This window comes from Bradyrhizobium sp. Mp19 (assembly GCF_029952935.1).
GTDB classification, from domain to species: domain Bacteria; phylum Pseudomonadota; class Alphaproteobacteria; order Rhizobiales; family Xanthobacteraceae; genus Bradyrhizobium; species Bradyrhizobium elkanii.
In genome coordinates, this window is record NZ_JASAUT010000038.1 from 1 (window position 1) to 56717 (window position 56717).

Annotated in this window: 54 protein-coding genes and 12 pseudogenes (1 of these 66 running past the window's edge); 24 read left to right on the top strand and 42 right to left on the bottom strand. The window is 59.4% G+C overall.

The annotated features are described in order from the left end of the window. From tnpB to QJT82_RS31270, 3 genes are all read right to left on the bottom strand, one after another. On the bottom strand, window positions 1-245 hold a 245-nt coding region (gene tnpB, locus QJT82_RS31260), incomplete at its 3' end, for an IS66 family insertion sequence element accessory protein TnpB (RefSeq protein WP_281446672.1). After that, window positions 242-622 (bottom strand): transposase, encoded by a 381-nt coding sequence (locus QJT82_RS31265; RefSeq protein WP_259245224.1) that lies wholly within the window; start codon window positions 620-622, stop codon window positions 242-244. The genes tnpB and QJT82_RS31265, both read right to left, overlap by 4 nt. A gap of 555 nt (window positions 623-1177) precedes the next feature. After that, window positions 1178-1639 carry a host attachment protein gene (locus QJT82_RS31270; protein ID WP_028342834.1) on the bottom strand — a complete coding sequence of 154 codons (462 nt, stop codon included), beginning with the start codon at window positions 1637-1639 and terminating at the stop codon, window positions 1178-1180. 130 nt (window positions 1640-1769) lie between these two features. Here QJT82_RS31270 and QJT82_RS31275 point away from each other — a divergent pair, with 130 nt between their 5' ends. After that, on the top strand, window positions 1770-2456 hold the full coding sequence (locus tag QJT82_RS31275) for a CBS domain-containing protein (RefSeq protein ID WP_028342835.1): 687 nt from the start codon (window positions 1770-1772) through the stop codon (window positions 2454-2456). An 83-nt stretch (window positions 2457-2539) separates the two neighbouring features. Here QJT82_RS31275 and QJT82_RS31280 read toward each other — a convergent pair whose 3' ends face one another. The 5 genes and pseudogenes from QJT82_RS31280 to QJT82_RS31300 all read right to left on the bottom strand — a co-directional run. Next, window positions 2540-3256, bottom strand: a complete 717-nt coding sequence (locus tag QJT82_RS31280) for a trypsin-like peptidase domain-containing protein (RefSeq protein WP_244980965.1) — start codon at window positions 3254-3256, stop codon at window positions 2540-2542. A 70-nt stretch (window positions 3257-3326) separates the two neighbouring features. Continuing rightward, a complete protein-coding gene (locus tag QJT82_RS31285; RefSeq protein WP_028342836.1) occupies window positions 3327-3827 on the bottom strand; it encodes a hypothetical protein in 501 nt (166 codons plus the stop codon). Between the two features lie 155 nt (window positions 3828-3982). Continuing rightward, window positions 3983-4405: a cytochrome c gene (locus QJT82_RS31290; protein ID WP_244980964.1), complete on the bottom strand. Its 423-nt coding sequence runs from the start codon at window positions 4403-4405 to the stop codon at window positions 3983-3985. Window positions 4406-4605: 200 nt separating this feature from the next. Continuing rightward, window positions 4606-4779, bottom strand: coding sequence for a nucleoside monophosphate kinase (locus QJT82_RS45640; RefSeq protein WP_348652650.1), 174 nt, complete (start codon window positions 4777-4779; stop codon window positions 4606-4608). Window positions 4780-4870: 91 nt separating this feature from the next. Further along, window positions 4871-5221 (bottom strand): annotated as a pseudogene (locus QJT82_RS31300) (acetyl-coenzyme A synthetase); the annotation flags it as partial. Between QJT82_RS31300 and QJT82_RS31305 the strand changes: the two are divergent. From QJT82_RS31305 to QJT82_RS31315, 3 genes are all read left to right on the top strand, one after another. Then, on the top strand, window positions 5201-5902 hold the full coding sequence (locus QJT82_RS31305; protein WP_259245189.1) for a helicase-related protein: 702 nt from the start codon (window positions 5201-5203) through the stop codon (window positions 5900-5902). The pseudogene QJT82_RS31300 and the gene QJT82_RS31305 sit on opposite strands and share 21 nt — an antisense overlap. Next, window positions 5902-6180: a hypothetical protein gene (locus QJT82_RS31310; RefSeq protein WP_028342840.1), complete on the top strand. Its 279-nt coding sequence runs from the start codon at window positions 5902-5904 to the stop codon at window positions 6178-6180. Before QJT82_RS31305 ends, QJT82_RS31310 begins: the two co-directional genes overlap by 1 nt. A gap of 284 nt (window positions 6181-6464) precedes the next feature. After that, window positions 6465-7184: a hypothetical protein gene (locus QJT82_RS31315; protein WP_028342841.1), complete on the top strand. Its 720-nt coding sequence runs from the start codon at window positions 6465-6467 to the stop codon at window positions 7182-7184. A 409-nt stretch (window positions 7185-7593) separates the two neighbouring features. On the opposite strand, the gene QJT82_RS31320 is transcribed toward QJT82_RS31315, so the two are convergent. Together QJT82_RS31320 and QJT82_RS31325 are read right to left on the bottom strand one after the other, a co-directional pair. Beyond that, entirely contained in the window at window positions 7594-7956 is a 363-nt protein-coding gene (locus QJT82_RS31320) for a hypothetical protein (protein ID WP_028342842.1), read from the bottom strand. A gap of 87 nt (window positions 7957-8043) precedes the next feature. After that, complete coding sequence (locus tag QJT82_RS31325; protein ID WP_028342843.1) at window positions 8044-8253, bottom strand: hypothetical protein; 210 nt, start codon at window positions 8251-8253, stop codon at window positions 8044-8046. Window positions 8254-9375: 1122 nt separating this feature from the next. On the opposite strand from QJT82_RS31325, the gene QJT82_RS31330 reads away from it, so the two are divergent. Beyond that, window positions 9376-9687, top strand: a complete 312-nt coding sequence (locus QJT82_RS31330) for a tyrosine-type recombinase/integrase (RefSeq protein WP_028342845.1) — start codon at window positions 9376-9378, stop codon at window positions 9685-9687. A gap of 90 nt (window positions 9688-9777) precedes the next feature. Here QJT82_RS31330 and QJT82_RS31335 read toward each other — a convergent pair whose 3' ends face one another. Together QJT82_RS31335 and QJT82_RS31340 are read right to left on the bottom strand one after the other, a co-directional pair. Next, window positions 9778-10026 (bottom strand): hypothetical protein, encoded by a 249-nt coding sequence (locus QJT82_RS31335; RefSeq protein ID WP_129964738.1) that lies wholly within the window; start codon window positions 10024-10026, stop codon window positions 9778-9780. Between the two features lie 303 nt (window positions 10027-10329). Then, a pseudogene (locus tag QJT82_RS31340) lies at window positions 10330-10622 on the bottom strand (helix-turn-helix domain-containing protein); the annotation flags it as partial. Between the two features lie 883 nt (window positions 10623-11505). Here QJT82_RS31340 and QJT82_RS31345 point away from each other — a divergent pair. The 3 genes from QJT82_RS31345 to QJT82_RS31355 all read left to right on the top strand — a co-directional run bounded on the left by QJT82_RS31345 (window position 11506) and on the right by QJT82_RS31355 (window position 13061). Then, a complete protein-coding gene (locus QJT82_RS31345) occupies window positions 11506-11772 on the top strand; it encodes a hypothetical protein (protein ID WP_244980963.1) in 267 nt (88 codons plus the stop codon). 463 nt (window positions 11773-12235) lie between these two features. After that, on the top strand, window positions 12236-12445 hold the full coding sequence (locus QJT82_RS31350; protein ID WP_028342848.1) for a hypothetical protein: 210 nt from the start codon (window positions 12236-12238) through the stop codon (window positions 12443-12445). Window positions 12446-12569: 124 nt separating this feature from the next. Continuing rightward, on the top strand, window positions 12570-13061 hold the full coding sequence (locus QJT82_RS31355) for a hypothetical protein (RefSeq protein WP_075969327.1): 492 nt from the start codon (window positions 12570-12572) through the stop codon (window positions 13059-13061). 14 nt (window positions 13062-13075) lie between these two features. Here the strand turns inward: QJT82_RS31355 and QJT82_RS31360 are convergent, their stop codons facing one another. The 3 genes and pseudogenes from QJT82_RS31360 to QJT82_RS31370 all read right to left on the bottom strand — a co-directional run bounded on the left by QJT82_RS31360 (window position 13076) and on the right by QJT82_RS31370 (window position 14825). After that, a complete protein-coding gene (locus tag QJT82_RS31360) occupies window positions 13076-14137 on the bottom strand; it encodes a tyrosine-type recombinase/integrase (RefSeq protein ID WP_334369658.1) in 1062 nt (353 codons plus the stop codon). 102 nt (window positions 14138-14239) lie between these two features. Then, window positions 14240-14581, bottom strand: a pseudogene (locus tag QJT82_RS31365) (transposase); the annotation flags it as partial. After that, on the bottom strand, window positions 14568-14825 hold the full coding sequence (locus QJT82_RS31370) for a hypothetical protein (protein ID WP_155258663.1): 258 nt from the start codon (window positions 14823-14825) through the stop codon (window positions 14568-14570). The pseudogene QJT82_RS31365 and the gene QJT82_RS31370, both read right to left, overlap by 14 nt. 142 nt (window positions 14826-14967) lie before the next feature. Here QJT82_RS31370 and QJT82_RS31375 point away from each other — a divergent pair, with 142 nt between their 5' ends. The 4 genes from QJT82_RS31375 (at window position 14968) to QJT82_RS31390 (ending at window position 19420) form a co-directional block, all read left to right on the top strand. Next, window positions 14968-15468, top strand: coding sequence for a DUF1269 domain-containing protein (locus QJT82_RS31375; RefSeq protein WP_016839870.1), 501 nt, complete (start codon window positions 14968-14970; stop codon window positions 15466-15468). A 665-nt stretch (window positions 15469-16133) separates the two neighbouring features. After that, window positions 16134-17186, top strand: a complete 1053-nt coding sequence (locus QJT82_RS31380) for a patatin-like phospholipase family protein (RefSeq protein ID WP_028342849.1) — start codon at window positions 16134-16136, stop codon at window positions 17184-17186. A 4-nt stretch (window positions 17187-17190) separates the two neighbouring features. After that, a complete protein-coding gene (locus QJT82_RS31385) occupies window positions 17191-18645 on the top strand; it encodes a GntP family permease (RefSeq protein ID WP_028342850.1) in 1455 nt (484 codons plus the stop codon). Between the two features lie 367 nt (window positions 18646-19012). Continuing rightward, window positions 19013-19420: a hypothetical protein gene (locus QJT82_RS31390; protein WP_080686869.1), complete on the top strand. Its 408-nt coding sequence runs from the start codon at window positions 19013-19015 to the stop codon at window positions 19418-19420. 97 nt (window positions 19421-19517) lie between these two features. Here QJT82_RS31390 and QJT82_RS31395 read toward each other — a convergent pair. From QJT82_RS31395 to QJT82_RS31425, 7 genes and pseudogenes are all read right to left on the bottom strand, one after another. Further along, window positions 19518-20853, bottom strand: a pseudogene (locus tag QJT82_RS31395) (IS5 family transposase). Between the two features lie 772 nt (window positions 20854-21625). Continuing rightward, window positions 21626-23371 carry an oleate hydratase gene (locus tag QJT82_RS31400; protein WP_028342851.1) on the bottom strand — a complete coding sequence of 582 codons (1746 nt, stop codon included), beginning with the start codon at window positions 23369-23371 and terminating at the stop codon, window positions 21626-21628. Between the two features lie 40 nt (window positions 23372-23411). Beyond that, window positions 23412-24170: a glucose 1-dehydrogenase gene (locus QJT82_RS31405; RefSeq protein ID WP_028342852.1), complete on the bottom strand. Its 759-nt coding sequence runs from the start codon at window positions 24168-24170 to the stop codon at window positions 23412-23414. Between the two features lie 22 nt (window positions 24171-24192). Then, window positions 24193-25812, bottom strand: coding sequence for an oleate hydratase (locus QJT82_RS31410; RefSeq protein ID WP_051448033.1), 1620 nt, complete (start codon window positions 25810-25812; stop codon window positions 24193-24195). Next, window positions 25781-26095: a hypothetical protein gene (locus QJT82_RS31415; RefSeq protein WP_179077634.1), complete on the bottom strand. Its 315-nt coding sequence runs from the start codon at window positions 26093-26095 to the stop codon at window positions 25781-25783. The genes QJT82_RS31410 and QJT82_RS31415 overlap by 32 nt, the downstream gene beginning before the upstream one ends. Window positions 26096-26356: 261 nt before the next feature. Continuing rightward, the gene (locus QJT82_RS31420; protein ID WP_080686870.1) at window positions 26357-27112 is read right to left on the bottom strand and encodes a hypothetical protein; all 756 of its coding nucleotides are present in this window, start codon (window positions 27110-27112) and stop codon (window positions 26357-26359) included. 237 nt (window positions 27113-27349) lie between these two features. Next, window positions 27350-27919, bottom strand: a complete 570-nt coding sequence (locus QJT82_RS31425; RefSeq protein ID WP_244980961.1) for a hypothetical protein — start codon at window positions 27917-27919, stop codon at window positions 27350-27352. 549 nt (window positions 27920-28468) lie between these two features. Here QJT82_RS31425 and QJT82_RS31430 point away from each other — a divergent pair. Continuing rightward, window positions 28469-28693: a hypothetical protein gene (locus tag QJT82_RS31430; protein ID WP_244980960.1), complete on the top strand. Its 225-nt coding sequence runs from the start codon at window positions 28469-28471 to the stop codon at window positions 28691-28693. Between the two features lie 883 nt (window positions 28694-29576). Next, window positions 29577-29795: a hypothetical protein gene (locus QJT82_RS31435; protein WP_244980959.1), complete on the top strand. Its 219-nt coding sequence runs from the start codon at window positions 29577-29579 to the stop codon at window positions 29793-29795. 472 nt (window positions 29796-30267) lie between these two features. On the opposite strand, the pseudogene QJT82_RS31440 reads toward QJT82_RS31435, so the two are convergent. The 11 genes and pseudogenes from QJT82_RS31440 to QJT82_RS31490 all read right to left on the bottom strand — a co-directional run. Then, window positions 30268-30591, bottom strand: a pseudogene (locus QJT82_RS31440) (acetyl/propionyl-CoA carboxylase subunit alpha); the annotation flags it as partial. Between the two features lie 336 nt (window positions 30592-30927). Continuing rightward, window positions 30928-31199 (bottom strand): annotated as a pseudogene (locus QJT82_RS31445) (CopG family transcriptional regulator); the annotation flags it as partial. 298 nt (window positions 31200-31497) lie between these two features. Further along, window positions 31498-31767 (bottom strand): annotated as a pseudogene (locus QJT82_RS31450) (integrase core domain-containing protein); the annotation flags it as partial. 40 nt (window positions 31768-31807) lie between these two features. After that, window positions 31808-32450 (bottom strand): annotated as a pseudogene (locus QJT82_RS31455) (IS30 family transposase); the annotation flags it as partial. Further along, window positions 32390-32647, bottom strand: coding sequence for a hypothetical protein (locus QJT82_RS31460; protein WP_028342858.1), 258 nt, complete (start codon window positions 32645-32647; stop codon window positions 32390-32392). The pseudogene QJT82_RS31455 and the gene QJT82_RS31460, both read right to left, overlap by 61 nt. 33 nt (window positions 32648-32680) lie before the next feature. After that, window positions 32681-33460, bottom strand: a complete 780-nt coding sequence (locus tag QJT82_RS31465) for a transposase (RefSeq protein ID WP_244980958.1) — start codon at window positions 33458-33460, stop codon at window positions 32681-32683. Window positions 33461-33464: 4 nt separating this feature from the next. Beyond that, window positions 33465-33920, bottom strand: coding sequence for a transposase (locus QJT82_RS31470; protein ID WP_334369526.1), 456 nt, complete (start codon window positions 33918-33920; stop codon window positions 33465-33467). A 294-nt stretch (window positions 33921-34214) separates the two neighbouring features. Next, window positions 34215-34565, bottom strand: coding sequence for a transposase (locus QJT82_RS31475; RefSeq protein ID WP_028342859.1), 351 nt, complete (start codon window positions 34563-34565; stop codon window positions 34215-34217). 425 nt (window positions 34566-34990) lie between these two features. Further along, window positions 34991-35308 carry a class I tRNA ligase family protein gene (locus QJT82_RS31480; protein WP_028342860.1) on the bottom strand — a complete coding sequence of 106 codons (318 nt, stop codon included), beginning with the start codon at window positions 35306-35308 and terminating at the stop codon, window positions 34991-34993. A 210-nt stretch (window positions 35309-35518) separates the two neighbouring features. Then, window positions 35519-36163 carry a class I tRNA ligase family protein gene (locus QJT82_RS31485; protein WP_028342861.1) on the bottom strand — a complete coding sequence of 215 codons (645 nt, stop codon included), beginning with the start codon at window positions 36161-36163 and terminating at the stop codon, window positions 35519-35521. A gap of 336 nt (window positions 36164-36499) precedes the next feature. Beyond that, the gene (locus QJT82_RS31490; RefSeq protein ID WP_028342862.1) at window positions 36500-36718 is read right to left on the bottom strand and encodes a hypothetical protein; all 219 of its coding nucleotides are present in this window, start codon (window positions 36716-36718) and stop codon (window positions 36500-36502) included. A 215-nt stretch (window positions 36719-36933) separates the two neighbouring features. Here QJT82_RS31490 and QJT82_RS31495 point away from each other — a divergent pair, with 215 nt between their 5' ends. Both QJT82_RS31495 and QJT82_RS31500 read left to right on the top strand, forming a co-directional pair. Further along, on the top strand, window positions 36934-37200 hold the full coding sequence (locus QJT82_RS31495) for a hypothetical protein (RefSeq protein ID WP_244980957.1): 267 nt from the start codon (window positions 36934-36936) through the stop codon (window positions 37198-37200). A gap of 454 nt (window positions 37201-37654) precedes the next feature. Continuing rightward, window positions 37655-37963 carry a hypothetical protein gene (locus QJT82_RS31500; RefSeq protein ID WP_129964743.1) on the top strand — a complete coding sequence of 103 codons (309 nt, stop codon included), beginning with the start codon at window positions 37655-37657 and terminating at the stop codon, window positions 37961-37963. Window positions 37964-38843: 880 nt separating this feature from the next. Here the strand turns inward: QJT82_RS31500 and QJT82_RS31505 are convergent. After that, window positions 38844-39209 carry a hypothetical protein gene (locus QJT82_RS31505; RefSeq protein WP_028342864.1) on the bottom strand — a complete coding sequence of 122 codons (366 nt, stop codon included), beginning with the start codon at window positions 39207-39209 and terminating at the stop codon, window positions 38844-38846. A 530-nt stretch (window positions 39210-39739) separates the two neighbouring features. Between QJT82_RS31505 and QJT82_RS31510 the strand changes: the two genes are divergently transcribed. Next, the gene (locus tag QJT82_RS31510) at window positions 39740-40060 is read left to right on the top strand and encodes a hypothetical protein (protein ID WP_028342865.1); all 321 of its coding nucleotides are present in this window, start codon (window positions 39740-39742) and stop codon (window positions 40058-40060) included. A 1292-nt stretch (window positions 40061-41352) separates the two neighbouring features. Further along, a complete protein-coding gene (locus QJT82_RS31515; RefSeq protein ID WP_155258664.1) occupies window positions 41353-41496 on the top strand; it encodes a hypothetical protein in 144 nt (47 codons plus the stop codon). 5 nt (window positions 41497-41501) lie between these two features. On the opposite strand, the gene QJT82_RS31520 is transcribed toward QJT82_RS31515, so the two are convergent. Both QJT82_RS31520 and QJT82_RS31525 read right to left on the bottom strand, forming a co-directional pair. After that, a complete protein-coding gene (locus QJT82_RS31520) occupies window positions 41502-41651 on the bottom strand; it encodes a hypothetical protein (protein WP_155258665.1) in 150 nt (49 codons plus the stop codon). 801 nt (window positions 41652-42452) lie between these two features. After that, the gene (locus tag QJT82_RS31525) at window positions 42453-42821 is read right to left on the bottom strand and encodes an ABC transporter ATP-binding protein (protein WP_028342868.1); all 369 of its coding nucleotides are present in this window, start codon (window positions 42819-42821) and stop codon (window positions 42453-42455) included. 55 nt (window positions 42822-42876) lie between these two features. On the opposite strand from QJT82_RS31525, the gene QJT82_RS31530 reads away from it, so the two are divergent. Continuing rightward, window positions 42877-43293, top strand: coding sequence for a hypothetical protein (locus QJT82_RS31530; RefSeq protein WP_244980956.1), 417 nt, complete (start codon window positions 42877-42879; stop codon window positions 43291-43293). A gap of 903 nt (window positions 43294-44196) precedes the next feature. After that, a pseudogene (locus QJT82_RS31535) lies at window positions 44197-44346 on the top strand (IS110 family transposase); the annotation flags it as partial. A gap of 64 nt (window positions 44347-44410) precedes the next feature. Here QJT82_RS31535 and QJT82_RS31540 read toward each other — a convergent pair. From QJT82_RS31540 to QJT82_RS31550, 3 genes are all read right to left on the bottom strand, one after another. Continuing rightward, entirely contained in the window at window positions 44411-44917 is a 507-nt protein-coding gene (locus QJT82_RS31540; protein ID WP_028342869.1) for a GNAT family N-acetyltransferase, read from the bottom strand. Window positions 44918-45700: 783 nt separating this feature from the next. Beyond that, a complete protein-coding gene (locus QJT82_RS31545; protein ID WP_244980955.1) occupies window positions 45701-47047 on the bottom strand; it encodes a hypothetical protein in 1347 nt (448 codons plus the stop codon). A 322-nt stretch (window positions 47048-47369) separates the two neighbouring features. Further along, a complete protein-coding gene (locus QJT82_RS31550; RefSeq protein WP_016843092.1) occupies window positions 47370-47549 on the bottom strand; it encodes a hypothetical protein in 180 nt (59 codons plus the stop codon). A 114-nt stretch (window positions 47550-47663) separates the two neighbouring features. Between QJT82_RS31550 and QJT82_RS31555 the strand changes: the two are divergent. From QJT82_RS31555 to QJT82_RS31565, 3 genes and pseudogenes are all read left to right on the top strand, one after another. Beyond that, a pseudogene (locus tag QJT82_RS31555) lies at window positions 47664-47936 on the top strand (transposase); the annotation flags it as partial. A gap of 227 nt (window positions 47937-48163) precedes the next feature. After that, window positions 48164-48692, top strand: a pseudogene (locus tag QJT82_RS31560) (transposase); the annotation flags it as partial. A 1641-nt stretch (window positions 48693-50333) separates the two neighbouring features. Next, on the top strand, window positions 50334-50987 hold the full coding sequence (locus QJT82_RS31565; RefSeq protein WP_244620937.1) for a PAS domain S-box protein: 654 nt from the start codon (window positions 50334-50336) through the stop codon (window positions 50985-50987). A gap of 21 nt (window positions 50988-51008) precedes the next feature. Here the strand turns inward: QJT82_RS31565 and QJT82_RS31570 are convergent, their stop codons facing one another. From QJT82_RS31570 to QJT82_RS31580, 3 genes are read right to left on the bottom strand one after another with little or no spacing between them, the layout of a single operon-like run. Further along, window positions 51009-52061: a DUF5700 domain-containing putative Zn-dependent protease gene (locus tag QJT82_RS31570; RefSeq protein ID WP_129964744.1), complete on the bottom strand. Its 1053-nt coding sequence runs from the start codon at window positions 52059-52061 to the stop codon at window positions 51009-51011. A 6-nt stretch (window positions 52062-52067) separates the two neighbouring features. Continuing rightward, window positions 52068-53393, bottom strand: coding sequence for a radical SAM protein (locus QJT82_RS31575; RefSeq protein WP_028342873.1), 1326 nt, complete (start codon window positions 53391-53393; stop codon window positions 52068-52070). Window positions 53394-53404: 11 nt separating this feature from the next. Next, window positions 53405-54904 (bottom strand): radical SAM protein, encoded by a 1500-nt coding sequence (locus tag QJT82_RS31580; RefSeq protein ID WP_244980954.1) that lies wholly within the window; start codon window positions 54902-54904, stop codon window positions 53405-53407. Window positions 54905-56622: 1718 nt separating this feature from the next. Between QJT82_RS31580 and QJT82_RS31585 the strand changes: the two are divergent. Further along, a pseudogene (locus QJT82_RS31585) lies at window positions 56623-56717 on the top strand (integrase core domain-containing protein) (its annotated part continues 339 nt past the right edge of the window); the annotation flags it as partial.

Sequence of the window (56717 nt, forward strand, 5' to 3'; positions counted from 1 at the left end):
TCCTTGATCGGCGGCCAGGTGAACTGCCCCTCGATTCTCTTGTAGTAAAGGACAAGGCCGCTTCCGTCCCAGGTCAGGATCTTCACGCGATCTCGGCGCTTGGAGCGGAAGATGTAAAGTCCGCCGTCGAACGGATTGGCTCCAAACGCCTCGCTCACCAGCATCGCCAGCGAGTCCATCCCGCGACGGAAATCGACCGGCTGCGTCGCGATCCAGATCGACAACCGGGGTCGCATCCCGATCATCGGCCAACCGTCCCGACTGCCGCCAGCACCTCGCACAGCGCCCGCCGGTCGACCGTCCCTCTGACACGGATGCGAACCGCGCCGACCTCGATCTCGATTGCCGCCTGCTCCTCGCGCGACGGCAATTCGCCCCCGCAGCCGGTGATCGCGACCGGCACAAAGCCAGGTGGCACGTCTCCGGCCCGGCGCGCCGCGACCTTCGCCCGCGTCGTCTGACGACGCCACAGAAACAACAGGCTTGGACTGATGTCGTGTCGCCGCGCCACAGCGGACACGCTTGCACCCGGCGCAAAACTCTCCGCGATAATCGCCGCCTTCGCATCGGCCGACCAGCGCCGGCGCCGGCCGGTCCCAGTGATGATCTCGACACGCTGCAGCGTGTCAGAAAAATCCTTGAGGATAGGCGTATGCCTATCCCTATCGCTATCCTTACGGCTATCCTTAGACATGGCGAGACCTCGTGATGATTCAGTCCACGAGATCTTCCTAACCGACCAGATTAGCCCTCAGCGCGTGGTCCCTGGATGACGCTCACCAAGGATGGCGCGATGCGCCGCAAGAGATCACCAAGCCAGTCGAGGCGACGGCACATACCAAATTCTTCCTCAGGGGCTTGATTACCAATCTACTCAATCCCAAGGCCGGAGTTTTCTATCTATCGATTTTTCCGACTTTCATCGATCAAGCACGTCCACTGCTTCCGCAGATAGCGATCTTGCTGACGGTATACATCACGATAGCGACTGCAATACATACGGCTGTCGTGATTTCAGCGAACGCCATCCGGCCAAGCATCGAAAAACGGGCAAACACAATGCTCATCAGGCGGATAATGTCAGTGTTGCTGGCCGTTATTGCAATCTGGCTGTTCTATACGACGAGACGAACTTACTCTTGAACTTGCTCGTGGGACGCTGTCGGCGGCACGGCGCCTATCGTGTGGGCGACGCAAGCGCCTCAACAATGTGCCTTTCAATTTCCCCGACGGGAAGCCTTGTCAGATCCTTGGGAATCTCCGCAATGATGTGACGCTTGACATCGGTAGCGAGCGTCGCCCGAAGCTGTGCCAGCGTTCGCGGCGGAGCGGCGATGACAAACGCCGTCGTCCTTCCACTCCGAACAATCTCCTCCGCAGCCCGCGCAATCCGCCTCGTGAACCGATACTCCTCGAGTTCGTGCCAGTTCGTCGTTTCGACGGCTCCCCGCTGACCGGAGACGATCCCTTTTATGAAGTGTCCTGGACGGTCCGTGCCTTGTAGGTGCGTTGGCGGATTCTGATCTTCGAACACCGCCTCCGCCTTCAGGGTGGGGAACTGATTGTCGCCTTCGTTGCGGAGCAACAGCGCCTTGCGCCCGTTTCCAAGCACGAACGCGTTCTTTGGAATTCCCGCCATCCAAACATCCTCCACTTCAACAAATCCTGTCTAATGCCCGGAAGCTTTAGATCAATTGATCGGAGTCAAATCACGCATGCGCGCGATCCCACAGAATGGGGTATCTTTCCGTCCTACAGAGAGCACGATCATGCAAGCACGCGACGTCATGGTGTCACCCGTCATCACGGAGAACTCCAACGCAACGGTGCGGCAGGTTGCTTCCCTGCTGCTCCAGCACCGCATCAGCGCCGTTCCTGTTGTGGGCAAGGATGGCGAACTAGTCGGAATCGTCACGGAAAGCGACTTGATGCATCGGACTGAAGCCGGCACCGAGCGCCCGTATTCGTGGTGGCTCCGGCTTTTGGTCGGAGACGCGCAAATGGCGTCCGACTACGTGAAGTCCCATGCTGTCAAGATCGCCGACATCATGACCCGCAAGGTCGTGACCGCGGCGCCCGACACGCCTCTGCATGAAATTGCGATGCTGCTCGAGAAACATGGCATCAAGCGTGTCCCCATCGTCGATGAGGCCGGCCACCTCCTCGGCATCGTCAGCCGGGCCAACCTGCTCCAGGCCGTCGCGAGCGCCCGGCCGAAGCTGGAGATGTCACCCGCCGATTCCGTCATCAGGAAGAGATTACTCGGCGTGCTTCACGGGCAACCGTGGGCACACACGTTCAATCTGACTGCGACCGTACAGAACGGCATCGTCGACCTGTGGGGATATGCGCCATCCGCCGCCGAGCGCGCAGCGATCCGGATTGCCGCGGAGGCAATTCCCGGTGTCGTTGCTGTGAACGATCACCTGCTGGAAACGCCGATCATGGCCTACTGATCCGGGTGCACGATCATCAAGCAACCACCATTAGGTAGTCAAATCGGTCGCACTTCGAAACGATCCGCGATCCCGCGGAATGCCTAATTCATTCTGATGTAGAGGCGATCGATGGCATCCGAGGGAATCGCAAAGGCGTGCTCGGATTCGGTCTCGCCGGTGCTGGCGGCAACAATGCCGATCACTTCGCCCCGCAGATTGAACAGCGGCCCGCCTGCGCTGCCGCGATCCAGCAAGGCATCGGTCTGAATGAGATCCCGGCAAGGGCTTCCGGGCCGCGAACGATGCAGAGCGCTGACGATGCCAAAGCTGACGCTCGGAGTGGATTTCAAGGAACCACCGGCCGCAAGGACGAAATCGCCAGGCTCGGCGTCGACCGATCGGCCGATGCGGGCCGCGGTCAGGCCGGAGGCCGAAATCCTCAGCATCGCCAGATCGTATCGCTCGTCGGCCGCAACGAACCTAGCGTCAAGCTGGCGCCCATCCGACAATCGGACCGAGAGTGTCTTGGCGCCGCTGACCACATGATTGCTCGTCACGATCAATCCGGACTCTGCCTTGATGATGACGCCTGCGCCGTAAACATCTTTCGTCGCGGGACGCGGATCGCTGGGCAGTTCGGGACCGGAATTCCCTGACCGGGAGGCTGCCGCCGTCTCCGTGCTGGCCGTTATGCCGACGACACTTTGGATAACCTTCCCGACCAGGGGCGCAAGAGTTTGCACATCCCGGATTTCCCCTGCTTGCACCAGTCTAGGCCAGGGCAGGAGCATGCACGTCACGGCGACGATGAATGACAACGGACGTTCCGACCATTTCCGCGCCGACTTGCGGCATGATCTTTTCGGGCTCATCTCGCGCCCGCCCCGTCTACTCGGCAGCGGCGATCGGCAGCACGCCGGGCCGCTCCGCCGCAATGATCGCCTTCCACAATGCGGCGATGCTGCACTGAGTGGCTGGCAGAAGCGAGCAATGCCCTGCGGCGTCAAAGTCACAGAAACGCGCTGCCGGATCACCACATATTTCCGCAAATGACCGGTTGATGAGGTCGAGACATTCCAGGAGCTTGGCGATGTTCTCCATGCCGGCACGACGCTGAAGATCGAGAAGCCGGAACGTCACGACCGGCGGGTCACCGAACGAGATCTCGGGATGGGCGAGTCCGAAGAACACTTCGACCGCAGATGGCGCTTGCCTGATTCGATTGAGGAGGTTCGCTGCCTGGGCTTCCGTGCAGGCAACCAGGCGGGGCGACGACGCTCCGGGTGCCGGCCTCGGACCGAGAGCGGCCGAAATCTGCTGCTCAAGCCAGAGGCGAACGGGCGCTGGAGCGTTCTGAATTTGCTGGGCGTTGAGCACTATGCCGGTCATCGTCGATCCTCCGTTTCCATATGACCATTACCGGCTTTGCTCGCAGCCGCCTTGATGGGGATCAATGATGGGAGCGCCTGGACGCGCGTGCGGTTGCCGCCCATCTACTGCGGCAGATTGCGTAGCCGGGGGACCCCATGAGCTTTCGCGGCGCGCTACTTCTGCTGAATGCGGTTCAGATAATCGATAATGGCAAGGATTCGTGTTCGCACGACGACCTCCCGCAAATCCCGGGAAGGATCGAGCGCGTCGTAGGCCGGATCGACAATGTGAGGCAAGTTCTTGACGGGGTTGAACCGTTCCCCCCAAATCGGCATTTCGTGGGTGCCGTGCGCGGATATTGTTTTCCGCCCGTCTATGGCTTCGTAGACGGCGGTAATAGGAAAGACCCCGTTGTTGTTCTTGGCCAAGGCCGTCAAATCGGCAGGCGGCACCTTCAGCTGCCCAGCAACGGGTCCTTTGCCCTTTCCATCCACGCCGTGACAGCTTGCGCACGAAGCTTGAAATTCCGCCTTGCCAACATCGGCGTCTTCAGCGTGAGCGGCCGCGGCGAAACCAGCGGTCAGACCAGCAATCATGAAAGACTTCAGGCCACAGATAATCATATCATGCCCCAGTTTTTCGGATACGCGCTTTTAGCAGTATTGGGTCGCCCTTGGTTTGACGCGGGTCAATGCATCACGCCCGCCCAGTCCAACGGCGCACTATCACTCGGGCCAAACAGTAAACAGACATAGGCTTGCCGCTTCTATCCCCACGCTGAGCCGGAAGCGGCACGCTAGCTTCGATATGGTGGAGGCGTCGGGTTTGAGCCCGGACCTCGGCTAACCGTTATCCCGATTGGCGTTCCTTGGGATACGTCCGCTCGCAACATATTGCGGGTCGATAGTTGAGGAATGTCCAGGCGCTTGGCAAGACGGGCCGCCTGAGTCCCTTTCTTTCCCGGATCCAGGGACCCCCAACAGAACTAATTTCACAGCGTTGTCTCCACAGGTTCGAGCATTGGGTTGGTACGATACGGTCACTTTCCTACGCTTGCGCACCCTCTTGTTCTGCCGGTTCTGCACGAGGTCGTCGACCACGGCCGGATCGGCCGGGGTCGAGGTGTCGCCGAGGCTGGACGGTTCGTCCTCGGCGATCTTGCGCAGGATGCGGCGCATGATCTTGCCGGAGCGCGTCTTGGGCAGGCCGGGCGCGAACTGGATCAGGTCCGGCGATGCGATCGGGCCGACGCCCTTGCGGACCCAGGCGACCAGCTCCTTGCGCAGCGCTTCGGTCGGCTCAGTGCCCTTCATCAGCGTGACATAGGCATAGATGCCCTGGCCCTTGATGTCGTGAGGGTAGCCGACGACGGCGGCTTCCGACACCGCCTCATGCGCGACCAGCGAACTCTGTGGCGACAGAATCCGAGTGACAAGATTGTGGTCTTCGCCACCTACCTCGGCACAGTCGATATGATCGCCCGCGAGATCGAGCAGACGTTCCCCGGTCAGGGCGTCGTGGTGCTGCGCGGTGGTGACCACAGAGCCAAGGTGGCGGCCGAGCGCCGCTTCCGCCAAAAGGATGGCCCGCGTGTGCTGGTTTGCACGGCAGCAGGACGCGAAGGCATCAATCTGCAATTCGCGCGAATCCTGTTCAGCTTCGATCTGCCGTGGAATCCGATGGATATGGAGCAACGCATTGGGCGCATCCATCGCTACGGTCAACGTGACACCGCACAGGTTTACCATCTCGTTCTCTCGGATACCATCGAAGGACGTATCTTTCTGCTGCTGGACGAGAAGCTGACCGAGATCGCACGCACGGTCGGAAAGGTGGATGAACAAGGCAACGCGGCGGAGGACTTGCAAGCGCAGATTCTCGGGCAGTTGTCCGAGCGGCTGAATGATGACCGCCTTTATCAGGAGGCGCTTTCCGACCCCGAGCTGAAGCGCACCCAGGTGGAACTAGAAGCCGCGCTGTCGAACTCGCGCGAAGCGCGGCAAGTGGTGTTTGACTTGTTTCAAGACCTCGATGGCTTCAGCCTTGATGACTACAAGCCTTCTCGGATGTCTCGTCCAGTCTGGATCGGCTAGTGCGCTTCTTCTCGACTGCGGCCGCAGACCTCCAGCAGAAGCTGATCAAGCTGGATGACGCAACCTACGACCTCATCACCGCGGAAGGCACTCGCCGTGCGCGCTTCACTTTGAACCGCGAAGCTGCGACGAATCAGGACGAACTGCAGTTGATGGGCTTAGACCATCCGTTGGTACAGGAAGAGCTGGAACGTTGGCGCAATTTGCCGCCAGAGAATCTCGGAATTGCAGTGTCGGGCGAGGTTGGCGGGCAGGCTGCTGTCGCTCTGGATGGTTGAGACATCTGGTGGTAACGGCGAACGCCGTGTCGTGGTGCAGCCGATCGCGGTCAGACAGGATGGAGCGCGTGCCCCGGCGGTCGAACGCCTGCGCGAGAAATACTTTCAGGCGCGAACGCGCGTTACCCCGAATGTAATGCTAGCGTGTTTTTTACACAAACGAACACGGCAGCCGCGTGTTTTTCGACCATCTGGGTCCGCCTTGGCCCAAACACCCCTGTACAGACATCCCGAGGGATTACCGACCCACGGACCGGTCGCCGCAACGGCGGGCCCGCGGGGCCGTGCAGGAGTTGATTTCTGCTGCCAACGTCGTCGGCCTGTTTGATAACAAAGTGTTCGGTCGTCGAGCCCCCGACGAATGGACGGTGCTCATCGTGCTCGCGGTGGACCGCATCAGCGACGAGAACGCCGTCACCGTGGAGTATCTCGACTCAAGCAACGGAGAAACTACGACGTTCGCTTGCCACTCCGAACTTCCGATCTTCGATGTGGGCGACTTCATCAACATGAGAGGGGATGAGATCTCCTTCATACACAAGGAGGCGCTCAGGCCGGTCTTCTTCCGGATCGGTGTAACGGTGACTATGCCTGCCGCGCCGGCGGAGGAAGTAGCGCCTCCGCCGCAGGGAGCGTTGCAGCTCAGACAGCCTCGTCTCATCCCTGCGGGAGGCAAGCGGCTAGTCGAGGATTCACGAGCCCCGATGACCGAAGCCGAGATGATCCACTTCAATTCGAACGAGGTCGACCTGGGAAAGCTGTTCGGAAAGTCGGAGCCGATCTTCCGGGCCTACACCCGCGAGCACACGCGTAAGCCATGGGACGTCGCCCGTCGCCTGAACGCCGAAGGCCACCGGACGGCGAACGACGCTCCGTTGACGCCGCGCCTGGCGCGCTTCCTGCTTGCGCTGATGTTCAACGACCGCGGAAGCAGTAGATCGAACAGGCCGCAACCAAGTCGCGCCCTCCGCCGAAGCAGCAGCGCTCCGGCGCTCGGAAACTGACGGTCAGGCCGAAAAACTGAAGAGGCGCGACGACAACCAGGTTTGATCGTTCTTCATCCCTCGATTTGACCCGATCTGCGAGTCTCGTCGGAGATGGTACAAGTGTCTGTGTTTCGAAATTTTTGAGCGCGATCTCCGTGGCACCATGCCGGCGCGGCGCGATCACTGCCCCTATAAAAGCATATACCCCTTCGACGTCACGGTAGACCGTCAATCGGATCGTGGCTGCGGCCGTTGGCCGGCATGAAGCCCGCGCCCGCCAGAATTTCGATTGAGATCCCAGAGCACCGATGTTCGGGGAAACCATGAGCCGGCTCTCAAGCCGCTCGGGGCCATGCACACCAGATAAATCGGATCCGGCTGAGGCCCAAGCGGCATCAGCTGGGTCTCTCTCCTCGCGCCCTACTCCCTAGCGTTCCCACTCCCTTAGAATTTCCGGGTATTCTTCTCCGGGCTCAGGAGCGGACGGCATCTGTATCCAGCCCTTTATGATCTCGCAGTGGAGAACGTCAGAGAGCGCGAATTCGAATGACACGTCGCGTGAAAGTGCCTCGATGCTCTTATCGTCTTCCCCTCGTTCGACGCCGATTGCAGGCACTTCACCCGGCCATGTTATTGCCGCGGGGGCATCAACCACACAATACTCACAGTCGTCGGGATCGACTATAGCTTCGACCATCCACCACAGAGTCTCGAGGTCCGGCGCCCAATAGAGCCCGACAGCCTCTTTGGTGTCGAGACGGCGAATTGCAAAAAGGTTCAACAGCAACATTCTCTCTCCACGATGAGATGAGTTAAAGGTTTTCGGTTGGGTTGATGTGCCAGACAGGCAAAAAGTGCCCTTCGCTCGATGAGCGGGTTATGGCTGAACACGCTGCCTGTAGTGCGCGATGACAAGTGCCACGGGAACGGGGCACTGACGGCCCCACCGTTCGATGCACTGCTGCGCTCGCGTCAGGAGACCGACGCCCTGGCAGATGCCGAGGAGATCTTCGTCGTCGACGTCCGCATATTCGAGTGCCAGCGCCTCGGCCAAGGCACCGATCAGATCGATTTCGTATGCTGTCATTGAAACTTCCTTCGGTTTTGTCAATATTGGAAACGGCCGCTTCAGTCATAGACAGGGATGGCGCACGACCCTTCGCTGCCCCTCGACTTGTTAATATTGGAAAGTCGCGATGAGTTTCAGATCCCCAAAAAAAAGAAAGAGCGCAGGTTCGGAAGACCACCGACGTACGCGACGCCGATTCTGGTGCGCTTGCTTCCAGAGCAGGTGGCTGCCCTTGATGCCTGGATCAAAAGGCAACCAGATCAACCGGGACGCCCGGAGTCGATCAGGCGTATTCTCGACGAGTATCTGGCGTTGGAATAAGTGACCGAACTCTGACCAGAGGGGCTTGCCGCGGGCGCTGGATCAACCGTTCGAGCCAATACGGCTGCCGTCAGGGGTTCTCTGGTTGTGACGAAGGCTTCCGGATCATTGCTGAGTTGTGATCGTTTTACCTTTCATCGTTGCGCCGACTTAAGCTGTGCTGGTACGAGCTTTCGAACCAAGCACTGCTACACAAACCACATGCCGGTCATTGTCGAGGTGACCGACCAGCCACTCGCAAACTATGGAATTGCAAGTGGGTATTTCCGGCTGACGCGCGCGCAAACGCGACGGGTCCTTCGGCATCGTCACAACCCATTGAGCCAACCTATTGCGAGCACGGCATATCCGACGGAAACTCCTACCCGCCGCGCTTCGGCTTTTGACGTAACTTCCGTAGAGCCAGGAAACTGCCGGCCGTGGCTTCAGAAGTCATACTGATTGAAGGGGCTGCCTTCACGCTTGTAGGCGGACATTCGCGCCTGCGCCGCTCAGCCTTGAACCTCTCGATCTCGGTGGCCTCGAACCCGATCCCCGGTCGCTTCTTACCACGACCGGTGATCACGTAGGCAATGAGACCATCCCGTATCAGTCCGCGCAGGGTTCTGGGAGAAACATTTAAAGCGGCGGCAACCTCGGCGGGTTTCAATAGGGGCGTCATGGGCAAGATTCTCTTTGTCAGATGGCTTCAGGCCGGACACTCAGTGCCCGAACCGGGCTCTTCCGGGCTATCATATGACCGGCTTGGCCTGAACCGCTGACCACGCGGGCTATCCCAAGCAGGCAGGTCGCCGCTGGGAAGCCCGCCTGTGCGATTCCGTGCGCAATCGTCCATGGACCGAGGACGGTTTCCGCTCGTCGTGGGGCAAAGCCTTCGACAAGGCCGGCATCAACGAGGATCTCACGTTCCACGATCTCCGAGGCTCGGCGGTGATCCGATTGGCGCTTGCCGGATCAACGGTCCCGGAGATCGCGACCTTCACCGGCCATAGCCTGAAGGACGTAGAGAGCATCCTTGATAAGCACTATCTCGGCCGCGACGTAAGGTTGGCGGAAAGTGCCGCACGCAAGCTTGAAGCAATGTTTGAGCCTAGGACTTGCGACGACCGAGAGCATCCCTGCAATGCTTAACCGCGCTAAACGGGTAGCTCGGAAGGTTCAACGCTCTTTAAGTCGTTGGTCAAATATGACCGCCGCAGCCGCTTTTCTCCGCCAACGCAACTACTCGTCGCCACCCGCCACGTTCTCGGGCGGCAGGCGCGGCCGCAAGTCGAGGCCTTTGGCCATCAACCGGACAGCCCCTCCCAAATCAGCGGCAATTCGATCCGCTTCTTCGTTTAACATCTCGATGAGGCCGTCGAGATCAAGTTTCTTGCCTGTATCGGGATGCCGCCACGTCCGGTCCGAAGCGACGCTGATATATAGGCAACCAGCGCGGCATTCGTCGGATGACATGTATTTTTTCAGCAATTGATCTTTCAGGGCCCCACGCAACGCACCGGCAGACCGCGGCTGTTCGCCAATCTTAAGTTCGAGAGTGGCCTGTTGACTGGCTGCCGTAGACCGCAGACGAATGTCCGTTTCCTTTTCATCGGCGGTGACCCCCTCTTGATCGACCGTGTAGAGATGGTTGGCTTTGTCGCTAAACGTCCGCGCAATTTCCCGGCGCAGGACCTTTTCATCGGTGATGCACGCCCACGCGGCACGAGGTGTTGTGTTGAGTGCAAGCTTGGTGGGTTTGGGCCGACGGGCCGATCGCTCGGCGTGCCATTAGGCTGTCGATGCACGATACTCCAAGCCGCCGCTGCGCGTCGCGGCGTTACGTCGTAACTCACGCGAGATGGTCGAGGCAGATCGACCAAGACGGCGCCCGATCTCACGCCTCGAGAGGCCCTGAACGCGAAGAGTGCGATCTCCTCGCGTTCTGCAAAAGAGAGATACCGCCCGGACGGCGGCTTGGCTGAAGATCTGAACGTCGCTGGTGGCATTCCGCCTGCCTTTCGGAACAATCTGGTTCCCACAGGCTGCGACATACCAGCTGTTAGCGCAGCATCCTCGCTGGTCATTCCCTGTGCAATCCCCAACCAGAATCGTTGAAGTTCAGATCGCCCCGCAATTGACGGCCGTCCCGGGGACGGTAACGGCGCCCGTCCAGATCGCAGTGATCGTCGCTTTCGAATGGCCGAGCGCGAACTCGGCGTCCGGAAAACGCGACCGGCACCTACGCATATAAGTAGGTGTAGGGCTCGGATTGCTGTGTCAGGTTGGCAGAGCTTGGTCGCTTTTGAATGCCCCTCCTGAGCACCAAGCCTCGTCCTATGGGACCGTGCGGGCGGTCCGTCAGCGGCGGCAGTCGCCCGCACGTTTCGATGTCCTTTAGGAGGCCTGGAGCTGGGTAATGCGCAGCGACCTAGCGTACGTTGTATGCGTCATTTTGATGGGACTAGGCTTCCTCGCGATCATAGCGATCGCCATGCTTATGCAATAAGGCCCGGGGCCGATGTAGCGTTCAGCCCGTTCAAAGGGCAAGGACGCCCTTCCGGGAGTCACATGCAGGCTTTCCGACCTAGCGCGGGATCAGGTCCTTCAAGATGGCTTCCGCGCGGATAGAGACGGCCGTGTAGTGCTGTGCGGCCTTGATGGACTATACCGCCCCGGATCGGTTTCCGCGATGTAGGGATCAGATAGAAGGCGCTGGAGCCCGCTTCCGGCGCCATGCCTGCACCCGGCGAAGCCGCGACAGCACAGAAGGCCGTCCTTCGACCCTGATCCGCTTCTCACTCGTCACACGTCCGCTCCTCATGAGGTTGCGAGCCTAGCTCAATGTGCGGCGCGGAGGGAAGGGCTCCCGGAATGCTACGGACGCCAGCCGACCTCACGAGCGTTCGATGGGTCCGGATTTGCAAGGCTCAGCAGCTCATAGCCGACAACTTACGGGAGCACAGCAAGATGCATGGTTGGTTGGTGACGGTCGCTGTCTTCAAGGAAGACGGCGACGATGACGAAGAATTCAGGCACATAACTTACGTCGTTGCTGCCGCTGACCCGGCGGAAGCAGTGAAGCTGACCGTAAAAGACAGCGGCGCGAAGGCCGCAATCCTCAACTGCCCCATCGAGGAGGAGCAATTGCTAAGACTTGGCGTGAAGCCCGGCGAGCTTCTCGTTATACACGATGGCGAGTTCGATCCGATCATCTCGCGCCATCGTCGTCACTAAGCGCTCCACGTCCGATCTTGATCAGTTGCGTCGAGTTCATGACATTGTCGTTCGGAAGCCGCCGCTCGCACGAGCAGTCAATCTGCACAAGGTATGAAAGCGCGCCGTTTGCTTGTCTCCGCAATGTAGCCGCCTGGCACGCTGATTGCTGAACCATGATTGCTTGGTCGCTTATTGATTGAGTGAGGGCCAAGTCTACGCATCGTAACTCGTGCGGGCGGTCGTCAGCAGCCGCCCGCACGCTTTTTCATAGCGCTACGCGCGGCTTTGTGAATGGCACGCGAGTTGCTGAGAGACGCTTCGGCTTGGCTCCTCATACTTCACGCAACCCCCATGAGATAGCAAAGCCTCTTTGTTGGCGCAACTCGCGCGGGTGGTTCCTCCAGCCGCCCGCGCGTTTTTCGCGCGAAAAGCCGCGAGATGATCCGCGCCCCCTGAAAGGGTCGCTAAGGAGGCTGTTGCAATGGACAGGCTCAAATTCGTCCCCGCATTCGAGGCCGCTATTCGCTCTGCCGATCCAGACAAGCTCGCCGCACTTCGCGAGACGATCCGTGAGCGCGGAGGCCCTGACGAGTTCGTACTGACGAGCACAGAACTCATCCGCAAACATCCGCTTACGCTCTTTAGACTTCTTAGGATCATCTCCGACGCGGCACATGAGGACGAGCGCTAATGAGCATCCACCCAGCCTCCGGAAGTCACACCATTCTCATTGCAGAGGCAGCCGTATCGCTCGTTAAGGTGGCTTGCGCAGCATGGCGGCTGTACGTGCGATCCGACAGAGAAGACCCAAGTGGTTGGACTGGGATGAAGGCAAAGAGATCGGCCAGAAACGCAAGGCCAGCGCGATGGCCGGCCCCATCAATCTCCGATCGCTTGATGGTTTCAACGGAATTACGAGGTCAGCCGACATGTCACCGCTCATCCTCATTGTCGCTTCGACGCACCTCAGCATTTTAGCCACCGTCAACATCGCTGCTCGGCCATCAAAGACTTTAGATGAGTGTCGAAGGATTGGTGAGCTAGCGATAGAAGCCGCGACCGCGAAGCCCAGCCGCTCCGCGTCCTATGTCTGCCACGATACTACGCGCGAACAGGGTTTAACGGGCGCACTAGGTGTGATTGCCTACGTTTCGCAAGAGGACGGTAAAATAACGATCCTTGAGGGCTACATGGCGACGATGTCTGACTGCAAAGTTGCCGGAATGGCGGCAGCCGCGAGCAAGGCTGTTCCCGGCGTTAGAACCCGGGCTTGGGCTTGCTACGATCTCGGCATCTTTCAACAATGATGCGATGAGCGTTTCTAATCTTCGCGCGTGTAGCGTACGCGCTGCATCACCTTCAGGAGTTGTCGGAACGTCGCGACCAACGCGAGCACGCTATCGGCAATCCGTATCCCGTGCGACTTTGCGGATGTGCGGAGCACGTCCGGCTTTCCGTAGGCCCGTAGGGCCTGCGGCTTGCCCGTGGTACGTGGTGTGTTGCGGCTCATTATGCGGCCCTCGCCTTTCTCGGACGTTTCGCATCCCGAGTAAGTTTGAGCCCGAGCAATTCGAACACCGGGCGCGAGATGGATTCTTGCGCCTCGCGTAGCTCCACTGACCGCAGCACGGCCAATTCGCCGATGTAGCGCCCGCTGATGCCCGGCACGGCGTGGCCTAGCAAAATGCTGAACAGAATTTCGGGCACGCCCAGCGCGGTCGCCAGCGATTTGTAAGAATGCCGAGGGCTCCGCGCCAGCTCCCGTCGCTACCACCGCCCAACCGGGCAAATCCAACAGCCGGGGCGAACTCAGGACCGGATAAAACTTGGGGGCAAGGTCATCGGTAGCGAGACTATGTCGGAAGATATGGGCGCCGCGGTGGGCGCAACCTTCGATTCCAACGCGATCGAGAGCGGCCTTGGCGATCATGGTGATCGCGCATCCGAAAGCAAAGCCGACGTGTGGCGCGAGTGTGCGGACGAACAGCCGTCGGCACGACGACTTTGGGCGGCCATTGCGCAGATATGCAACGATAGCCGCGCCAATGTCTGGCGGTATCGGCATTCGTGCACGCTGTCGGCCCTTGGCGCGAACGAGTATCTCGCTGGCGCGCCAGTCGATATCGTCGACGGTGAGCGTCGCAACCTCGTCGGCCCGCAGGCCGAGCTTGGCCAGCAACAACAGAATGGCGTAGTCGCGCCGTCCCATCACCGTCTCTCGGTCGCAACCGTCGAGAGCCCTCCGCACCTGAGCGGCACGCAGATAGGTCGGCAGAGTTGCGAGCTTCCATCGGCGCATCGATGGAACGCAATCCGCCAACGAGCGCGCGTTCAGCCCCCGATGGTGGAGGTAACGGAGAAAGGCACGCAATGACCAGCACATCGCCTTGCCTGTTTCCGGGCCCCAATCCTGGGCGTGGCGCTCAACGTAGCGGATCACGTCCTCTTGGCTGATCTTGCGCAGGGCGCCGGCGCCGCCGGAGCACACCAGTTCACGGGCGATAGCGGTGCAGACTACCGTCGTTCGCTTGCCGCGCGCAGCCAGCTTCCGATAGCGGGCCGTCAAGCAGCTCTGCGCCTTCCAACCAATCTCTCGCACTGCCGGCGACACCTGCTCAAGCCGGTATAGCTTTGTCTTGCCGATCTTCGGCGGGTGTCTATATGTCCAGACGCTTTCGACCAACATGTGGCGAACACGGCCGTTGCCCGCCTTGCTGATGCTACCACGCCTGACAGACTCTCCCGTCGATCGTTCGCTTGGCACTAGGCCGAGGTAACCCATAAGTTGACGTGGGCTCTCAAAACGGTTCACGTCACCAACCTCGGTCAGTGTATTTGCGAGCGCCTGGCTTGAAGGTCATCGCGACTTCATTTCCGCCCAAAGCAGTCCGACAGCGATGGCGAGCGAGCCGACACTCGCGGTCGAGCTGATCGGCCTCAATTTTGTTTTCGCCTCCCGGCCAGCGGATCGTACTGGCGTCGGCGATCAGGCCCGGCTTTGACGGGTCGGTTTCGGCTGCGACTGTTTGTTTGAGTTCCGTTACGTTGACCGTTGAGAGTTGGACTTCCATTGGGCGCGGCCCCAGATCAAAGCATCTTGATATTGTCAACCTGCTTGTCTGACCAGTCGACAAGAGATCTTCGGGGGGTAAGCTTCGGCCGTGCATCAAGCAGGCAAATGGGGAGCACTAGAAGTCATCAGGGGAGCTTTTAATGTCAGACCTTGTTGCGATCGTGTACCCATCCGAAGCTAAAGCAGAGGAAGTTCGGCAGAAAATATTCAAGCTCCAGAGCGAGTATCTGATCACGATCAGCGATGCCGTGATCGCCGTCAAAACTGGGGACTCTGTAAAACTCAGTCAACTTGTGAATACCACTATGACTGGCGCCGCAAGTGGCAGCTTCTGGGGATTGCTGTTGGGGATGGTCTTCCTGAATCCGCTTCTAGGCGTGGCTCTCGGAGCCGGCGCAGGCGCACTGAGCGGTGCGCTGACCGATTTCGGGATCAGAGACCAGTTCATGAAGGATCTCGCGTCGAAGGTAAGATCGGGCGATGCCGTCCTCTTCCTGCTGATCCAGTCTATGACGTCAGACAAGGTTCTCAATGCGATTAAGGATGCGGGAGGGATTGTCCTGACAACCTCGCTCGATGAAAAGAGAGAGCAGCACCTGCGCGATGCTCTCGCAGCCGCAACTCAGGCCAAGCCTGCCTAGCCAGTGAGCCAAAACCTGGCGCCAGCGTCAAAGCGTCGCCGAGAACGGTAGTCGCTGCGCTGTCACGGCAGTCGCTGTGGCAGCGGAATACGCTACAGTTTTGCGTAGGGATCGGTGCGCAACGGCATCGGTCCCTGGGCGGGATCGCCCGCGAAGGAGGCCGGCTGCAGCCATGCGGCTCCGCGGCCGCTCAGCCGGCTCTCTTCCGCGCTATCAAAAGCCGGGAGAAAATCATGCGAAGATTGCTTCTATGGGGGTTCGCACTTGGGATTGCTTCGGCAGGGATTACGGCGACCAGCGGTCGCTCGCAAGCCGGCCCTATGGCGCCGCTGGGCGTGCGTCAGGCCGCCGACGAGCTTCGTCTCGCGGAAACTGTCCAGTTCGTCTGGAGGGGCCATCGCTATTGTTGGTACAATAGGGGATGGCGCGGTGGCGGCTGGTATCGGTGTGGTTTTGCTTCGAGGCGCGGCTTGGGCTGGGGTGGTCCGGCGGGATGGCACGGATGGCGACGGCCAGGCCACCGCCCGGTCACTCGGCCTCCGAGACTTGGTCGGCCAGGAATCGAGCGTCCGCGACCACTCCCACAACCGTTCCCTGGCAGGAGCTGACGACATTTTTGTATGTCGTTCGCCGGCCGCGACGTGGCAGGCCAGTCGGAGCCCGCCATGGCCTTGAAGGAGCCGCAAAAATGCGCGGGCCAAGCGCGCGATGCCGTGCTGGTCGATCTCGCGCTGCAGGGCGGTGGATCGCACGGCGCTTTTACCTGGGGGGTGCTCGATCGGCTCATGGATGAGACCTGGCTGCGCATCGAGGCGATATCGGGCACGTCGGCCGGCGCGATGAACGCCGTCGTGCTGGCGGGCGGTTTTATGACCAACGGCCGGGCCGGCGCCAAGTCTGCATTGGAGGCCTTCTGGCGGCGGGTCGCTGACTCAGCGCGGTTCAGTCTCATTCGGCGAAGTCCGCTGGACGTCATCCTCGGTCGCTGGACCCTTGATACGTCGCCCTTCTATCTCGCCTTCGATCTGGCGAGCCGCGTGTTCTCGCCGTACGACCTCAATCTTGCCGGCACAAACCCTTTGCACCAGGTCCTCGCCGAGTCGGTCGATTTTCGACAAATCGCGAACTCCCCGATCCGCTTGTTCGTGACGGCGACCAACGTTCATACCGGCCGCGGGCGTGTGTTTCGCAACGCCGAGCTTACACCCGACGTTCTGCTCGCTTCCGCCTGCTTGCCCACCCTGTTCCGCGCGATAGAGATCAATGGCGAGCCCTATTGGGATGGCGGCTACTCCGGGAACCCGACGATCACACCGCTCGTACGCGAGTGTGACTCGCATGACACGCTTCTCGTCGCCGTCAACCCGGTCGAGCGACCCGGGACACCGCGCTCTGCGCGCGAGATCCTCGATCGGTTGAACGAGATTGCGTTCAACGCCACGCTGCTCAAGGAGTTGCGCATGATCGCGCTGCTGCGGCAGGTCGCGGACGCCGGGAGTTCCGAGGGGCGCAAATGGGCCGAGATGCGCATCCATCTGATCGCGAGCAAGGTTCTGGCCGGGCTGGGCGTCTCGTCAAAGCTCAATGCCGAGTGGGACTTTCTCTGCATGCTGCGCGACGAAGGCCGCCGTGCCGCGGAGGCATTCCTCGCCGCGAACGACCGGAATATCGGCAGGCGTTCCTCGATGGATTTGGATTTGCTCTTGCAGCAGGTTTGACGCCATGGGCCTCGTCGGAATCCTGGTTGCCCTTGGCCTGCTCATCTGGCTCTCGTTCCGCGGATGGAGCGTGCTCCTGCTGGCGCCGGCTGCCGCGATCGTCGCTGCGGCTTTCGCCGAAGAGCCCCTGCTCGCCCATTGGACGCAGACGTTCATGGGCGGCGCTGCGCAGTTCATCGCGCAATTCTTCCCAATATTTCTGCTCGGTGCGCTGTTCGGCAAGCTGATGGACGACAGCGGTTCGGTCCACGCGATTGCCCATTTCATGAGCACCAAGCTCGGGGCGCGTCGCGCGATTCTTGCCGTTGTGCTTGCCGGCGCGATCGTCACCTACGGCGGGGTAAGCCTTTTCGTCGCCTTTTTCGTTTTGGCGCCGATGGCACGGGAAATGTTTCGCGTCGCGAACATCCCACATCGGCTCATGCCGGCCACCATCGCTCTGGGCACCTCTACATTCACGATGTCGGCAATGCCCGGAACGCCCGCGATTCAAAATACGATTCCGATGCCGTTCTTCGGAACCACGCCGTTTGCCGCGCCCGGATTGGGCATCGTCGCTGCGGCGATCATGCTTGCATTCGGGCTCTGGTGGCTCCGCCGCGCCGAGGGATCGGCACGCAAGACCGGTGAAGGCTATGGCGGAGACGCAGAGCTCGTCAGCGGAGCGGTCGCTGACGATCAGTTCATCCGCGAGCGCGCGACATCGTCCCACGAGTTCGATCCGGCCGAAATAATGCATGGCAAGCGCGGCGACGTGCGGCCACCGATCGGCACGGCGATCATCCCGCTTCTCGTGGTCGTGGGCGTGAATCTGCTGATGTCGCTCCTGATCCTGCCACGGCTCAATTTCTCGTTCCTCGCGCAGGAGCGCTGGGGCGGGACATCCCTTGCCGGCGTCGCCGGGGTGTGGTCGGTCGCAGTCGCTCTCGCCGCCGCCGCGGCGACGCTCATCGCGCTCAATCGAGCCCGTCTGACGGATCTAAGGGCGAGCATGGATGCCGGCGCAAACGCCTCGGTGCTCCCCATTTTCAGCGTGGCGAGCCTCGTCGGCTTTGGAGCCGTCGTCGCTGCGCTACCGGCCTTTGTGTCGGTGCGCGACTGGGTACTGTCGATCTCCGGCGGTCCTATCGTCTCTCTCGCCATCGCGATAAACGTTCTTGCTGCCTTGACCGGATCGGCCTCCGGCGGATTGACCATTGCGCTCGATGCCCTTGGTGACACTTATTTGCAGATTGCCCAGACGTCTCACATTGACCCGGCGCTCATGCATCGCATTGCCGTGATCGGTTCCGGCACCCTCGATAGCCTACCGCATAACGGTGCCGTCGTGACGCTGCTTGCGGTCTGCGGTTCGACCCATGGCAAGAGCTACTTCGATATGGTGATGGCCAACATCGTTGGGCCGATCATCGCCTTGACCCTCGTCATTTTTTTGGGTTCGATGATCGGATCATTCTAGGAGGGACGACGAGGACGCTATCGACGCGATCTTGTCCGCCGTAAGGGCCGACTTCGAACTCGTGAGCCGTTATTGAAGGCCTGATTGGCCTGTATCGACGTGCGACCTTACCGCCTCGGGCAGCGCCAGCGATCTACGCATAGCCGGCGCCCATCAGGTTACCGCGGTTCTCAGCCTCTGAGCCGGAGACGAGTGAACATTCCGGCAAGTGGCGCGCAGAGTGCGCAATTTTGCAGTGTGATCACGCGCTACCAAATGAGGTAGGTATGACATGTTGGCGGTTGTGGTAGCTTCTCAAGGTTGATGATCGAAGCTGAGCAGCGAACAACTCAGCTCGTTACAATCCCCTTAGGCTAGGAGACGTCGAATGACCGCGAATATAACCGAAGACGAGAAACGCGAACGGCGGGCACGTCCAGAGCCCGGACTGGCCCAGGCATCGGGCGGCGGCCCCGACGGCTTAAGAGAAGCAGCGGCAGCGGCATCACGCATTCCATTAATTTTTCCGGAATGGGAAAAATCGATCGAAGCGACAAGGCACCTGTTCGCGACGGCACTAAAGGACGGATTAAGTTTCGCCGCTTCCTCTCTGCACGACCAGGCCAACTTTCTGAGAAATCTTTCCGACTCCAAGACTCCCTCGGAGCTCCTGAAGTGCCACCTGGACTTTGCGGAGAAGTTCTGGTCGAAGTCGTTCAGCCAAGGCTCGAAGATATTGGATCATCTCAAACCACAGCCATCATCTGCGGCAAGCCAAGCAATCCACCGAGCTTGAAGCAACGGCCCGACGGTACTCTGCTTCATCCGGGGCCACACGTCGGCGGTCGGGGACGTTGTGGAGTCCGCCGTGAAGAACGCGGACGAGCGCTGATTTAAGCGATGTTTTGAGCCGGGACAGTTTCGGCGAGCGCCCGGATGATGGTACGCAAGAGTTCTGCGAGCCATCGCAGGAGCAGGCCGAAGTTGTAGCCGGCCGCTGCGAGGACGGCGTTGATACGGTCGCCGACGCGGCCTTTGAGATAGTTGCGGTCCATGCGGTTCTCGGCCTTGACGTGACCGATGACGGGTTCGACAGCCGCACGACGCTTCATCTCGCGCCGGATGGAAGCCGTGACGCGACGGACCTGGCCTGAGATCCAGACCCTGAGCCGGTGCGGGTGGTTGTGGCCGCGGTACCCTTTGTCGACATGGATGCGGCGAGCCTCCACGCCGGTGAGCTTCTCCATGTCGGCGACCACGGGGCCGAGCGTGTGCCCGTCGAAGGGATTGCCGTGCAGCGCCTTGGCATGGAGCACGAACTGTCCGCCCTTCGGGGACGTCACGGGGGTGGCGATGCTGACCTTGCAGCCGAACTCGTAAGGCGCGCGGGCTTTCCCCTTGCCGATGCACTCGACCTCCGGCGCATGTAACGCATAGACTTTGGGGCCGCGCTGATGCTGATCCTGGCTGCGCACCCGCTGCGCCAGATCGAGCAGCGGGCCGAAGCGCGCTTCCAGCACCGCATCGCCATCAATCTTGCGGCGGATGTCGCGGATGATCCGGCCAAGCCGCGTCCGCAAGAACTTGAGTTGGCGCCGGGCGCGCTTGAACTGATGCGCGTGGGTATAGCGGCCGACCATGATGGCGGCGCGCTTCGCCAGGCGCAGATAGCTCTGGCGCAGCGGCACACGGTTGCGCTTGGCGAACCCGACGAGCTTGGTGATGGCCCGATGCATCAGCCGTGCGTCGGTCGGATGCGCAACGGCCTTTGGCTGCACCGTGGTATCGACCACCACCCGCTCCAGGTCGTTAGGACCAAGGGCGCCAGTCTTGTGTGCCACCGACAGACTTTCCTGGATCAGCGCGACGAGCTGCTCCTCGCCGAGCCGCTGGCGCCAGCGCGTCATCGACGATCGATCGAACGGCAGCCGGTGGCAGAAGCTCAACTCGCCGCAGAAGTATTGATAATAAGGGGTTCTCGATCCAGCGGGCGCACAGCACCTCATCCGAGAGATTGTGCATGTGCTTCAGGATGAACAGGCCGGCGACAAGCCGCGTCGGCAGGCCGGGCTGCCCCGGACCGGTTTGGCACACCGAACCAAAGCGGTCATCCAGAAACTTCCAGTCGATCAGCGCCGCCAACCGCACCAACGGGTGGCCCATGTCGATGATTTGATCAAGCGCCGGAAGCAACAGGTCTTTCTGGCGATCATCCCGCGGTTTGCTCATCGCCGTCCCCAATGCCGATGACCCGCCGTCAGGGAATCACGAATCGCTCGAAAGCAAAATCCCAAAACGCAAGAAACCGCGGCCCAACACCCGGCTTTCCTGCAAAATCGAATACTTTATCGAGACAACTTCTGCCTATCTCTCAGGCCGATCCGCATTCTTCACGGACGACTGTGGATACTGCATCCGGCTCGACCTGAGAGCACCTCCGTCCGCCTCCTGCTCGATATGGAGCTCAGATGGCGCATCGAACGCGACTATCAAGCAACGGTCGGCCGTCAGCATTATGTGAAGGCGCGATGGTTGCGGCTTCCATTACCACGCCATGTTATGCATCGCGCCCGAAGGAGGATGTTTCCGTCCTCCCGATCTCATCGGCTGGAGTCCCAAAAACCTCAAACTTCTCACAAATCAAAGTCCCTGCACTCCCGCTCAGAACCGAGCGTCATGCCGAATTTGGTCACTACCATGGCAGCGGCTCCTCAAGAGCGTCGTTGGCTGGACGCCTAGATGTCCGAGTTTGCGCAATCCGAGCGAGGCCCATGCGTCCGATCTGTGACGCCTCAAGAACCGGTTTTCATGTCCGATTTGACAGGATGGTAGCCTCGTGTGCGCCGTCATGCGCAATATTATGAGTGCGCCGCTTTCGGCCCTCGACGAAGCACTCGCCCCTTGCAATTCACCCTCGTACGAGCAGTGGAGAACAGAGCTCTCCAGCTGCACAAGACAGGTGGGACCGCACAAGGCCCCCTCACCTGGAGATCGATGATATTCATTGAGCAGTTTCGCCGGGCTCCATAGCGTCGATATTCTTCAGCATTAGCTCGCGCAAGAGCGTCGATCCGGGGATTCTGACTTCCTTGCCGTCGCGCAGTCTGCCGATTGCAACGAGCAGCTTGCGGATATCATAGGTCGAATTGAACACCTCCGGCACACCGCGTTCAACGTTGAGGAGCGTGTAGGCGGCTTCCATCGCAGTGCGAACTGCGTATTCGGTCGTGAAGATGCAATCGCGCTCCGCCGACTCAGCAAACTGGCCGATGAAGGCAAAATTGACAGCGCCTTTGGGCACAACATTTGGTCGATCACCCGCCTGCCGCGGCATGAAGAAAGATGTGACGTAGGGCATCATCACCGGCACTGTTTTTGCGGCTGTCGCGGCCAGTCCCGGTATTTCATCGATCGGCACGCCGAGGTGATACAACCATTCCTGCGTAATTTCCTCGCCCGTGCAATCTTGCATCGGTTTGTTCACGTAATCGCCGGGCTTGTCGACGAAAAGTGAATAGAGCCAGACGACGATCTGATCACTGGGCTGGTGCTTGAAATGCGGTTGACGGTTTACAGTCCAACTGAGCAGCCAGTTCGAATCCTTCGCCGTGACGACCCCTCCCGTGACGACCTTGCCGCTGAACGGATCGCGTTTGGCGATCTTGCGGATATAGGCCGGAATGCGCGCGTCAAGAGTCGTGATCGTTGCCGATTCCCATTTTGTTGCAGGGATATTGCCGCCGAAGACGTCCGGGCGGCCGAAAGCCGCGTCCTTGGCCGCAATACGCCGCCACAGATCCCAAGCTGGCGCCGGGCCTTCGTCAACCCTGGAGGGCGTGTGATGGTCTCCCTTGTCCGAGTTTTCAGTGAGCGACCCGATCGTTATGAATACAAGATCGTCGGCGCCAAGGCCGATACCGCCGGCGACGCCATCCTCCAGCCAGTGGATGGCCGTGGCCTGCTTGCATCCGGCCTTTAAGTCGAAATCGACATCGGTGACTTCGACGTCGTAGCGGAAGTTGACGCCCTGCTCCAACAGCCATTTGCACAACGGTAGAACCAGCGATTCATACTGATTGTACCTGGTAAACTTCAGCGCACTGAAATCCGGCAGGCCTCCGATATGGTGGATGAACCGATGCAGATAAAGCTTCATCTCCAGGGCGGAATGCCATTCCTCAAAGGCGAACATCGTCCGCCAATAAAGCCAAAAATTGCTGAAGAAGAACTCTTTCCCAAACACTTCGTCGATGCGCTTGTTCTCCATCTCCTCACGGGAGGCAAGAAAGACGGCAATCAATTCCTTCTGCGCTTCTTCGCTCAGAGTGAAAAGGCCGTCGGTACGCGCATCCTGTCCCCGGTTCACCGTCGCCCGCTGCAGCGAGTAGTTCGGATCATCCTTGTTCAACCAGTAGAATTCGTCGAGCACGCTGGCACCTTCGATTTCCAGCGACGGGATCGACCGGAACAAGTCCCATAGGCACTCGAAATGATCCTCCATCTCGCGGCCGCCCCGGATCACGAAGCCCCTTCCCAGGTCTTGGTTACCGTCGAGCGCTCCACCGGGGATCTTCAGCCGTTCGAGGATGGTGATCCGGTCGCCACGCATATGGCCATCGCGGATCAGGAAGGCCGCACCGGAAAGCGCCGCCAGGCCCGCACCGACCAGCCATGCCGTCTTGCTGTCCGCACCTTCGGGTTTGCGGGGGCGGGCAAAGGCTTCGTAATTTCCGCTACCGTAATACATGGAACATTCCGTCCGATTGGATCGACAATCCTTGGGCTCATTAAAAGATGTTCTCGGGCGCCAGGCATTTGCGCGGGACGCCGATCGTTAGACCGCCTTCGATGACGATCTCGGAACCGGTAAGGTAGCTGGACTCGTCGCTGAGTAGGAACAAGACTGCCTGCGACACTTCCTGCGGCTCGGCTGCCCGCCCGAGTGGAACGGGGAAAAGGGAGGACTCGAAGCTCTCGGTCATCGGGGTGGCAATGAAGCCGGGATGGATCGAGTTGACGCGGACCCCCGAGGCTGCGGCTTCCAGCGCAGCGGATTTTGTTATGCCCCGAACGCCGAACTTGGAAGCGACATAGGCGTGGAGCCCGGCACTGCCCCGCAGCCCCTCGACCGAGGAGATGTTGACGACCGAACCTCCGCCGGCGCGCCTGATGGCCGGCAGGGCCGCCTGCATTCCGAGGAATACACCGGTCAGATTGACGGCGAGGGTCTTGTTCCACTGATCGAGCGGGAACTGCTCGATAGGGGCCATGTTGGCGATCCCGGCGTTGTTGACTAGCCCATGCAGCGCGCCGAAGCGCCGCTCGGCGCTTGCGACCGCCTCGGCCCACTCCTTCGGCTGGGTAACGTCCTGAGGGACATAAACCGTGGATTCGCCCAGTTTAGCGGCGAGAGCCTCCCCTTCTATATGAAGAATATCAGTGATTACGACCCTCGCCCCCTCAGCCACCAGCAGACGCGCGTGAGCCGCACCCATCCCGCGAGCTCCGCCGGTCACCAGAATAACCTTGTTCTTCAAACGTCCCATGATCCTTGCCTCGTGCCGTTGGTCAATGGCGGTGCAGCGTCTTCCAGGCGTCGAAGAGGACGCGGGGATCATGCTGGCCCTTATAAAAGGGCGAGACCGGACGCTGGATGTCGAGCAAGCCGAAAACGGCGGTCTGCGCCGCGCGCACGGAATATTCGACGGTAAAGACAACGTCGTCGGGAATCTCGCAGAACTGGCTGATGAAGGCGAGGTTGCGCGATCCCTTCGGGATGACCTTCGGCCGGTCGGTCCTCACGCGCGGCATGAACTGGGCGGTAATGTAAGGCATCATCGCCGTTATGACGCGCGAAGTGTCGAGGATGTGCGGAATACTCTCTGTGAATCGCAGGTGCGAAAGCAATTCGATGAGAATTTCACGCCCCGTGCACTCCGACATGGGCTTATGCACGAAGTTACCCGGCTGGTCCGGGAAGAGCCCATAGCCCCACCACACCAAGACATTCTTCGGCTGTTCGTAAAAGTGCGGTTGACGATTAAGGACGACGGTCAGGAGCCAATTGGAGTCTTTGATCGTTACCAGTCCGCCCTTGCCGGCTCTGCTGCCGGAAAAGGCTTCGAGCCGGTCGAAGAAGCTCGAATCGTCCGCCGTGACTGTGAACGATTCCCATTTGGACTGGTCGATCCTGGAAACGAAGACGGCGGGGCACCCGAAGTCTGGACTCTTGGCAGCCAGACGTTCCCAAAGTTTCCACGAACCTCCGTTTCGCGTCGTATTCAGCGCCGGAACCGTGTCCATCGAACCGTAGCTGGTGTCGGACGTCATTGATCCGTTGGTCACGAACACTAGATCCTGTTCAGCCAGATCGATGACGCGATCTTCACCGCCCTGCCGATAGTGCAAACGCGTCGCGGTCTTCTGCCCGCCTTCGATCACAACATCAATATCGGTCACTTCCGCCCCCATCTCAAGCCGCACGCCCCGGGCCTTCAACCATGCAACGATCGGGCGGACCATGGCGTCGAACTGGTTGAACTGCGTGCGGTAAATGCCTGCCATGGTGTCGATCGTCGAGAACAGATGCAGGAAGCGTAGACAGTAGCGCTTGAACTCGATCGCACTGTGCCAAGGCGCAAAAGCAAAGGTCGTGGACCAGATGAACCAGAAGTTGCTGCGGAAAAAGTGGGGTTCGAACCAGTCCTGGATCGTCCTGATGTCGAGCACCGATTCTGGAGTCGCGCAAAGCGCGATCAGGTCGAGCCGATCCCTCTCCCTGAAACCCAGATCGGAGACGTCGACGATCTGACCGCCCGAAACCAGACGCGCCCTGTCGTTCCAGAAGAACTCCTGATGGAACTCCATCAGCTCGTCCTTCGCCGATTTCATGGGGTCGCCAATTGAGGGGATGAAGGACAACAAGTCGTAGGTGCAATTGAACCTTTCCTCGAACATGCGGCCGCCGCGCATGACGTATCCATCCTTCGGATTGCCATGCGCGTCGAGGCTTCCGCCGAACTGCTCCATCTGCTCGAACAGAACGATATTCGGGCCCGATAGCCCGCCCTCCTTGACGAGGTAGGCCGCTGCGGCCAAGGCAGCGATGCCTGTTCCGACCAAATAGGCGTTGCGAGGAGCCACCTGCTTCGGTGGATCAAGGCGGGAAACGAGAGAAGCAGAGCGCATAAAGTTCTCCGGCATGCAGCGGTTGGAAATATAGATTCCATGCAATCGGCGCGCCGATGGCGGCGCGTGCTAAAAATATGATCGCGAACCACCGTTCCCGGGACTGCATAATCAGCAAGCGCCGAAGCTCTTCGACGTACACAAGCCATATGCAGACGCCGTCGGGCGCCTGACCATAAGCAGCAATAGCGCCGCGTTGATCGGAATCGACCAAGTCATACCAGCAGCGGCTGTGCGCCGCGCAAGGAGCTGGTTGCGGGCCCTTCTTGAAGACGGAATGCAAGCGTCGTCATGTCGGGTTTCCAACCGACCCGTCGCCAACCAGACAAGACAGAAAGCAACTGGACAAGACGGAAATTGAGTTGGTTCCGGTTGTCACTTTTGCCGAACCCGACCATATTGCAGCACGACGATGCCAAGGTGACGTTACAAGGTGCTTGGCCAGCGACCGGGTCGAGTTCGAGCGCAAGCACTAGCAGTCCTTGCCATCTCGCTAAAGTCTTTCGGGATGGCGAGGCACTCTTCGCCTAGAGCCCGTGAGCCTTCATTTCGTCTGCAAGGTGCTCCAAACTCTGAGACTTCGGGCTGTGAGGCTGGCACTGGCCAGTTCTCTCCAGGACTTCCGCACCTCCATCCAACGGCCCTTTCGAGCGGGCAGGGTGTCGAGCATTTTCTCGGCAATCGGTGCAAGGCGCGCGGCTTCCGAGTTCGGGTCGCACTTGGCATCTTCGAGAATTTTAAGAGCGGTCGTTTCGGACCGCCTCCACCCCGACTCGGTGAACCTGCTCTCCGCGAAATACTCAAAACAGGTCCGGAACGTCAAAGCGCGGCCGATGATCGTATGGGCTGGTAAGCCCGCCTCACTCAGCCACCTCCGAAGACAGTCGCACCACACTCGGCTGCTGAGGTCGAGAAGGTCCGCACCTTCGAAGACCAAAAGCGCCGCCATGCCAGCGATCTCGCATTGCACCCCGTCGTCCTGTTTTTCGAACCAAGCTCGGATTGCATGCAACGGCGTCACCGGCCGATTCACAACCGGTACCTGCGCCGTGCCGGCGCGATGGAACTGGACCACGTTTTCCAGCGGTGGCATGCGCGGCCACGGCCTCCCCTCTGCGTCCCACAAGACCCAGCGCTCGGCGATCTTCTTTGCCTCTTCGGGAGACCTGCTTCGCCAAAGCTCCTTGAGCGCCTCATTGACGTAATATGAGACGTCAGCTTTCAGACCGCATGTACGTGCTATTGCCGCGAGACGACCGGCGTCAATCAGCCGTGCCGCGAAATTGTTCTCTGCGTTCATTTGCCGAGGCCTTGCGCGCCCTTTCTAGCGCGTCCTGTTCATCCGGCTCGATGTGATCAAACCAAGAGCCCGGGGGAAATGTCGCAATACGCTTGGCAAGGAAGGATTGCGGCTCCCACTCTTGTCCCTCGCGCTTCTCGAAGGTGATGCCCCCCTTGCGGGTAAAATAACGGGGTCCCGGAATATTGCAGTTCACCAAAGTAGCACGCGCCACAGATCACCTTTCGTGGCCTGATTCTAGTCCACCTTCGGCAAGTAATCCACGCTAACAGGTTCAACGATCGTGCAACGGCCGTGCCCGAGGAGATTACCCAGCTTGCCTTGCGCGGTCGTGACGAAGTTGAAATTGGTCGGCTCATGCAGAAAGCGAAGGTTCACGTTCTCTTCGCCGTCAGCGACTTCACCGGCAATCAATGAGAGCGCGAAGGCCCGCCAGCTCAATTCCATCGGCTTCGCATATGTCGACGCAATCTTAATCGCTCCGTCCGGTCTGACCTTCCAGGTGATAACGTATTCTTCGAGTGATCTGTGGTGGCGGTGCCTAGTCCACGAAAGAAAGACATACTCAGATTGATCAATTGCTCCGGCAACTCCCCACGTTCGTGGAACGAAGTGCGCCACCTTCGCGACCCTGGAAATAATTTGTTCTACTGTCTCGCCGTCTTGTGCTCGCCACATCGACTTGACCTTGTCGACAAGTGGATTGTCGTCGGCGCGAACACTGTTGCTCGTGGCGGCCTCAGCCAGGCAGATCAGCAGCAGGCCGAGACAGAACCAAAGCACGCGTCTTCCAACCATTTTGTTCATAAGTCCGCCCATCCGCTCTTGTCGACACGCCAATTCTAAAGCGGACCAACCGCCGAATGCGCTATTCGCGATAGATAGAAGTTAGCGGCGACGTGACGCAGGTGCCCGCCAGTGTCGCGCACGAGCAGGCGCGCCGTCCCCCGTCTATGTCACGCGCCGCTAACCTCGGGGGCCAGCCACAGCTTCAACTTGCGATGGTGGCCATGCCCAAGGGAGGGCACCCCGGGCATATCGAGGGTCTGCATTCTTCGTGCCAGGCAATGGCCGGCAGTTGGCACCATGTTTGTGTTGGCCTTGTCCGCTTTCCGACTTGTGCACGTCTTAATGTTTGCACCTAAGGCCTATCCAGAACGACTTCATGTCGATCGTTGTCGGCCTCGCAATTATCGACAGCGCAAGCGAACGTCTTGCTGCCAGTTCCGACGCGGATGAGAAGCCCCTAGCTTACCGTCATCGCCGTTGTTTGAGTCGGCGCTGTTGCAGCAAGGTTGACGCTCAAGCCCGGCCGCGCTTTTGCACGCCTGCGACCAAAACTTCCAAGGCGGCGACTTGGCGCTCCTGGAGCCTGAGGGCGGCATCGGCCAGCTGTGCTTGGCACTCTACAGCCGCGACGATGCGGCGCCGCTCTTCAGGGCGAAGCGCTTCGACGTCGGCATCGAGGGGGTCCTCGGCTTCGAGCAAGCGGATTATGCGGTCGCGCGTTCGGACCTCTGCACGCGCAATGGCGCGTATCAGCCTGCCGCCCATCTCCTCGCCTTCGCTATTCATGATTAGAGGCCCGCGTTTCCACGCCATCGCGTCGGTATGGGCCTCGATTCGCTCAGCGCCGATCCGTGCTGCTCAACGATTTCGTGAGCATCTGCCTGATGGACCGACTCACAAACGGCCTTACCAGCCACCCGAAGACACCTACCGAAAGACACGAACCGCAACACGCCGAGCACACCCCAAACAGCCATTTTGATTGTGGGCCTCTCTGCGTTGAGCTGGTTCAATATGCCTACGTTGGTCCAGTATCGGTAAAAAACGACCGCGAGGCTCCTACCAGAAATGGCGGGCATCCCAAATCAACGCGCTCGCTCAGCATGCTGCTGGCTCCACAAATGTCTTGCGCCTTAGTCAACTACTGAGCTTGGTTATTGATGGAGAGGACCGACACATGGCAGTCGTCCCCGATGAACCATCGGGGAGTCAATTCGTATGAAGAACGTCCTGCTGGGTGCAGTATGGGTCATCGGGCTGTTGACTTCTTCTTTTCAACCGGATTCGTGGGCGGTCCGCCTGGCGCTCTTGCAGGGACCGCGCGTATTGGTCAGGACGTTGATATCGGTTTGGTCGGCGTGAACTACCGCTGGGGTGGCGCGCCGGCTGCGAGATATTGAGTCGCCAGGACGAACGACTTTTTTTGAAGTCGTGACCGGCTGAACCGCCGGTTTTTTCGAAGGTAATGACTCAGCGAACTCCCTCCACGCGCAAGTGGATGAGCGCGTCATGCGCATGCTGCCGCACGACCTACCTCCGGGCAGCCGTTGAGGCTAGTCAGAGGCATGTTTCCTGATCGCGTGCGGCCGCGCTGGGTTGACAGCATGCATGTCCGATGGCTTCGAATTTGCAGGATCATCGGTACGAGCCGACCTCATGGCGACGGCTACTCCCGATGCGCAGCAAGATGGGTGGTTGGATAGTGACGGTCGCCATCTTCAAGGATGACAGCGATGAGGACAAAGAGCTCAGGCACGCAACGTACGTGGTTGCCGTCAACGATCCAGCAGAAGCCGTGAAGCTGAGCCTGAAAGACTGCGGCGCCAAGGCCCGAATGCTAAACAGATCGAGGAAGAACAGTTGCAAAGGCCAGGCTTGCAGTCCGGCAAGCTGATCGCCATACACGATGACGAGATCGACCCAATCACCGCGCGGCCGCGGCGTCACTAAGCGCTGCAGGTCCGATCTCGTTCAGTCGCGTCCCGGTTGATGACGCGCATGTCCGGAAGTCGCCATCGAAGTGCGAGTAGCTATTCGAGGTCGCGCTTAAGGCGCAGCGTTCTGCATCTGTTTAAGCGGAGAGGCGGTGCGATCGTTTGACACGCTGGTTGCTGAGACATGTATGGCTCGGCTGCTCATATGTTCACGCCCCCCATGAGACAGCAAAGCCTCTTCATGCGCAAACTCGCGCGGGTGGCCCTCCAGCCGCGCGCGCACTTTTTCGTCGCCGGTCCGCGGAGATTATTCCATCATGCGTAAAAAGGCTTTGGACTATGCCATAGAGGCGCTTAAGAAATAGTCTCAAGAGAAGATCGCAACCAGCATCGCGCTTACAGAGCTTGAGGCAAGCAAGCCGACACCTAGGCTACCGCTAGAACGATAACGCAGGCGAGACCGGGCATCGGGCACAGCAGCTTCTTGCCTGCGTCGGCGCCCGAGGTCACCGGTATCAACCGCGCTGACGTCGCCTCGCTTTCGGTGAAAACATAGACCGGTATCGCAAAACCATGATGCGCCAGGCGGAAGCCGTTGTTGATCGCCCTCACCTGCACGGCGATGAAGTTGCCATCGATCGTGCCCCGCCAGACGGGTTCGACCGGCCCCCATCTCGACACGAGGTTGTGCGGATTGCCGGGCAGCCCGTCGGTGCCGATGAAGAGCACCGCAATGGCGTCGTCTTCACGCGGGATAGGATGCGCGTGCAAGGCTGTGGATCGACGCCTTCGTGATGCTGAAAACGTCTTCGCGGCGAGCGACCCTGAAGGAAATATCGCCCTCGAGCGTCATGAGAAGTGACTCCAGGTGTGCCTTGTCCGGTTTGCAATTTTTCCGGTGTCCGGTCATGCGTGGGTCGGCGGATCACGGCACTCTTCGGCGAATATCCTTCCTAAACTATAAGGAGAACCCCGAGCAGATTCTCTTAGCCGTGAAAACGAACCACTTCATATTCGCTCTTTACTACGTATTGATGGATCTTTTGCGCGGTACCACGCAAGGCTCCTGCAGACTTCGGTCAGGATGCGCGGCTAGTCACCCTGAATCGAGCTAGTCCGCTGAAAATCCTCCGGGATTTCCTGCCAGCGGCCCAGAGCGGCGACGAAGTTATCATAACACGCTCCGGCTTGTGCCCTCGGGGCCTTGGCGACCGGTTCGGGAAGTGGCGGTGTCGTGGTGAGCCAGAAGCGGATGAAGAGAGCGATGGTTTCGACCGAGATCCCGATAGGTGGGCGATCCGGCGGTCGATTTGGTCGAGGCGCTTGGCGATGGCGGCTTCCGCGATGAGCGACATCGAACGTTTGTGCTGACCGATTTCGGCAAATGGCGCGCAATCATTTGCACTCGGCACCACACCTGCACGCGCCGGAGGCGTTGCGGAATCGCTTGCTCTGTCTAGCGGTCCGTTGCAGCTCTCTCGGCATCGTCGTTCCCTGCGCGCGGGATGACTTGCCCACAATCACCGGATGACGTCCAGCAGGCGGGCGAGCGCGGCCTCAAGCTTGTTTTTGGCGCCTTCGGTTTCAGCGAGACGTTCGCGCGTATCCTCAACGACCTGTTCGGGGGCTCGAGTGATCTTCGCCCGATAAAAGTGGACTGGTTTAGGCGGCCTTTAGCTCCATCTTGATCGGGGCGATGTATCCCACGGCGGAATGGAGCCTTGTTCGGTTGTAGAAGCCCTCGATGAAGGCGAAGATATCGCGTTGGGCTTCGGCGCGGCTCTTGTAGTTGCGATGATGAACGAGCTCGGTCTTCAAGGTATGGAAGAAGCTCTCCATCGGGGCATTGTCGTAGCAATCGGCCTTGCGGTTCATCGATGTGGTGATGCCGGCGCCGGTGAGAGCGTTGCGATAGGCGTGTGAGGCATACTGGACGGATTCAAACGGTCGTCGCAACACCAATTGTTTTCATTCATGACAGAAATTCGTCAAGCGCTTCTGCCGGCGTTTTCCAGCCCAGTATCTTTCTCGGTCGGGCGTCGAGGGCCGCTGCTACAGCGGATATCTCGTCGGCGCTGTGGATGCTCAGGTCTGTGCCTTTCGGAAAGTACTGCCGTAGCAACCCGTTGGTGTTTTCGGTAATGCCGCGCTGCCAAGGGCTTTGCGGGTCGCAGAAGTAGACTTGGATGCCCGCATCGAACTTGAGGCGGTCGTGCTGAGCCATTTCGGCTCCTTGATCCCAAGTCAGCGTGCGACGTAGCTCTTCCGGCAAAGTGATGATGGTGCGCGAGATCGCGTCACGCACGGCTTCCGCCCCGTGTCCCGCAAGCGCAGCTCCGTTCTTCTTGCGCGGAGCTTCCGCCATGCCCCGCTAACCGGGGAAGGTGCAATAGCATTGTGAAGCGCGTGGTGCGTTCGACCAACGTGCCGATCGCCGAGCTGCCAAGACCGAGGATGAGGTTTCCCTCCCAATGTCCCGGCAGGTCGTGACGGCTGTCGGTGGTGCGCACACGGCGCGGCGGTGCCATGATGGCGCGGATGCCGTGCCGACGCATCATCCGCTCGATCCGGCCGCGGCTGGCGCCACGGCCCTGCCTGTGCAGGACGGCATGGACGCGGGGACTGCCGTAGCGGCCGCTGCTGCTTGATGGACTTGCTGGATCGCAGCCAGGAGCGTGGCATTGGATTTTGTCCGCTCGCTCACGGGGCGATCGCGCCAGGCGTAGTAGCCGGCCGGTGAGACCTCGAGCACGGCGCACATCAGCCGTACCGGAAAGGCATCGCGGTGGTCTTCAATGAAGCGGAAGCTCATGTCCGGGTTCCGGCAAAGATCGCGATCGACTTCCTAAGAAACAGCCGGATCGGGGTCGCCCGGAATGGGCTGTAACACGAAGCCGAGATATTTGGCTCGGCGCTGACGGTTAGCGAGGACACGACCGCGATATTGCTGCTCATAGTGATCCGCGCCGGGGTCTCTGTAGTGCATACCGTGCCGGAGGGTGTTGTAGAATAAAACGGCGATCTTGCGGGCGGTCGCTGTCACCGCCTTTGACTTACCCGCACGTGAGGATAGTCGGCGATAGAATTCACCGAGCGCCGTATCGCTCCGCCCGACGGTTGTTGCTGCCAACCGCAACAGTGCGGCTGCCCGACTGGACGATCTCCGTGTGCGCGAGGACAACACCTTGCCGCCAGAGATTTTGTTGCCTGGCGCAAGGCACTGCCAGGGGGTAAAGTGCTTAGCGCTCGGCCATGCTCGCACATCGGTGCCACACTCACCGACGAGCTTCAATGCCAGTGATGGACCCCGCCCATGGATCTCAGTCAGATCGACGCCGAGCACGCTGTACAGTGCGGTCCTGACATCGAAGGTAGGCGCGTTGACCTGTTTGGTCTTGATACGTGGCTTGGATAGCTTTCCGGTCGGCTTCGCGCCTTTATTGTTCAGTGCCGCGATCAGGACCTCGAGCTTGCGGTCGCAGTCCAGCATCTTCGCCTGGTAGACGTCGTAAAGTTCCAGCGACTGGGTCAGCGCGAAGACATGTTCGTGCCGGTCGTTGCCCACCAGTGCCGCACGGATCGTCGCGATGGATGAATGGCATCGCACGTCCCGATAGGTTGCCAAGACGTCAGGATTCCGCAATCGCTCGGATAATCCGCATGCCGGTTGCGCCCGTGATATCGGTGACCACATGATGGAGCTGCAGATTCATCTCCATCAGGGCCTTCTGCATACGCTGGATATGGGCGACGGCATATTCCACCAGCCGCTCCCGTTGGCGTAGATACGCGCGCAGGGTTGCGATCTCGGCATCAGGTCGGAAGCTGCCGCGTAACAGGCCATAGGAGTGAAGCTGGCGCAACCACGCGGCATCGCTGACATCGGTCTTGCGCCCGGGCACGTTCTTGGCGTACCGCGCATTGACCAGAATCACCTCAAACCCGCGCTGCTGCAGGATCTCGTAGACCGGGATCCAATAGACCCCGGTGGATTCCATTGCGACACCCGTCACGCCGCACGTTTTGAACCAGTCCGCCAGCTCATGCAGGTCTCGCGTGAATGTGCCGAAAGAGCGCACAGGCACGTCAGTGCAAGCGGGTTCACCGCAGCCATGTGCATCTTTTATCCGATGTCGATGGCGGCGGCCGCGACGTTGACTCGCCTAACTTCTGGGCGGTCGCCGGCCGTCCTCTTCTTGAGCATGGCAATCCTCCATTCAATGATGAGCAGGAGGGTTTGGGCTATGCCAATCGTCATCTTCCTATCGTCATCTTCCTAATCGGGATCGTCGCCAGGGCGACGTCACCGCTCTCAAGTTCGCATGCCCCCATGGACATGTTTTTTAACGGGGATTGTGCCTCCAATAATTGAACGGCCGCTACCCTCCCAGCCGCCGAGGGTAGCACAAGGCTGTTTCTACGCCGCACAGGCGTGCCACTGTACTGGACCAGTTCTTTAGAATATCGCGCTCCATGCGCAGACGTTCGTTCTCCTGGCGCAACCGGGCGATGTCCGAAGCCTGGTCCGCCGACATCGACGTCGCCTGCGTGGTGAGGCGCCACGCCGCCGATGCCGGCTCCTGCCGGAACTTGTCGACCCAGCGCCGCAGCACCGAGTCGCGCAGACCGAGCTCCTTGGGAACCGACGTGACCGAGCGAAGGCTCGACACCACCAGCTCGACGGCCTGGCGCTTGTACTCCTCGGTAAACGACCGACGTTGACGTTCCATTCGACACCTCCGGGCTCAATGAGCCTACTACAGGTGTCCACTCATTCGGAGGAGGTTCACGCGCGACAAAGTCCGCATTGCCGAGCTTCCTAGAAAGTCTGTCGGCCTCTACGTCAAGGCTAGCGAGTTCCCTAGCGAGGCGCGTGCGCTCGGCCGTCAGCTCTATGAATTCTGCGACCGGGAATGCCAGCGTAGCGCCGGCGATCACATAGGAGATCGCGCCTGCGGGCACCGCACTGACGAACCGTACATCAGAGATGTGGAGCAGATGCGCGATAAGCGGCGCGCTGACCTTCAACGCCTTGCGCTGCGTCTCGGAGGCCTCGACCACCAGAAGCGGTGGGCGCGCTGAGGGAGGAACATTCAGCTCTTGTCGAACCGACCGGCCTTCGGAGATGGCATCAATGATCAGCCTGATTTCCCCATCAGCGGCCGGATCGATCAGGCTCTCCGCGAACTGTGGCCAGGACGCGGTCATGGGGAAGCCCTGGTGCTCGCGTGATGCGCCAATCGCTCGTCTGGGCCCAAAGCTTTTCAGTCAGGAATGGCATGACCGGGTGCAGCAGTTTGAAGGTGACGTCCAACGCCCACGCGGTGACCGCGCGGGTCTCGTTGTGCGCCGCAATGTCGGCACCGTTCAGCCTCGGCTTGATCAGTTCGATGTACCAATCGTAGAACAAGTTTAAAATGAAGCGGTAGAGCGTCTCCGCAGCTTCACCGAAGCCGCACTCCGCCAATGCCACGGGTCACGGTTTTCGCCGTACGGACCGTCTCGCCAATAATCCAGCGGTTCAGCGGCATCGTCGCCCGAACCGGCGAAAATCCCGCTTGTCGCGCGCAGCCGTTCAACTGGGCGAAACGCGAGGCATTTCAGAGCTTGGTACCGAGATTGCGATAGCCTTCAACGCGCTGCCGCGAGAGCTTGATATCGCGTGCGGCGCCCGACATGGCGGTCAGCGTGAAGCACAGGGCGTCGGCTCAGAGCTCATCGAGAGCGCGAGAGGGTCTAAGACGTTCCCCTTGGACTTCGACATCTTCGCGCCGCTCGTATCACGCACCAGGGCATTGATGAACACTCGCCTGAACGGACCCTCGCCCGTCAGCTGCAGGCCCTGCATCATCATCCGAGCGGCCCAGAACGGAATAATATCGAAACCTGTGATGAGAGTGTCCGTTGGATAGAAGCGCTCAAGATCGGTTGTTTGCTCGGGCCAGCCGAGGGTCGAGAATGGCCACAGCGCCGAGGAGAACCAGGTGTCGAGCACGTCCTCGTCCTGAGTCAGCGGCTCGTCGTGGCCATAGTGTAACCGGGCCTGAGCCTTCGCTTTCTCGTCGGTCTCCTCGACAAAGATGGTGCCATCCGGGCCGAACCAGGCCGGGTTGCGATGACCCCACCAGAGCTGACGCGAAATGGTCCAGGGCTGAATGTTGCGCATCCAGTCGAGGTTGGTCGTTTCCCACTGCTTGGGCAGGAAGACCGTATCGCCCTCAACCACGGCCTTGATTGCAGGCTGCGCCAGCACTTCGGCGTTCACGAACCACTGGTCGGTCAGAAAAGGCTCGACCACGACACCCGAACGGTCCCCGTGGGGCACCATGTGGCGAATTTTCTCGGCTCCACGCAGCAGACCGAGGTCCTGACAAGACGGTTCAGGCCTGTTCGGCGGCAGCGGACTGGAACACCCCAACGCCAATCAGCGCGGTTGCCCGTCCTCGAATCTGGCCGCTTCTTCCGAACAAGCCCGACTCCATTCTCTGGATCAACTCCGGCGCAGAGCGGCGGGTTCGCCCGCCAGCCGAATTGACGTCACGCATCGACACAAACGCGGTCGCGGGGCGTTGAAAGCATTCGCACGAGCAGCTTATCGTACACTCTGCACGGCTCGATGGATCGCCTCCGCGTAAGAGTTGGAGTTGCCACTGGGCTGCAGCCGCTAGCGTTCGCGCTTCGCCGGGCGATACCTGAACGGATCGTCGCTCCATCCCTTTCCTTGGCGCACCAACAGGGCCTGTTCTACCAGCTTCCGGCATGTCGGATTGACGCGCTGAATTGCTGCGTTCTCCCCGAAGAGACGGTCGGCGAGTTCGCGTTCTGTCAAACCTGGTTGTTCGCGGACGGCGCGGACGATCTTCTCTGCAACTGTCATGGTCATCCAAATTGATCAATCATCAAACCTGCCGTAACGCGCTACGTCAATGTCCTAATTCACCGCCGCATCGGCGCGCTGTTCGCATACGGCAGCCCGCCAATCCCAGCAACGATCGCACCAGCCGCGCTGGGTTTATGGCAGCATATCCGATGGCCCCGAAATTGCTGGCTCATCGTGGATCGGTGGCTCACAGACGATGGCTTCCGGAGCGCAGCAAGATGGACGGTTGGTTGGTGACGGTCGCCATCATCAAGGAAGATAGCGACGATGACGAAGAATTCAGGCATGTAACTTACGCCGTTGCGGTCGCGGATCCGGCTGAAGCCGTGAAGCTGACGATTAGCGACAGCGGCGTCAAGGCTGCAATGCTGAACTGCCCTCTCGAAGCTGGGATGTTGCAAAGTCTCGGCGTGGAGCCCGGCGAGCTCATAGTCATACACGATGACGCGATCGATCCAATCATCACGAGATCCCGGCGCCACTAAGGACGGGCACGTCTGATTTCGTTCAGCCGCGTTCGGTTCCTGACACTGTGGTCCGAAAGCCGCCATCAAGGTTCGGATGGTCAGCCTGTACAAGGTGTAAAAGCGCTCCGTTTGCTTTCTGCGACACGTGACAGTCTGGCACGTGGATTGCTGAGCCGTGTACGGCTTGGTCGCTTATGATTGCCCCTCTGGAGGGCCAAGCCACTCGCATCGCAACTCGTGCGGGCGGTCCGTCAGCAGCCGCCCGCACGCCTTTCATGTGCCGTGCACTGTTCCGCGTGTCCTGCATTGTGAATGGCACGCAAGTTGCTGAGAGGCTTATCGGCTTGGCTACTCATAACTTCGCGCGCCCCCCCCCCCCTGAGATGGCCGGGCCTCTTTGTTGGCGCAACTCGCGCGGGTGGCTCCTCCAGCTGCCCGCAAGTTTTTTCCATAATTTCGCGGAAGTCATGCCATGACCCGTGAAGAGGCATCGGAGAACGCCATTGAGGCCCTCACACAGTGGTCTCAAGGAAAGGTCGCAACGAGCGTCGTGCTTGCCGCGATTGCAAAACTCGAAGTGACTAGGCCTCCACCCAGACGGCCTCCAAGCGGAAGGGCACTTCGAGGCCGCCCGCTCACGATCGCTAACGAAGCTGTTGCAATGGACAGGCTCAAATTCATGCCTGTCTTCGAAGCAGCTATTCGCTCTGCCGACCCCGAGAAGCTCGCCACACTTCGCGTGGCCATCGGCGAGCGCGGGGCCCCGAAGAGTTTACAGTGACGAGCACAGAACTCATCCGCAAAGACCCGCTTACGCCCTTTAGGTTGCTTAAGATCATCTCCGACGCGGCACATAAGGAAAGACGCTCATGAGCATCACCCCAGCTTCTCGAGGCCATAGCATTCTCATCGCAGAGGCGGCTGTGTCTATCGTTATTACGGCTTGCGCATCATGGCGGCGGCTGTATGTGCGGACCGACAGAGAAGGCGCGAGTGATCGGGTCAGAACGGCAAAGAGATCGGCCAAGAACGAAGGGCCAGCATAATGGCCGGCTCCAACAATCTTCGATGGCTTGATGCGCTTAATGGAATTACCCAGTAACGATTTCGAGGTCAGCCGACATGTCACCGCTCATCATCATTGTCGCTTCGACGCACCTCAGCATTTTAGCCACCATCCACATCGTCGCTCGGCCGTCAGAGACCTTAGATGAGTGTCGGAGGATTGGAGAGTCGGCAATCAAGGCCGCGACTTTGAAGCCCGGTTATTCTGCGTCCTATGTCTGCCACGACACTACCCGAAAACGGAGTTCATCGCGCGTATTAGGTGTCGCTGCCTACTTGCAGCACACAATCCTTGAAGGTTACATGGCGACGATGTCAGACTGCAATGTTGCCGGTATGGCAGCAGCCGCGAGCAAAGCTATTCCCAGCGCCAGGTCTCGGGCCTGGTCTTGCTACGACCTTAGCAGCTTCGGACGGTGATCCAACGGCGCTGGTACCATACACGGCTACGGCAGGCACTAGATATCACCACGCATCACGATATATAATCCGAGGCTTGGAAACCAGCCTTGTTACTGGCCGGCGATGCCGCGCCTAAAGTCGAAAACGGGCCTGCACGATATGTACAGGCCCCGTTTTTCTTGATCAGCTTCCGGCTATTCAGCCGCCTGCGCGAGCGCCTCAGCACGACAGGCGCGCGCTGTAGATTCGGCCGCCCCGATCTTGACGCTGTATCCACCACCTTCGACAGCGTAGCAATCCGCGTCATCACCAGCTGCAATCCGCCAATCGCAGCTGTCAGGCACCAGGTGGAATCCGATGTCAGCCAGGAAGTCTTCCGCCTCCTTCAACGTTTCGAAAGTCCGGCCGTCTGCTGTCTCGGCCAGCTTCAGGCGCGCGCTGTCCTCGAATAGGCGATCATAGATCCTATCGAGCCATTCAGGCTCGTACGGCAGCTCATCGAGTAGCAGCAGAGCTTTCCTGCTTAGCTCGCGCCAGCCCGCAGCAGGCGCGTCGAACATGCACCGCGCGGGCAGAGAGGGAGAGCTTATTTGCCGACCTTCGAACGGCTAGAATCTGAGCTTGAGATTCTGAAGAAGAAAGAGGCCACACTAGAGCGGGCTCGTATTCGAGCTGCATGTTTTATGCAGGAGCTTCACACTAAGGAATAGGCTCGCACCTATCCGCCACTACGTCGCGACTGACGCTCCGAACTTCGCCGCGTCCTCTGCGGCAACGGCCCGTCCCCTGAAAATCAACGCCCACAAAGCTCGCGATCTGGACTGTGATCTCGTCGTCGACTTGATCAACTATGATCGCAACCAACTCGTCGATTTCAATCTCAGCGATCCGACCACCCAAATCATCAAGCTCATTCGCGATCACTGCACTCCATACTTCCTGCGACAGTGTATCGGAGGTCCAGTTTCAGGTCCCGGCGCGGACCGTACGGAACTTGGAATGCTGGGGCGAAAACATGCACGAGCCCAAAGACTAGTTGTCGCGCACGGTACCCACGATCTAACGTTGCGTTTGGTTTTAGGGGATTTCAATGGGGCTATTTAAACGCAACGAGAGTTGGGAACACACCTTCCCGCTCACAAGCCGCTACGGCGCTTTCAGGGGAATCCTAGCAGTGCTATTCTGGCTCTGGGGAATCCCCGGCCTACTGTTCAACGCGAGCACGTTGTTCGGCCTCACCGGCAATATGGGCGTCGAAACGTCAGCTCATTCGACTGCCACCTGCCTCGTCTGGATTGGCGGCATGGTGCTATTTGGCAATGGCGCCCTCCTCGCTCATCCGGATTTCGACGGCGAGCGGCCGATGCAAGAAGATTACGGCGACATGCGGGTGGACGCGGTAGAGAATTGACAGCGATATACAATGGCCGACTATCGGGAAATCTCCCAAGAATATGCACAAGGTGCTATCAAAGCCTGCATTCTCATAAACGCTGGCGCGGCTGCTGCTCTCCTGACGCAGTCAGCAAAACTAGTTGAGATGAACAAGCCCGCAATCACAGCCGGCGCCAGGTGCTCGATGCTTCTTTGGGCGCTAGGGACAGTCGCCGCTGTTAGCACGTGGGTTCTGGCCTTCATTTCCACAAGATACGTTGACAAGAGCGAACGGGAGAACACTCTACAGTCACGCCATATTCGAACATCAGATCTGTATATGCGGGCCGGACTCATCGCGATTGTGAGCTCGTTGGTTTTGTTCCTAGTTGGGTGCGTCACCCTGGCCGCCAGCGCGCACGGCTAGGCAGCCAGCCGCCGATCCAGCCCGCGCACCGAGCCGCCTCCACAGCTCATTGGGGTTCTTTTCCGGAATCATACGGATAGCGAAGACGGAAGCTCCGCTCCATACGTCACGCAGGTCAGGATTTTGTCATCCCTCCTGCGGATAGAGACAGCGCCGTCCACATATATGTTAAGCGCGGGCGGCGTTACTATCCGGGTACCGACATCATCTGGCTGCGCGGCGCTGGCTATGAACGTTGCGCCTCCTCCACCTCCAAAAGGCAAACGTGGAGTGTCATCGGGCGCATGTTTCCGTCCAAGAGGACGCGCACCCTTGTCCTGGTCGTACCAAGACCGACGATGAGGCCGCGCCGCCATTTTAACTTTGAACCTGTCGAGTACGCCACTATCACGCGAGACCCAACGGTCATTGCATCATTGGGCCGCGAAAACTGGATCGGTTCAACGGGGCGGTCGGCTTTGGGAAATCTCTCCGCTATACGGGGCTGGCGACCCTCCCCGGTCTCTGGCACCGGGGGGGCAGTCGTTCTCTTAGCGGATTTAAACCATTTCGTTGGCAGACCCAGCGCGTAACCGCGACGTCTGAGATCCTGACAGTTTTTGTTCAGTTCCGCCGCGATGACTTCCTCTGGAGTTTGCTTCCTTACCAAATGCCAGAAGATCTCATCCTGCTCGCGCGTCCAGCCGTCTGAGGTTTCGCTCATCACCAAATAATAAGCTCGTTGAAAAATCGGCTGCGACGATGCCCGCGAACCTGGCGATTCTACGTTCGCGGCCGATTTCTACAAAGACGAAAGAGAGCGGCGCCTATAGGGTTTAGCCGAGATCATCCGTTCCGCGGCAGTAGCCCCCCACAGCCCAAACGCAGCGCGAATCCTAAGATCACACCCAGTCATTGCACTATTGGCGAATGAAGGCGCCACCGATGCCGATGGTTTCGACATTGAAATCAACGAGGCCACCGAAGCTCTTGAGCCGTTTGAATTCCTGGTTTTCGGCGGTCAAGGACAAGGCGACATAGCCAATATCATCATTCAAACCGGTTAGAACCGCTACCGTGGTTGGGCCAGCGCTGTTCTTGAAGTGTAGTGGCCGGTTGCAGGATAGTTATGGCCATTATAGCTGATCGAAGCAGCAGTAATCTGGCCGTTTGCATCATTGGCCTGTGAGATTACCAGCTTCGCTCCGATGTTGTCGTTCACATAAGTCCCCTGAAGTCTGGGCATGATTCTGCTTCCTTACGAGTGACGATATCGCGCAATGAGTCTGCATAAGGCACTATCGTGAAAGGCGAATTGCGACGCACCTACCAGGATTGATAGTCTACGAAGATTTACCGGGCCCTTGCTGTGGCGATGAGAGCCGACTCAATCTGGCCTTTTGACAAACTGAAGAAAGAACCCGTCAAGTCGATCGCCCAACCTATTGATGGCTGCCGTGATTTTTGTCATCGAGTCCTTGCTCAGATATTCAGCCGCACATGTTCTCTGTAGTCGGCCAGTTCCTTACCAGGTCCTACAACGCTGGTACTAGTGCCGTGTGCAAATCGCCAATGTTAGCCAGAATCAACGATGGTGATTTCCGAGGCGCGTGCGCGGCGTTGCTGACCAAACAAAAGGGCAATTACAACGGTTGGTTACATCCGCGCGCAGGGCAAGATTGTTCGGGGCCTGATTAACCGGCGTCGCGATGACCAGAAGATGTGTTTCTCTGGCGTGGACCGAGAGCGCAACCGCACGCCAATGCACAAAACTCAGCAACCAGATTGTGCCGGAATGCCTGTGCTTCATCGTCGAACCGTAGCCGCTTGTCAATCATGATGGCGCGATTGCCACAGAGGCCGGCTTGTAGCTTGCGCAGCTTGTTCAACCCATGAACCAGTTGATGTAATCCGCGACCGCGGGCGGTGTCTCGACGTCTCGGCCTAGGCCCCCTCCTCCCAGCATGATCGGAAAAAATCGCTGCATAAGGCTGTCGTAGTTCAATATCGATCTGACCGGCATTCAGGTGTGCAACGCCTGTGCCTTGAGGCGATCAGCCTCCTGAGCCGATACCATGAGCCGCCCCTTCGGCGGCATGCCTTGTAACTTCTGATGATGCCAATCCGCGGTGCCATTCAGCTTGTCGGAGTATTTCTCCAGACTGGTGTCATGGCTTAAGAAAATGAACTGAAGCCCGTCCGGCACGGCGCTATAGCGCAGCAATGTCCGAACAGCATCCATCAGCGCGAACTGGTCACCAGCGTCGAAGCTGGACGTCACGTCATCAAGCACCGTGAAGCGCGGAACGCCACTATGCTTGGTCGCAGCCGCCAGGAAAATCGCGGCCGCAACAGCGTTGCGATAGCTTTCCGATAGGAGAGCCCCGGGCACTGAGATCCTGAAGGCCGAAAAAGTCCGCGAGCTTTAGATCAACGTTTTCGCTGTTTTGAGCCCGGCTCAGGGGCGGCTTCACATCAGGCCAGCCGCGCACGAAGCGAGCGAACAGATCCTGGCAGGCGGTCTGAATCTCGGCAATCCGCTCGTTAGCCAGCGCCGCCTCGGCGTCGGCGAAGCTCTGGCCGGCGCGCGTGATAAACGTCTACCACCGGTCCAGCAGATTGAGCTTGTCCTGCTTCGCCTTGAGCGCCGGCGCACCAGTCGATATTCCAGAACGGCATCACGGAACCGCTTTGCAAAGCTGAGGATACGGGTTACCTGCACCAATGACGGCGGCAACCGCGTCTGCCTCGCCCTGCACGCGGGAAAGGGTCTCGCCGCGCTGCGTTTCAAGGACCCCGAGACGTTTGCGTCGCAGTCGCCATGGCGTCCTCTTCTATCAATAGGCATTACCAATGCAAAATAGCAGCTCGGATCACGGCCCTATCGTGAAGTTAACCACGTAGACCCTTGAGGGCGTCTCCGAACACGTTTCGTTACCCAACCCCTCGCGATCATTTGGGCGAGATCCTCCATCTCTTCGAGCGACGCGACGGGGGCCTTGTTGGAGCAAACGACGAGCCGCTTATCGCGCCCGAGGTGTTCGCGTGCACAACTCAAGACTCCACGAAGACGATCTGAGACGACCTCTCCCGCGGGATCGGCTTGTGCATGAGGTGATTTCGAAGAGCAGGATTTACGATGCCAGCACGGCCATCAGCGGAGTACCCTTGGTCTACAACGATGATCGCTCTTTGCCCCAGCCATTTTTAGCTAGGTCCGGCTGCTTAACCATTGGAATTGGTCTTACCCTGCATACATGCTGCGCTGCTGAGTTAGGCGCGCTGAGCGTATCCATAGTCGTTGCGGCGAAATATCTCCTGTACCAACTAAGAAATCAGCATATTCCGCATTTTCGAAATCGCTCGCATCCAAACTGAGCCATATCTTCTCCGGCGTGCCATCGGCATAGAGCTGACGAAAGACCTCAGGCGTTGTCCGCCGCACGCCGAGCGAGAGGTAAGCCGATCGAGGCCGCGAACTCGCCCGTTTTTTTTGCGTCCGCGATAGTCTTCCGCGCGGAATCGGCTCAACTGTTCGCGAAAGCTCCGATACTCGTTGCGTGCACTCGGATAAAGGGGCGTCGGCGCTCGTGTACGACGGCTCCAAATCCACCGACAACACTGCGTCAACGCTGAATACATAGCTGCAGCGTCGATCAAGGGTAAGACCTTATGTCCGCCTCTGTCGAGGAGGTGGCTCGCCCTACACTGCGCGTCCGAGGGTTGCTCGGACGGACCAAGCCGATCCTCATCACAGGAGGACGAGCGTGGCAGATTATAGGGAAGTATTTGTCGGAATCGATGTGGCCAAGCTGAGGAACGCGGTCGCGATTGCGGACGCAGACCGGGAGGGAGAGGTTCGTTTCTTCGGTGAGGTCGAAGGTGCGACCGGAACGGTACACGCGGTTGTTCGACGGAGGCTGTCCGAGACCGGTTCGAGCGCGTGGCTTAACGCCGCATGAGCCGCGAGCGTGAGGGACATTACGTCGCACCGAGATCGCGGAGCATGTAGGTCGCGCCCTTGTCGTAGGACGCGAGCTTTGCGCTCAATTCCGCATTCGTCGTGACGGGCCGAAAGCCGAAACGTTCCCATAGCGGTCGCGTGGCGTAAACCGAGACCAGCGCGAGAGCCGCAATGCCTGACAGGCGCGCGAGTTTCTCGATCGCCGCGACATAAGCGCGTGCCGTACCACCGCGGGCGTCGGGCAGCACGGCCACGTCATGCACGTAAAGGCAATCTGCATCGTCAGGCAATCGTTCGAGCAAGCCGTCGAGCGGCGGGATCCGATGCTGCTTCCAGGGATGGGCGAGCCCGTAGCCGACGATCGCTACGTCCGCGGCGAGCACGCGGGAGCCATCTGGACAAAGCCGCATCTTTTCTGCGAACACCTCGGAGCGCTCGAACAGAGCGGGATGGATGCGCGCGGCGATCGCGCTGATCGCAGCAAGGTCAGACGCGCGCGCGGGACGCCAATGCGGCTTGCTCATATCGGTCCGTTGCTCCGTCTTATTCACTCCAGTTTATTTCTGAGCCGTTCACAGCGCAGTCAAAGGCCGAAACGGCAAGCGCCTTATATGCGCAAGATGGGCGGTCCCGCGATCCCGCGCCGCCTCGGCTTTCCCAAAGTAACTTTGCAATCGATGGCCCTGGCAGGCCTCGCGCGGGTCAATCGATCCACGTCGCGCGCCATCTGTCGCGCTCGGCATAAGAGAGCACGCGCTGCCGATCCCGGCCGAGCATGTACGCGACGATGGGAGCCGTTCGGATCACGCGCCGTGTCGGTCTACAAGTACGGCAGCGTGGAATTGGCCGATCACCATCTCGTGTGAAGATGAAGTCCCGGCGCACTGCGACAAACTGATTTGGCTCAATCGATAGCCTCGTCGCCACCGCACTCCTCCTTGTACTTTCTGACCAGAATCCTCGATCTGGCCGGACCATCTGGATGCACAAACATCAGGATGGTGATCAGGGTCCGCATCTCCTGGATCAACTTGTCCGACTGGTACTGCAGAAGCAGATCGGCGTCTCCGCTGGAACGTGACCGCTCACATGATAGTTGATCTAGGGTTGGGCTTCTTTGATCTGCGTCAACCGTCTTAGCCATCTCTGCTGACAGGCAGCGCGAGTTATTGCTACGGCTGCGGCGCGGAACTCTGAGAAATTACAGCGGTGCGTTCAGTAGGGCAAAAAATCAGAAGTGTTAGTCGTCACTGCGCCACATGCCTGAAGACCTCCGTTCCGCTGGAATGGGCGCACATATCGATTCCCTATTGTGGTTCTCCGTCCCGCCTCGCGGGACCGGAGGGAGGAGTGTCCAGGAGCAATACTGTTTCGCCCGCGTGTAGGCCATGCAGGAAGAAGGCTCTCCGAACGGCACGCTGGTACTCGTGATCAAGTTCCAATTGGTGGCCACCTCGAACCAATAGGAGCCTGCTCCTAGAATAGGCTGACGCGATAGCGTTGCCTATTGCAGGAGAGAATACGACATCGTCCTTTCCTGCGATAACCAAAACCTCCCCCTGATAACGGCTCCGATCCAACTGCAGATTCGGTAAGGACACAGGCTCCTGCAGAAAGTTTTTCAGGACTTCCGCAGACCACACGTAGAGCGGGAGGTCATAACCATATGAGGACATACTCTGTAGGTCCCTTCCAAGTAGCTCGTACATTCGCACTTTCACGGCATCAGCGGCAGGCAGGCTTAGCAGGGTGCGGGTGAGTGCCCACCGCAGGCTCATGTGCAGGTCGTGCAAAGTATACGGCAAGAAGTTGTGGGTTAGCTCTTCATGGACAATCTTACGAAGCGTTGCTAAGCCTGACTGTCCTTGTCGCGCGAGCTGAAAGACCATATAAGCTAAGTTTGCTCGCCTGCCATTCTCAAGCTTTGCAATCTCCGACAAGGAGGCTGCGGCTTGCGAGTCGATCTCAGCTAAGTTGCGGGCGTAGGTCCATCCGTGCTGACGGGCCAAGTCCGGCGCTCCCGTGGTGGCCAGCAATGTCCGGGTCACGTGTTCTCCATATCGCTGCAGGTACTGCTGCGCAAGTAGGCCTGCGCCTGAGGCTCCGAAAATCATAATGCGTCCGTCTGACGGAAGCAGTTTCGCGGAAACCATGTCCTTCCTTACGCGTTCGATATCCTCGATGCGCTGCCAGGAGCCATAAAGGTTCATTGCGCGGCGCAGATCCAGCTTGCCATCTGGATAGACCTCAGGAAAAAGCGTGGGACAATGGCCGCGATGGCCGATCAGCACATATGACACGCCAGGAAGCTGCTCATCAAAGAAAGAAAAATCCATCTCCGGGCCTACCAATTCCATTTGCCCGTCCGTCAGAAAAAAAACCACAGGATCTTTGGGATTGAAGTTAGTGCTGAGCACGTAGAACGCGCGAAAGCGTCCGCTGCTTTCATCTGTATAATCCATCGGAAGATTGAGGTATCGATGGTTTGCATCGGGCGGCATCTCTGGGTAGTACGCATCCAACGCAAGCCGCGCCTCCGGCGGTTCGTGTGTCCCATGCCATCGCCTGCAGCCCCATATTCCACTTGCCGCGCCCGCAACCGAAAGTACAACAACCAATAACGACCGAATCTTTTTACGCGGACTTTTCATCATGGAAATCGCCTGGTACGGCTGCGTGACGACAGGATCGAAATACTAGTCGATTCACCCTATCGCCGCTACGCTGGCGCGCGCCAAGGCCGGTCACTCATGTCGGGCGTCAAAGTAGCGAAGACATCCGAGAGGTGAGCACCCCGGTCCGCTTCGTTGACTGCGCCAAGGTGAACTGTCGGTTCGCCGGCCGTGCCAACCGTCGGACTCGCTCGCTTCGGCATCTATGGATCTATGGCTACAGCCTGCGGCCAATACATCACACGACTTGCGGAATGCTGATGCATTCCAGCCTCGACCTGGGCGGTGTCGGAGTCTACCACTGTTAGTCGGCCGCGGTGAAGCTCTGAGCACGGAAAAAATTCAAAGGCACGGCGCAGTCCAGAGGAAGATCAAACCCGCCCCGCATTCCGACCGAGAAGAAGGAAAGCGTTCGCTGGCTCGACAAACCGACAATCTCAGGCAATCGATCGAGCGGCTCGGGCAGCCGGAGCGTTGCATTCATATCTCGGTGGCCGCGAAAGCGACAACGAATCGTATAGCCTGACGCAAGAGCCTCGTGCTCAATTCCTTCCGCGCCTACGTCGATCGCGTGAGGCGATGGCGATCATACGATTGTATTCGCTCGGAACGACAACTGATGGAGCAGCTGGATTACAACTGCTGTATCGGTGGTTTGTAGGGCTGGCGCCGAACGATCCGGTGTGGGACCCGACGACGTCTACGAAGAACCGCTCCCGACAGCCGGCTTTATCGGAAGGCTGCCGGGCGGGAGGCGAAGCTCTGCTACATGGGGCATGTCACCATGGAGAACCGGAATGGCCTGGCCGTGGCCGGTCGGGTCACGCACGCCACGGGAACGGCCGAGCGGCGCGCGTCGGAAGACATGCTCAAAGCCAAGGTGTGCTTCGGCATAAAATAAGGGCTCTGTCCCACTTTTGATGCAGTTCGGGGGATGTCTGGCGCTTTGATTGGAGGAGAATCAGCGCCATGCAGCAGGCACTCCACCGCTCCAGTTTGGTCACGCGTGGGTTTATTGTAGAGAGTGCTTACTACAGGCTGATAAGGCGATTGTTGTGGTTCGGGCTTCCGGGGGCGTCGTCCTGTGCCCGTCGTGGAACGGTTTCGCGACGTGTCCATAGCCGCTATCGACGCCGCGTGACCGATCTGCCGCTGTCTGGGCGCGTCGTAGAGCTCCTGGTGATCGTCCGCCACTTCCGCTGCGACGCTGTCCTGTGCGGACGTCAGATCTTCACTGAGCGTTTCGCCGACGGGATAGCTCCATCGGCGCGACGCGCGGCAAGGCTGGACTCTATCGTCCATCACCTTGGTCTGGGGCTTGGCGGTCGACCGGCAGCGGGTTTCGCAAAACGGCTGATGCTACCAGTGAGCAAGGATCCGCTTCTGCGCGTTGTCCGACGCCGCAGCCGTTTGTCGGCCGATTCTCTCAAGGTCATCGGGATCGATGACTGGGCTTGGCGGCGCAATCACCGATACGCCAGCATTATCTGCAACCTGGAAATGCGCCGGGTAGTCACCTTGCTGCCGGACCGTGAGCCCGAGCGCACAAGCCTGGCTGGCTGCTCATCCAATGATATCGGTCATCGCCCGCGATCGTGGCGGCGGATATGGCAAAGCGGCAGCAAGGTGGCCCATGGCGGCACGTCAGTGGCTGGCTCAGGCGCGCGGCCTGCAACGCGCCAGCGACCGCAGCCAATCTTGCCAAGACGCTCGGCAAGACGGCGAAGGGCGGCAAGCCTCGTGCCACACACCGGCGATCCCGTCGGCCCTATAAAACTAGAGTTCGCATGCCGTCCAAGCTGAACCCGCATATTGCTACGATCGGGGGTGGCTCGCTGCGCAGTCGCAGCTGACGTCACTCGCCATTGTCGGCCGACTGAGCGAGAAATACCCTGAGGAGTTCGGGACGAGACATTCGATCGTCCAGCGTCTGCTGAGGGCGCTTAGACTCAGGGCTGCCGAACACTGGTCGCTCAGGAGGCGTTTGGCGCAGCCACGACCGCTGCCCCATTGCCCGGGGTTGTGGACGGCTCGGGCTATGTAGGGCCCGATCCGCCCACAGCCCCTCTCGTCGAGCAAGCTCGGAGAGCCACGTGGCGCTGCCCGTCAATCGACATTGGATCATCATAGGCAATGACGCCATCAGGGTAACATCCGCAGATGAGGCAATACGGGGGGTCCCATTCCAGTGCCGATTGACACTTATACTCGTATCCAGAACACGGCGAGGCCCCCGGGCGCCGGCGCAAAACGGCCCCAAGGCTCGACCTGGCCTTTTGCGATGCGAAGAGAGCCCCTGAGATCGGAACGCACGCGCATCTCGACGCGAGACGCGATCTGTTTTGCAGGCTGCGCGATGAGGAGAACCTCCGCTTGACTCGGCTATCGCCGCCGTAACCTGAAACAGGGCGATAATGATAGTTGCATGTAGGAGACTGATCAACTCGTGATTCTGGTAGGGCGTTTTTCAGCAACGCGCGTTGAGACTTGGAAAGAGCAGTTCGACGAACATAACTTCGAGGCGGCTGGAGCGATATTAGATCGCGAAAGCTATGTACCTTTGATTCTGAGCGCCTCGTCTTCATCGATGAGGGCGAGCTTCGGTTAGCATAGGCCCGCCGCGTGCCGCGGGTGACCGATCGTCGCGTGTCCAATGCATTTTCTGGGTCGCCGGCATGTGGATCGCGCTTCGGACGCTTGCCGCCCGCTCGCTGAACCAAATGGAACGGGACGTCTGAAGGGGTCTCTGCGATCGAGAGGAGATGATCCTCCCGAGCTGACATTAGACCACATTCGCCTTCATTCGATCTCCGTACGCTGTGGGTGCGCCGCCCGCGGCTAGCCCAGGGGCGGCCCGCCCTGCACGGCGGCCTGCGCAACATCTGAGGCTAGATACGCGCCACTTAGTGCGATAATGCCGATACATTGCGTCTTGCTGACGGGATCAAGCGGAATGGCATAGAGCGCAGCAACCTATGCGCCGTACCCTGGCGCGTAGCCCAGGCCGAAGATGGGCCATGAAGAGACATCACGATAGTCAACGCCCAAACTCATCGGGAGGCCAAAAGGCAATGCCGCCCCGATGCCATCGGGCCGAAGTCAAGCCCATGTGGCGGTTCAGAAGCCACAATAGGTGCGCGCCGACCGGCATTTCCCAACTTCTTGTCATCTTTGCATCTACGTTCCTTGATTGCAGAGCGAGTTACTTCGCACTATTGTTGTCCTGGTGTCTTTTCGAAAATGGAATGCTGGCCTCGGGTAAAGAGCGATGAGTTCTAATCGTGTTGCATTGCTTCTGAGCCGCACTGCCGATGCAGGGTTCGCCGTCAACCGCGAGGGTATGATCCGCGCCTGGAATCGCAGCGCTGAACAGTTGTTCGGCTACAGCGCCGCCCAAGCGATGAACATGCCATGCGTCGACCTGATTTCATTTCACACCGGCACCCACGCGGACACCTGCTGCAAGCAATGTGGTGTGATTGGCCAATGCCTAGCGGGCACGACCGTACCCAACTATGACGTCAGGGCGAAGACAGCGGCCGGAACACCCATTTGGATCAATGTCTCAATTCTCGCGTATCAGGACGAGGTCAACAACGAGCTGCTCGTGGTGCATTTCGCGCGCGACATCACGCGGCAGAAGGACGCGGAGAACTTAAACCAGCAGCTCATCGATCTGGTACGGCAGATTGTGCAACTACCTCAGGCCGAGCAACGGCGGCCGCCGATCGTTCCGCTCACCGACCAGGAACACCGGATCCTGCGCGACATTAGCGACGGCAAGCACCCGCGGACGGTCGCGCGCGAGCGACAGATTACGCTAGGCACGCTGCGCAACCATCTTCACCGTGTCAACCAGAAGCTCGGCACCTGCAATCGTCTGGAAGCGGTGATCGAGGCCAAGCGGCGCGGCGTTATTTGATCGCGTTGGGCGAACCTACGGTCAAGGCCTCGTTTCGCGACGTGACGGCACCAGCGCGCGCATCAACTCCATCGACCAGATCGGCCATTCTTCGGCGCTTTCGTCACGTCCGGCGATTACCGCAGCTGAATTGTAGCAGAGCAGCAAGAGCCGCGGATCGGACATGCAGTCGATCAGCAGGTCGCGGCCAAATCTTCGTTCGACCATCGCCGCCATGCGCCAGCCGACCGTGTACCATGGGCCTTGCCGGCCGAGGAATTCCATGGCTATGCGTTCGGATTGCGCCGGAGCGAGCCGTTCGTTGACCACATCGAGCAGGAAGCTCTCGATTGCCTTCAGCTCATGACCGAAATCGTTCATGGCGCGGTCCCACAATGCGCGTTCGGCCGCGCCGTCGAGATGACGCGGATGCACGTCAGATCCGCCGGCCGCCGCCAACATAGCGTAACCCTCGCGGAAGTCGCGCATGAACCCGACGGCGCGACGGACCGGCGGCCGCAGATCCTGCCGCTGGTTGCTTTCGCATTCGAACGGGTAGAGTCCGATGTGATGCAGCTCGTGCACGATCAAGGCTTCAACCTGCGGCATGCGCAGGGTGGGATCGAGATACAGGAAAACCATCGCGTCGTCGCTCGCCCCATGCACGAAACTGTTCGGCGCTGGCTTGATGACGGGGAATAGTCTTGCGCGAATGCGCGCGTGAGCCGGCAAATAGTCTAATGTGCTTACGCCGATCGCGGACAGCGGCAGCCGACACCAGGCCGCCAGCGTATGCTTCAATGCCACCCGTTGCCGCTGTGTATCCGAAGACAAGAGAAAGCTCTTGAAATCGGTGTCGGTGAACGGCCGATTGATCGAGACCTCACGTTCTTTCAACCGGATATAGGGTTCGGCCGCATACAAGTCTTGCCAATCATCGTTATCGACGGGCGTTGCTTGCGCAATCTTATCCAAGATGTTCAGCACCGCTGCGACCTGCGCGTTATCAAATTGCAAAGACACCCGGTCGTCGCGGGGAATATTGCAGTCTCGTTCGGCGTCGTGAACATGTGTCCGCTGAGCCTCGTTGCACATAGCGCGTCAGCCATGCAGGCGATAGAAGGCAAGAGTCTTTGCCAATCCTTGTTTGAGTGGACAAATCACAGAATGTTCCGGGGCATGCGAGCGCGGGCATGAGCCAAGGCACACCGGCAACAATTCACAATTGCGGCAGACACTCCCATAGGGGTCGAAATCCGAATAGGGCGCATTCGATATGCTCGTCTCCCGCATGGTGCGCGCGATGTCGTCGGGATAAATGCAGCTGAACACGGATTCGTCGGTACCAATTACCGGCACGCATTTGCCGATGCGTCCAGTGGGATCTATGGTGAAGTTGTTTCGTAACGGTGCCGAGCATGGAAATTTGCGCGGCCCGGGCTCGCCATAGACGCGGTAGCCCTGCTCGACCAGGAAGCGACGGAACTCCGCCTCCGTATCGGAGAATTCGACATCCGATAAGCAATCGTGCGGAATACAGTCGACAATACCATCGCGGTTGTTGAGAAAGCCGAGCCGGAAATCGATACGCGGGTCGACACACCCCTTCCGTTTGAACATCCTGACCACGTCGTAGCCGGCGGCGGGGTTCTCACGATCGACGTTAATCCTGATCGTCACGCTGCCCGTCGCATCCACCAGCGCGTGCATGTGGTTGACCAAGACGTCGTGGTACGCCTGGGCTCGTTCACGGCTGACACCCTTCCGCCGTGCGTAGGTATCGACGTCACCGTCCAGCGGAATCTGGATCGCCTTGACCGCCAGCTTGGGCAAGTTTGCGATGATCTCAGGCGTGAGCAGAACGCCGTTCGTCAATATTTCCGCGTAATAGTTGACGCCGCGCTCAGCACAGACGCGCTGGAACGCCTCAGTCATCGCGACAATACGTTTGTAACGCAGCAACGGCTCGCCCCCGAACCACTGCACCACCAGCGTCTTGCAGCCCTCCAACTTGCGCCGCGCGAACTCGATAATGCCGCGCTCGATGTCCAGCCGCATGGTCTTGCAGGGTGCAAAGTCCTGTTGGAAGCAGTAGCTGCAGTGCAAATTGCAGGCCATGGTCGGCGCAATTGTGAACCGCAAGGTCTCGGTGCTTGCCTTCGTTGCCTGGAAAACCGCCCGTTGCACCGCCAGTTCGTCATGGTCGGCCGGTACCACGAAGCCGAGCGCATAAAGGCAACGCAGTAGCGCCTCGTCCTTGCACGACCCGGATTGAGCCACTTCATCGAGCGCATCGTTGAAAACACGCGCCTGCGCCTCGCTCATCTCCAGCGAGTGGGCAACGATACTGTTGAAAGCAAGGTGCCTGCCCTCGTGCCGCAACTTTACGTTGAAGGCGGACGGCTTAAGCTGGACGGCGGCGGTCATTCCGGCCTCCTTCAGCTCAAACGCAGTCCGGAGCGATAGTTACTCGGGCAGAGCGGCGGTGGATGGAACACAGTTCCGTACGAGAAATAGGCGTCGCGGTAACAGCGGCCCTTTTCCCACATGCAGGTTTCGAATTCTGGACATGATTCACATGCCGTGCCAGCGAACTGCATTTGCTCAGGATAGATGAAGCGCTTCAGGTGCGCGCCGTGCCAGATCTCTTCGATCGACTGATAGCTGGCATCGCCGACGAAGAACGGGTCCGCCATTTTCATCTGTTCGCACAAGAAGGCCTTCCCACTCGGCGAGATACCCAGCGCCGACCACCCGCCGCCGCAACCGATGCGACCGTCCCAAATGGCGCGCGCCGCATTCGCGTCGAGTTCGCTCTGGTCCGGCGGCGCCTGCGTGAGATTCTCGACGATATCGGCGTCATCGTAACGGCTACGGATGCGATCAAACTGATCGCGCAGTGAAGCAATCGCAACCTCATCGACAAAGAGATGGTCCGTGTGCCGGTGAAACGACCGCCCATAGCGGACGAAGTGGAAGACCCGCGCCCCGCGCTCGTAGAACCGGTGGACAATCTTCTCCGGCTGGTCGTGGTTGAGGCCGGTGATCACCGCCTTAATCTTAGGCATGATGCCGAAGGAAAGGAAGTTCTCGATCGTCTCTTGATTGCGGGCGACGTTCGATCTCTTGATGCACAGCACGCGTCGCGACACGTCGTCGTCGACGGCATCGATGCTTAACTGCACCTGACGCTGGATTACGCCGCGCACCTTCTTCGTGAAGCCGGCGTCGATCAGGCGCTTGATGTAGTCTTTACTGACATAGGCCTTGGTCGACAGCAGAAAGTGCATCTCGTTCTCGAGCAGGCATTCGAGAAGATCGATGCCGTCGCGGCGGGCGAAAGTGTCGCCATTGTCCGGTGACGCCAGCCAGATGCCCAGGCTGCGCATCTCGCGAATGATCTGGCGCCAGCGCGAAATCGGCATTTCCGTCATCTTGCAGCGATCCGCGTAGCAGTAAACGCAGTCGGTCAGACAGCGATGTGTGAAGACGGTATAGACATTGATCGGCGTATCGAGCCGCAGCGACGTCTTCGGATCGTTCTTACGAGCTGCAAAATGAGCTGGATCGATGATGAACTCGCGCGGATCGAAAGACTGCGCATCGGCAATCGGCTCATCAGAAATGTCGAACAATCCATCCTTGCCGAGCCCGGTCTGCGAGGGCGACATACGGACAAGCGTGTCGGCGGAGCGCAACACGTCAAGCAACGGCTTATCGGTTCTCGGGAGCAGGCTCTTAAATAGGACGCTAAGCTCGGAGATCGATCGTTGTCCGTCGAGCAAGGACAGCGCAAAGCCTTCGATTGGCGCCAAGTAATAGATTTGAGTGTTGATGTAATCGAGCGAATAAACGATCGGCCGGGCACCGTCGACCTTGAGAATGAATTCGCATCTGACGGCGGGATATTGTGAACCTGATGTATTGAGCATATGCATGTCGATCACCGGCGGCTTGGAATCAGTGGTTAGCTGGAAAGCGGACGCTTTGACCTACAGCCAACGATTCGATTCATGCCCGAAGCGTGGAGACCGTCGGCTTGCTACAGTCTGTCCCTTCCTTCGCGATGTCGAAGTTGACGGTGCGCAAGCCGACAGCCCCAGCCACTCGCACTACCAGCAGATAATGCACGGGCAGACCGTGCACTGCGAGCAGCCCTTCAAGGTCGGAGCGACCGGCCGACCGACCACTAGTTCCACGTCGAGATTTTTCGCCCTGATCAGCTCTTGCATTTCTTCAATCAGTTTTTCGCGTTCCGCCTCGGACGCTCTGCCCCTGTCAATTCTCGTTGCCATTGTGAGATCTCCATTGCCAAAGTTTCCACTTGGCGACGCTATCATCGGGGCCCTAAACGGGTAAACTGAACAAGCGTCATTCGGGAGTGATGAATGTAACAGAGGGGATGGAGTGCCACATGTGAAGCAAAAGCAACGCCATTCAATGCTGTGTTTTTGATCCGCAACAATTGCCCGCGCACGGAGATATTTCAGCTTCTTTTCGCAGAAACGTTATGGCGTGGAGACCGTGGTTCCGTCATTGCGCGGCGAAGCAGCTTGGCTATCGCTCTGGCACCCAGACATTCAGAACGAAGTTATTCGCCGCGAACCGATCACCCTTATTTCTCAGGGCGATCCTAGGTCGCTCTCTATATCGGTCTGCGAACAGCTTCTCTTACGATACGCATCCAAGCAGGCGGCGGCCGAGATTTCCGACGACCACGTGGACGCTCGCGAGCTGCGGATGTTTGCCGGCCAGCAGCTCGCCCCCGGCAGTTCGGCAGTTCGAAAGCCGAAGGCAATCCTGCGCCGCGTCAGAGGAGATGTGCGGCCGCATCAATCGGGTCAAAGAGCCGCACTCTCACGAATAGGAGGGGTTAGACTCGCAGGATTACGGAGGCGTCATAGGCGAACTCGCCATCTAGCGAGCCGCCCACGCCCGCCTGCGCTTCGTTTGCCACTCGGCGAGAAGTCGGTCGACGCGTTGCCGGGTGGTTTCGTTGAGCGAAACGACCACAACCAATGCCGCACGCCGTTCGCGACTGATAGCGGTCATTGAACGCGCACCACCTCCGAAGATAGCTATTCCCTTTTTCCGGTAGGGCGCAGAAAAACCTGATCCTCATAACCTGGCGGCTCAATGATGCCCGTGTAAGTCACGCCCTTAAGAGTGAGGTTTGTCTCCGGTTGAGACGCGCTTGGCAGCACGCGGTGCAAGCACATTCCCTCCTTGTCATCCGGCGCCCACTGCGCACCGTGCTGCCAGTCCAGAGGAAGATATACGGATATATTCGGCACTGACCCGTCTCGTTGGGATCATCAGCCAAGCCCGGCGACGCATCGGCTTGAACATCCAACAGCCGCCGGGAGGTCTTCGGGAACCGCGTCCAACCTCGGCGACGGGGCAGCCTGGCCCCGGGCTGCTGAAAAAGAACAGCCGATGGTTCTCGACGCCAGCCTTCGCGCCGTCCTCCTCGGTCATCTGGTTCAGCGCGCACCACGCGCGCCGCGTCGGTGAGCGCCTTGGCTCCCCGCTCGTCACCTCGGTGCCTGCTGGGGCCTTGCGCGTGTGATGCACTAGATGGATGGCACAGCTGGCCTGCTCGGCGATCCGAGCGCCCAGCATGGCACGCGATCCATCGCGAGGCATGCCAGCGCGTGCCACCCTCGACCAAGCACTCGCTGTATCCGGTCTTGACCACATGGCCGTCGCGCACCGGCCAAGGCTTCTCAGCGACAATGGTTCGAGTTACGG

Coding starts and splice junctions, on each gene's coding strand:
- QJT82_RS31380 (WP_028342849.1), top strand. CDS start 16,134: ATGGCCTTGAAGGAGCCGCAAAAATGCGCGGGCCAAGCGCGCGATGCC.
- QJT82_RS31385 (WP_028342850.1), top strand. CDS start 17,191: ATGGGCCTCGTCGGAATCCTGGTTGCCCTTGGCCTGCTCATCTGGCTC.
- QJT82_RS31425 (WP_244980961.1), bottom strand. CDS start 27,919: ATGAACAAAATGGTTGGAAGACGCGTGCTTTGGTTCTGTCTCGGCCTG.
- QJT82_RS31360 (WP_334369658.1), bottom strand. CDS start 14,137: ATGTGCTGGTCATTGCGTGCCTTTCTCCGTTACCTCCACCATCGGGGG.
- QJT82_RS31545 (WP_244980955.1), bottom strand. CDS start 47,047: ATGATGAAAAGTCCGCGTAAAAAGATTCGGTCGTTATTGGTTGTTGTA.
- QJT82_RS31580 (WP_244980954.1), bottom strand. CDS start 54,904: ATGCATATGCTCAATACATCAGGTTCACAATATCCCGCCGTCAGATGC.
- QJT82_RS31350 (WP_028342848.1), top strand. CDS start 12,236: ATGGACAGGCTCAAATTCGTCCCCGCATTCGAGGCCGCTATTCGCTCT.
- QJT82_RS31400 (WP_028342851.1), bottom strand. CDS start 23,371: ATGTATTACGGTAGCGGAAATTACGAAGCCTTTGCCCGCCCCCGCAAA.
- QJT82_RS31275 (WP_028342835.1), top strand. CDS start 1,770: ATGCAAGCACGCGACGTCATGGTGTCACCCGTCATCACGGAGAACTCC.
- QJT82_RS31305 (WP_259245189.1), top strand. CDS start 5,201: ATGCGCGACCAGCGAACTCTGTGGCGACAGAATCCGAGTGACAAGATT.
- QJT82_RS31565 (WP_244620937.1), top strand. CDS start 50,334: ATGAGTTCTAATCGTGTTGCATTGCTTCTGAGCCGCACTGCCGATGCA.
- QJT82_RS31500 (WP_129964743.1), top strand. CDS start 37,655: ATGACCCGTGAAGAGGCATCGGAGAACGCCATTGAGGCCCTCACACAG.
- QJT82_RS31505 (WP_028342864.1), bottom strand. CDS start 39,209: ATGTTCGACGCGCCTGCTGCGGGCTGGCGCGAGCTAAGCAGGAAAGCT.
- QJT82_RS31325 (WP_028342843.1), bottom strand. CDS start 8,253: ATGACAGCATACGAAATCGATCTGATCGGTGCCTTGGCCGAGGCGCTG.
- QJT82_RS31475 (WP_028342859.1), bottom strand. CDS start 34,565: ATGGAACGTCAACGTCGGTCGTTTACCGAGGAGTACAAGCGCCAGGCC.
- QJT82_RS31570 (WP_129964744.1), bottom strand. CDS start 52,061: ATGTGCAACGAGGCTCAGCGGACACATGTTCACGACGCCGAACGAGAC.
- QJT82_RS31290 (WP_244980964.1), bottom strand. CDS start 4,405: ATGATTGCTGGTCTGACCGCTGGTTTCGCCGCGGCCGCTCACGCTGAA.
- QJT82_RS31390 (WP_080686869.1), top strand. CDS start 19,013: ATGACCGCGAATATAACCGAAGACGAGAAACGCGAACGGCGGGCACGT.
- QJT82_RS31510 (WP_028342865.1), top strand. CDS start 39,740: ATGGGGCTATTTAAACGCAACGAGAGTTGGGAACACACCTTCCCGCTC.
- QJT82_RS31575 (WP_028342873.1), bottom strand. CDS start 53,393: ATGACCGCCGCCGTCCAGCTTAAGCCGTCCGCCTTCAACGTAAAGTTG.
- QJT82_RS31285 (WP_028342836.1), bottom strand. CDS start 3,827: ATGACCGGCATAGTGCTCAACGCCCAGCAAATTCAGAACGCTCCAGCG.
- QJT82_RS31405 (WP_028342852.1), bottom strand. CDS start 24,170: ATGGGACGTTTGAAGAACAAGGTTATTCTGGTGACCGGCGGAGCTCGC.
- QJT82_RS31550 (WP_016843092.1), bottom strand. CDS start 47,549: ATGAATGCAACGCTCCGGCTGCCCGAGCCGCTCGATCGATTGCCTGAG.
- QJT82_RS31370 (WP_155258663.1), bottom strand. CDS start 14,825: ATGGAAGTCCAACTCTCAACGGTCAACGTAACGGAACTCAAACAAACA.
- QJT82_RS31420 (WP_080686870.1), bottom strand. CDS start 27,112: ATGAACGCAGAGAACAATTTCGCGGCACGGCTGATTGACGCCGGTCGT.
- QJT82_RS31270 (WP_028342834.1), bottom strand. CDS start 1,639: ATGGCGGGAATTCCAAAGAACGCGTTCGTGCTTGGAAACGGGCGCAAG.
- QJT82_RS31345 (WP_244980963.1), top strand. CDS start 11,506: ATGCATGGTTGGTTGGTGACGGTCGCTGTCTTCAAGGAAGACGGCGAC.
- QJT82_RS31490 (WP_028342862.1), bottom strand. CDS start 36,718: ATGACCATGACAGTTGCAGAGAAGATCGTCCGCGCCGTCCGCGAACAA.
- QJT82_RS31460 (WP_028342858.1), bottom strand. CDS start 32,647: ATGAGCTTCCGCTTCATTGAAGACCACCGCGATGCCTTTCCGGTACGG.
- QJT82_RS31410 (WP_051448033.1), bottom strand. CDS start 25,812: ATGCGCTCTGCTTCTCTCGTTTCCCGCCTTGATCCACCGAAGCAGGTG.
- QJT82_RS31320 (WP_028342842.1), bottom strand. CDS start 7,956: ATGTTGCTGTTGAACCTTTTTGCAATTCGCCGTCTCGACACCAAAGAG.
- QJT82_RS31540 (WP_028342869.1), bottom strand. CDS start 44,917: ATGAGCAAGCCGCATTGGCGTCCCGCGCGCGCGTCTGACCTTGCTGCG.
- QJT82_RS31375 (WP_016839870.1), top strand. CDS start 14,968: ATGTCAGACCTTGTTGCGATCGTGTACCCATCCGAAGCTAAAGCAGAG.
- QJT82_RS31495 (WP_244980957.1), top strand. CDS start 36,934: ATGGACGGTTGGTTGGTGACGGTCGCCATCATCAAGGAAGATAGCGAC.
- QJT82_RS31485 (WP_028342861.1), bottom strand. CDS start 36,163: ATGGTGCCCCACGGGGACCGTTCGGGTGTCGTGGTCGAGCCTTTTCTG.
- QJT82_RS31435 (WP_244980959.1), top strand. CDS start 29,577: ATGCGCAGCAAGATGGGTGGTTGGATAGTGACGGTCGCCATCTTCAAG.